This window comes from Pseudomonas sp. Mb7, from assembly GCF_054790525.1.
On sequence record NZ_CP186501.1, the window covers coordinates 572333 to 629112 of the forward strand.

Genomic DNA, 56780 nt, shown 5'->3' on the forward strand with positions numbered 1-56780 from the left:
CGTTCGTCGAGAAGTAAGCCCCCCCCTTAAAAAGCCCCCATTGCCTATGCAGGCAATGGGGGCTTTTTTATGCCCGAAACATTTCCTTCATGCCTGCCACAATCCATGTAGGAGCTGCCGAAGGCTGCGATCTTTTGATCTTGCTTTTTAAGATCAAGATCAAAAGATCGTCCGATCGCGCCCCGAGCCTTCGGCAGCTCCTACATTGGGTGCGGCCTCAGGCTGTGGCAGGAATGACTTCGAGTACGCGGATCTGCTCAGGCGTCGGGTAATGCCAGCGCACATCCAGATCCCAGAATTGCGCGCCGTATTCGCGCTCAGGCGCCGGGGTTTGATACGCAGGACGCGGATCCTGCGCCAGGCACTGTTCAATCAGCTCAACCAACGGCTCGTCGAGGCGCTGAGCGTGTGTGTGCGCCTGTTGCAGCGCCGAGTCCGTCCACTGCACGTCAATCAGCTGCGGCGCAGCGCTGGCGATACTGTTGGAGGCCTCGGGAATGATGTCCGCGTAAGGCACGTAGGGTTTGATGTCGAGAATCGGCGTGCCGTCGAGCAAATCGATCCCGGAAATGAACAACCGATTGGCTTCGACCTTGTCCAGTTTCACCACCGATTGGCCGATGCCGTTTGGTCGGTGGGTGGCGCGGGTGGCGAACACGCCCATGGACTTGTTGCCGCCCAAACGTGGCGGGCGCACTTTCAGCCGTGGTTTGTCTTCCAGTGCCTGATGAAACAGGAATAGCAGCCAGACATGGCTGACCTGTTCCAGACCCTGCACGGCGTCACCCTGATCGAACGGCGCCACCAGTTCCAGCACGCCACGGGCGGCGGGGGCCAGTTGCGGTTGGCGGGGGATGGCGAATTTCTCCTTGAAGCAGGAGCGCACGAAGCCGATGGGGGAGACGCTGTAAGTCATGGTGTGTATTCGAAGCGGGGCAGGGGGGGGCATGATAACCCGGTAGCCCTTATGGCAGGTGGTGACTGGGCTGACGCCATCGCGAGCAGGCTCACTCCTACAGGGTCATGGGTGTACACAAAATCTGTGTTCGCTGAAAATCCCTGTAGGAGTGAGCCTGCTCGCGATAGCTTCACCGCCGACCTAGAGGCTGAACCCACCATCCAGCGGAATAATATTCCCGGTCATATAGGCCCCAGCCGTACTCGCCAGACTGATCGCCAACGCCGCCATCTCCTCTTCACGCCCCCAACGCTTCATCGGAATCAGCGCCGTATCCTCGGCCAACGCCTGCTGATCATTGCCAATATGCTGGGTCATCTTGCTCGGAAAGCGCCCCGGCGCAATCACGTTGACGTTGATGTGCTGGCTCACCAGTTCCCGCGCGAGAATCCGCGACAATTGATGTAGGGCAGCTTTACTTGGCCCATAGGCATACGCCTGCTCGCCAAACGAAGAAATCCCCGCCACCGAACCGATGTTGATGATCCGCGCCGGGTTCGCCGCCGAACCCGCTTTGCGCAACAACGGTAGAAACTGCTGGATGCAACTGAACACCGACGTCACGTTGAGCTGCATGACTTTTTCCCAACCCTTGACCGGGTAGCTCTCCAGCGGCGCCCCCCAAGTAGTGCCGGCGTTGTTCACCAGAATATCCAGATGCGTGATCTGCTCGCCCAGGCGCGCGGCCAGTTCCTGCACGCCTTCTTCCGTCGCCAGATTCGCCGCCACGCCGTGACACTTGCCCAAGGCGCTGAGTTCTTCCGCGGTTTGATGGCAGGCTTCGGCGTCGCGCGAGCACACGTAGACACGCGCGCCAGCCTCGACAAAGGCTTTGGCGATCATTTTGCCGATACCACGGGTGCCGCCGGTCACTAGAGCGGTGCGGCCTTGCAGGGAGAAATACGGGTGCATGGCGAGTCCTGAGTGCTAGGGATCAATACACCCTAGTCGTCAGCCGCGAAAAGCGGAGCCACTATTTTCAGAGGGAATGAGCGGTCATGCGTTGCGGCGGCGACCATCCGTCGCCACCGCAGAAGGGAATCAGGCCGGGCGAACGCGCAGGGTCAGACCCTTGAGGAAGTTGCGCAGCAACTGGTCGCCACACGGGCGGTAGTTGGTGTGGCCGACCTTGCGGAACAGCGCGCTCAGCTCAGGTTTGGACACCGGGAACTCGGCGGCCTTGAGGATCGCGTGCATGTCGTCTTCTTTCAGTTCGAAGGCCACGCGCAGCTTTTTAAGGATGATGTTGTTGGTCACCGGCACTTCGATCGGCTGCGGCGGACGGCTTTCGTCCTTGCCACGCTTGAAGATCACCAGGCCATCAAGGAAGTGTGCGATCACTTCGTCCGGGCAGCGCACGAAACCTTCTTCGTCTTCTTCTTTCTTGTCGAGCCAGGTGATCACGTCGGCGAGGGCCACGTCCATGCCACCGAGTTGGATGATCTCGACAACCTTCTTGTCGCTGATGTCGAGCATGTAGCGCACGCTGCGCAATACGTCGTTATGAATCATGTGAGTAATCCTGATAAGCGTTGTGGGCAGCGCGCGGGCGCACTGCCGGAATGTGTGGCGGCAGTGGAAGTCTTAGAACTTCTCTTTGCCGGACAGGTAGCGCCATTGGCCGACCGGAACCTTGCCGATCGAGACGCCGCCGATACGGATGCGACGGATGCCGATGACCTTGAGGCCGACCGCTTCGCAGAACTGGGCGATGATGCCGGGCTGCGGGTTTTTCATGGCGAAGCGCAGCCGGTTTTCGTTCTGCCAGCTGGCCTTGACTGGCGGCAGCTCCTTGCCCTTGTGGGTCAGGCCGTGCTGCAAACGGTTGAGGCCGTGGGCGACCATGTCTCCTTCGACTTCAACCACGTATTCCTGCTCGATCTTCGCGGCGTCGGCAGTGAGCTTGCGGAGGATTTTCCAGTCCTGGGTGAACACCAGCAGGCCGCTAGCCTTGGCTTGCAGGTCGGCGCTGGCGGTCAGGCGCAGGAAGTGCCCGCGCAACGGGCGCTTGCTGAAGCGGTGTTCTTCGCTGAGGGTTTCGGCGCTCAGCGATTGCATGGCGGTCTCGACATCCATGCCAGCCGGCGCGTTGAGCAGGATGGTCACCGGCTCCGGCGCGGTGGCCTTGGCGTCCTTGTCGAGCTCGACCTTCTGGTCGCCGACCTTGAATTGCGGCTCGTCAATCACTTCGCCGTCCACGGTGACCCAGCCGCCCTCAATGAACAGCTCGGCCTCCCGGCGGGAGCAACCGACCAGTTCGATGAGGCGTTTGGAGAGGCGAATCGGGTCAGTCATGACAGGGCCGTAACAAAAAAGGGGTGGGCATTGTACCTGTGTGGCGCCGGTTAAGCCCGGTTCCATTTACAGGCTGTTCGCTTTACCTGTGGGAGCTGGCTTGCCAGCGATGGCATCACCTCGGTATTTCTTGCAGACCGCAGCGCCCGCATCGCTGGCAAGCCAGCTCCCACAGGGTTTTATGGTGTGTCAGCCATTGCTGGTGCGCTGCTGGTTCTGCCGCAAGCGCATATGCAGCAACGGATACGGCTGCCCCATGCCATCCACCTCCGAACGGCCGATTACCTCGAAACCCTGCTTGAAGTAAAAGCCCAGCGCCTGCGGGTTCTGCTCGTTCACATCCAGTTCATCGGCGTTCAGATGCTGCAGGGCGTAAGTCAGCAACTTTTTACCCAGGCCCTGACCGCGATGGGCGGGGTCGATGAACAGCATCTCGATCTTGCCCGCTGCAACTCCGGCAAACCCGGTGATGCGCTGGTTAGCGTCCTTGGTGCAGATCAGCATTACTGCATCGAGATAGCGGGTGAGCACCAGATTGCGCAGCAGCTCGATATAGCTGTCTGGCAGAAAATCATGGGTCGCGCGAACCGAGGCCTCCCAGACCCGGGTCAGTTCCTGATAATCGCTGAGTTTCGGCGTGTGGATGACCGAATGGTGACGCATGCCCGTCTGCCTCTTGTCCGTTTCAAGGGAGTCCGTCCCCCGCTAAACGATAGCCGTAAAAAAGCCCCGCATCTCGTAAAAAGAGCGGGGCTTTTTGTATTTTTTTGCGGTGTCTGGCTGGCTGTTTCTGTCGCCAGCAAGAGCTCACCCCCTCACCCCAACCCTCTCCCCCAAGGGGGCGAGGGGGAAGGGAGCTGATCTCCGTGCTGTTCAAAGCCTGAGTCCGACTCGATATTTCAGGTCGCCGCAATTCGAAAGAACACCTCGATCAGTCCCCGCTCCCTCTGGGAGGGGGCGAGGGGGAAGGGAGCTGATCTTCGTGCTGTTCAAAACCTGAGTTCGACTCGAACGTTCAGGTCGGTGCAGCTCGCAAGAACACATAGATCAGTCCCCTCTCCCTCCGGGAGAGGGTTAGGGTGAGGGGCTTTTGATCTTCAGATCAGATCAGATCAGATCAGATCAGATCAGATCTGCTCAGCCCACAGGTCATATTCGTCAGCGTCAGTAACCTTGCACCAGACCTTGTCGCCAGGCTTCAAATTGCTGCCGTTATCGATAAACACATTGCCATCGATTTCCGGCGCATCGAAGAAGCAGCGGCCAACCGCGCCTTGCTCGTCAACTTCGTCGACCAGCACTTCAATCTCACGGCCGATGCGCATTTGCAGGCGGGCCGAGCTGATCGCCTGCTGGTGCGCCATAAAGCGATCCCAACGATCTTGCTTGACCTCGTCCGGCACCACTTCCAGATCCAGATCATTGGCCGGAGCGCCTTCAACCGGCGAGTACTGGAAGCAGCCAACGCGGTCGAGTTGCGCTTCGGTCAGCCAGTTCAACAGGTACTGGAAATCTTCTTCGGTTTCGCCCGGGAAGCCGACGATGAAAGTCGAACGGATGATCAGGTCCGGGCAGATTTCGCGCCAGTTCTTGATCCGCGCCAGGGTCTTGTCTTCGAACGCCGGGCGTTTCATCGACTTCAACACTTTCGGGCTGGCGTGCTGGAACGGGATGTCCAGGTACGGCAGGATCTTGCCGGCGGCCATCAACGGGATCAGCTCGTCAACGTGCGGGTACGGGTAAACGTAGTGCAGACGCACCCAGACGCCGAGGGTGCTCAGCGCTTCGCAGAGTTCGGTCATGCGGGTTTTCACCGGTGCGCCGTTCCAGAAACCGGTGCGGTATTTCACATCTACGCCGTAGGCGCTAGTGTCTTGCGAAATGACCAGCAACTCTTTAACGCCGGATTTGACCAGACGCTGAGCTTCGTCGAGTACATCACCGACCGGACGGCTGACCAGTTTGCCGCGCATCGACGGGATGATGCAGAACGAGCAGCTGTGGTTGCAGCCTTCGGAAATCTTCAGGTAGGCGTAGTGGCGCGGGGTCAGCTTGATGCCTTGTGGCGGCACCAGGTCGATCAGCGGGTTGTGATCCTTACGCGGTGGAACCACTTCGTGCACAGCGTTGACCACTTGCTCGTACTGCTGCGGACCGGTCACGGCCAGCACGCTCGGGTGCACGTCGCGGATATTGCCTTCTTCCACGCCCATGCAACCGGTGACGATCACCTTGCCGTTTTCCTTGATCGCTTCGCCGATCACTTCCAGCGACTCAGCCTTTGCCGAATCGATGAAACCGCAGGTGTTGACGACTACTACATCGGCGTCCTGATAGGTGGACACCACGTCATAGCCTTCCATGCGCAGCTGGGTCAGGATGCGCTCGGAGTCGACCAGTGCTTTCGGGCAACCCAGAGATACAAAGCCAACCTTTGGATTGGCCGGCGCAGGAGTGGTGGACATGTCTAACCTCGGTATTTTGTGACATCGCTTTCTTGGTGCGAAAGCCGACGGACGGGCGCTTAGGGCGCGCCTCTGATCAAAAAGTGCGCAATTCTAGCGGCGGGCAACGCACTTGACCAGCTTTATGCAGGGAAATACGACGAGTGCTGCGCTATGCTTCGCGCCGTTGAGCTTTACCAATTTTTTACAGTCAACAAAACGTCTGTAACAACAGGTAAAACAGCGCATGCTGCACCACAAAGCATAGTGCTTCATTCAAGAAGCCGGTTCTGAGAAGTAGGAGTGTTGGATGGGTCAGGCAAGTAGTCATGCGGCAGGCGCCGAGGGTTCGGCCTCCAAGCCGCTGAGCATGCTGGTCGCGGCGGTCGGGGTGGTTTACGGCGACATCGGCACGAGCCCGCTGTACACCCTCAAAGAAGTGTTTTCCGGCGCTTACGGCGTATCGGTCAATCACGATGGCGTGCTGGGTATTCTGTCGTTGATCTTCTGGTCGCTGATCTGGGTCGTGTCGATCAAATACATGATGTTCGTGCTGCGCGCCGACAACCAGGGCGAGGGCGGCATCATGGCGCTCACCGCACTTGCGCGGCGCGCGGCGGGGCATCGCAAGAAGTTGCGGTCGTTGCTGGTGGTTTGCGGACTGATCGGCGCGGCGCTGTTTTATGGCGACAGCATGATCACCCCGGCGATTTCCGTACTGTCGGCGATTGAAGGTCTGGGGCTGGCATTCGATGGTATCGACCATTGGGTCGTGCCGTTGTCGCTGGTGGTGCTGGTGGCGCTGTTTCTGATCCAGAAACACGGTACGGCGCGGATTGGCATTCTGTTCGGGCCGATCATGGTCACCTGGTTCCTTGTCCTCGGCGCCCTCGGTGTGTATGGCATCAGCCACGCGCCAGAAGTGCTGCATGCGATGAACCCGATCTGGGCGGTGAATTTCTTCGTCGTTCATCCGGGCATGGGCGTGGCGATCCTCGGCGCCGTGGTGCTGGCGCTAACCGGTGCAGAAGCGCTGTACGCCGACATGGGCCACTTTGGTCGCAAGCCGATTGCCCGGGCGTGGTTCATCCTGGTGTTGCCGGCGCTGGTGCTCAATTACTTCGGTCAGGGCGCCTTGCTGCTGGAAAACCCGGAAGCAGCGCGTAACCCGTTCTATCTGCTGGCACCGAGCTGGGCGCTGATTCCGCTGGTCGGTCTGTCGACGCTGGCCACGGTGATTGCCTCGCAAGCGGTGATTTCCGGTGCATTCTCCCTGACCCGTCAGGCGATTCAGCTCGGTTACATCCCGCGTATGTACATCCAGCACACCTCCAGCGACGAGCAGGGCCAGATCTATATCGGCGCGGTGAACTGGGCGCTGATGGTCGGCGTGGTCCTGTTGGTGCTCGGTTTCGAGTCCTCCGGCGCACTGGCCTCGGCCTACGGCGTGGCGGTGACCGGCACCATGCTGATGACCACCATTCTGGTGTCGGCAGTGATGCTGCTGCTGTGGAAATGGCCGCCGATCCTCGCGGTGCCGGTGCTGATCGGCTTCCTGCTGGTGGACGGTCTGTACTTCGCCGCCAACGTGCCGAAGATCGTTCAGGGCGGTGCCTTCCCGGTGATCGCCGGTATCGCGCTGTTTGTGCTGATGACCACTTGGAAACGCGGTAAGCAGTTGCTCGTCGAACGCCTCGACGAAGGCGCACTGCCGCTGCCGATCTTTATCAGCAGCATCCGCGTGCAACCACCGCATCGCGTGCAGGGCACCGCTGTGTTCCTCACCGCGCGCTCCGACGCCGTGCCGCACGCGCTGTTGCACAACCTGCTGCATAACCAGGTGTTGCATGAGCAAGTGGTGTTGCTGACGGTGGTCTACGAAGACATCCCGCGTGTACCGCCATCGCGACGCTTCGAAGTCGAGGCCCACGGCGAAGGCTTCTTCCGGGTGATCCTGCACTTCGGCTTCACCGACGAGCCGGACGTGCCGCAGGCGCTGAAGCTGTGTCATCTGGATGATCTGGACTTCAGCCCGATGCGCACCACGTACTTCCTCAGCCGGGAAACGGTGATTGCCTCGAAACTTGAGGGGATGGCGCGTTGGCGTGAAGCGTTGTTTGCGTTCATGTTGAAGAATGCCAATGGGAACTTGAGGTTCTTTAATTTGCCGTTGAACCGGGTGATTGAGTTGGGGACGCAGGTGGAGATGTAGGCCACGCTCCAACTGAAAAGCCCCCGTCAGCTTCAAGGCTGGCGGGGGCTTTTTTGTGCGTGTCCGGTGTGAGTGCTTGGTCGGATAGTGGAAACAGCAATTTGCGCTATGTTTAATTAAGCACGATACTTTGTGCATTAACGTGCGCATCAGCATGTGAGTGAGAGGTGATTATGACGGCATTATTAGAGCGTGCTGACCAGGCAATCTCCGTTACTGCCATGGTCAGGAGCTTCAGCGCGAAGCTCAAGGAGATTTCCAGTCGTGCCACTGAACGTCTGGTCATCTTCAAGGACAATCAACCGGCAGCGGTCATCATCAACGTGCAGGCCTATCAGGAAATGCTGGATGAACTTGAGAACCTTCGCATCGAAGCGGCAGCCCGTGAGCGTCTGAGCAATTTTGATCAGACCAAGGCTGTCAGCCATGAGGATATGCGGGCAAGGTACGCCCGGAAGGATTAAGGGAGCGCTGGATGGTTTGGGGAGTGATTTATCATCCGGAAGTCCAAGGGGATCTTGATCAATTGGGATCAGCAGCTGCCAACCGGATTCTGGATGTAATCGAAGAACGGATCATCCATGGCGAGCCGGACAAAAGTGGCAAGCCTCTGAGAGCCAGTCTTGCGGGTTGCAGACGAATTCGAACGGGCGACACGCGAATCGTTTATCGAGTCGATGGCCGAGCCATCCAGGTGTTGATCGTTGCGGTGGGTGCCCGACGTGATGAAGAGGTGTATGGCGCTGCTGAACGGCGCCTCTAAAGAATAAGCCCCCGTCAGCCTTGTGGCTGGCGGGGCTTTTGTTTTTTGCGTCTCGGCCGGGTCCTTCAGAAGCGAAATTGCTTGGCTTCCACGCACATCCGCCGCAGCAATTCCTTGGCGTTTTCGGGCGACATCACATGCGCGTGCAGCATGCGCGAAAGGTGCGCGTACTCGAGGCGCAAACCCGTGGCAAAAATCCCCGGGTCATCCGAGCCGATAACCACGCTCACGGGGGCGTCTACTGGATGTTTGCCCAAACCCAGCCAATTGCGCGCGTGGTGATCGTTGTAACTCTTGTGAATGCTGATCCGCAGGTTGCTGCTCGGCAGGGTTTCAATCGCAATCGAGCGTTCACGCAGCAAGCGCAACACCGCGTTCTGGATGGCGCGGATGACTTTGGGACGCAACACATCGTTCTCCCTTGAAACGACCACGTCTTCGCGTGCGGCCTTCAGTTCCTCGGAGTTCGCGTCGATGCCGTGCCGGCGCAGGAAGTGATTGAGTGCTCTGGCGTTGCCTTGACGGGCGTTGGCAAAGCATCGGGCTTCGAAGCGGCGATTGGGGTCCACATCGTCCACGCCCACGTTTTGCGCCAACGGATCGAGGGAGCGCAGCTTCCACGATTCGGCGAGGAGGTCAGGGGTGATACGCGGATCGTTCCAGATCTTCATCGACAGTCGCTGAATCTCCGCTTCAATCAACGGCAGGCTATCGATATGGGTGCGCGTGGACAAGAGCATTGCCCGGGCGAACACCAGGTCGTCCAAGCGCTCTTCCGCCGGCATGACCACGTAGCCGCTGACTGCCTGCCACCACGCCTTCGGATCCAGTCCGGAAGCTGTGCCATGGCCAATCCGGCAGCCCGCATCGAAGTCGAGAAAGACCACCGCCTCGTGGATTGCGCGTACTCCGGAGACAATGTGCCCGAAGTCTTCACCAGCGTGATAGGTAAAGCGGCGGATCCCGGCCTGACGCATGCGCCGAAATACCGGGGCGAATACTTCGGGGCCGGCGTGACGTTCGTTACTGGCGGCATCGATGCCGCGAATCAGCGTTTCGAGTCCAGGGGTGCGCTGGATCAGCGCGACCAGTGCTCGTGCACGTTGATCGGATTCGCGACGGACTTTCGCGTCCCGGCAAATCGCTCGCAGTTTGTCCCCGCTAAAGAAGCTTTCGCGTTCCTTCTTGTCGCTCTGTTTGACGAAGTGCGGCACCAGCCCCAGGCGTAAGCGTCGGGACGAGGGGGGGATGTGGCTGTGACCGGGTTGCTCTGGCGAAATGCCAGACCATTGATCATCGCCTTTTTCCAGCCGACGGACCCGGTTCAGCAAGTCCGACAGAGAGCGATACTTGCGTGCTTCGCGCATCACCCCGGCAGGTCGCGCCACCCCTTCGCCAAGAAACTCCAGATAACCGCGCAAGATCAATCCGAGCAATTTTGCACTGTCATCGGGCGTCATTTTCGGGGTGAAGCGACCTTCTAGGAAGTCCACGCCTTTTTGCTGTCCGCGCTCGATCTGGCGGAACCGCTCGGCGTAGTCCTTTTCTGTCGCTTCGCGCAACTCGTTGAGAGTGATGCTTTGAAACTGATCGAAGCCTTTCTGATCCGCTTGCTGGATCAGCAAACGACAGAACTGCGCGCGCAGCAGGGCGTAGTGCCAGAGCAGCAGGCCGCTGGTGTGGTCCATGCGCTGCTTATCGAAACCTTTGAACAGTGTCACCAGTTGCCAGGCTTCCTTGACCACTCGGGGCGTCTGCGAAGACAGACGCCGCAAACAGTGTTCCTGGGCACGTCGATAGGCCGCGACCGGCGGTTCGCCACACATCTGGGGTACTTTCCCGGCAGCGTGGTTCAACAAGCGTGCCTTCAGTGCCGCAGCGCTGGTAACTCGCTGCATCAGTCGCTCCGGGGAAAGGTCCGGATCTTCTTGTTGCAGCAAGCGTTTCACGCCATTGCCGATCGGGATCCTGATGCCGATGTCTTGTTTGATGGTCTTGGCCGTAAGACCGCCGACCACCTGTTCCGGGCGCTCCAGCGCATCGAACCAGACCTTTTCCGCCTCGGTGGTGCCGTTGAGGTGCAGATGAGTTTCGTCCAGCCCCTCGGTGCGGCACAGGTGATCGAGAAACGGATCATCGTCCACCGGCAGGGTGGAATCGCACAACCATGCGTTGATCCGGCTGACAGCGCGCCGGAACTCGTCAGCTGAGGGCGTGGTGTCGGACAAGTCCAGACGCTGCGCCATCCAGACCGAGGTGATCAGCAGCGGCGGAACCACCAGCACCAGATCCTGCCACGGCTCCAACAGGCGTGCGCGCACGCGGATCGAACCGTCGCGACCTTCGCACAGGAACAGGTCGCCGAGGCACCACAACAGTTCCGGCAGATTGCCATTGAGGTCATCGTCCGTGCCTTTCGGCGGTTTCTGCCCACGACCCAGGCGCAGGCTGCCCGGATACTTATCGGGCACTGCGGTGCGACCATTGATCCGTTTCACGATCCGTGCGATCCGGTTCTCGACGCCCTCATCGGTCAACGCAGGATGCAGTCGGCGCATTTCCAGGAAGCGTCCGGTGCTGTGGGCATCGTTCAAGATTGCCTGTTGCTCGCGAGTGAAGTGCTTGAGCGGCTCGACCCCGGTCGGCGCTGGTTGCGCCATCCGCTCGAAGGCGCGCATCAGGTCGAGGTTGCCCAGCACGCACTTGGCGTAATCCACCAACTCACGGGCCTCGAACAGCTCGTTGGCGAGGGGCGAGGACTGCTCGGGTTTATTTCGTGACATTGCGTGGCACGACGTTGAGGACGTGGTAGAAGCCAGAAATTTTCACTGAACGCTGGTTGCCGGATTGAACGATCGGGCCGATTTTGATCGGGATCGTCGGCTGTACCAGCCAGCTCTCAAAGTCCGGCTCGAGTTTGAAGCTCTCCGCGTCCTGATTGTCTTTCCAGTCGTTGAGCGCTAAGCATGCGGTCAGACCGAGTGGATTAATGGCCCATTCAGTATGATTGTCGTCGTCGTGGGGGTTCAAGAAGGCCCACACCAGTGGGCACGACAGGACAATAATCGCTAAAGGATGAAGGGCTGCAACGGTCCCGGCTGCCTGGATACGTCCCAGTGCCTCGATCAAAGGTCGGTCAGATTCTTTCGGACTTTCCTTACGCCCCGGCAAACCGGAGGTGAGCACGAGAATGCCGTGCAGGATATTGGTGATCTGCCGATGCAGAATCTGCCCGCTTTTCCAAGAGGACGTGACCTTTTCATCCAAGTCCATCAGATCATCATGGATACGTGAGGCAATGCTGCCCAGCATTGCTGGAGACAGAGCCGCATTCAGGTAAGCGTCGCGAGCAAAGGTGTGCCAATTCCTGAGGTTTTGCCCGAAGCTGTCGAAATATCCATCTTCTGGAACACTAGCCGCATCATCCTCGTCGCTTGATTCCTCATCGCTTGGATCATCGTCGACCTCGGTCGGATAAATGACTTCGTCTTGAGTTCTTTCGCGTTTGAATGGAGGAATGGTGGCCGACACAGAGTATGAAGTCAGGTCGCCAATATCGCTGGACATCAACAGATCCCCAATCACGGCGAACAGGGAGAGTGCTGACAGTGACCGAAACATCTCGCCGCGCGCACTGAATCGTTTGTAAACGACCAGTTTCAGCACGTCGCCGAACTTTCCCGTCCGATCTTGGATGAGATCGTCGATTGAGAACCAACTCACATTTTGGCGGATTTGCAGGTCGCCATAGTCGTCAGCTATGTGGGAAATCCAGTTTGCGGCCACAGCGTTAATTTCTGACCCATTAAAATTGTAGAGATCAGCGACAGTCGGCCGATCGCCGCTCTTCACTGGGGCAGATAAACCATACACCCGAAGCAGGTTTTCTTTTTGACTCAATCGATTAGTCAGCCCAACCGAGCCGAATGAACTGGCGGGTATTTTCCCGACTTCCTGACGGCGAGACCTGTCGATGGTGCCGATACGAGCGGCGATTTCCGGTAGTGACGGAGATGCGTTGGTCCAGAGAAATCGGAAGATCGAGGCGCGGGTTTCTGTGTCGCTGTTTTCCGGACGCCGCATCATCGTAATAGGCAGTGCGAGGGCGAACAGCGCCCTCAAAGCCCCTCCGTTATGCGCTTCAATGCCTTGGGCAAGTGCCAGCGCCAAGCAGTGAATTACGACGGCCCTGACTGGGTCAACCGGAACTCCGAATGACAGCAAATCGGCCGCGTCGTCCTGTTTGCACAGCCACTCGAAAGCGGATCTCAGCGCGTAATCGAAATTACCTCGTTCAAGCAGGTTTGTTGGAACCTGGCTGGTTCTCAGGCGAGTTTCAAACACTCGCAAAATCATTTGGCGACTGGCCTTTATGTCGTCTTGATTAAGTGCGCGTAGGTAGCCAATGACCAGGCGAAGGTGTTCCATGGAGATGAAGTCGAAGAACCGCTGCGACTGACCTTCCTTTTCGAGCAATAGCTTGCGTATCTGTTCATTCGCCCAAAAAGCCAGCTCCATAGACTTCTGGCTCTTGCCTGGATCCACCAATATTTTTGATCCCAGCATGATGCCACCCAGAGGCAGCATCGCAATCCGGTTCTGCGGAGGGACGATCTTCAGAAGATATTGTTCTTCCAGTTCGAGAACCGCGTGGCCAAGATTTTGTTTGTCGCCGCCAATGATGTCGGAATCGTGTTCCAGCACTTTGTTGCCAAAAGTGCTGTAAATGTTGCGTCGTAGCAGTCGACCGTACAGATCGGGATCGCCTGACAGAAGGAGGACAAGACGCGGAGAGGTCAGGTATTTGCGGATGGTCTCGAGAATGGTGTGACCATGGGTGAAATTCGTATCGACATCGTCAAAGGCCAAGACGAAAGCCTTCTTTTTCAACATGTCCAGCGCTGTCTCGAGATACACGCCAAACTTGAGCTCGAACAAGCGGCCTTTCTTTGCTTTATGTAGCCCGCGGCTCATTACCCAGTCCGCGTCTTCCCATTCGCTGCCGTAAGCCGAGCTCGAGCCAATCCCATCGAGCAACCCTAGCCCTTCAGACAACGATTGGCGGGCCGTATGCATCTGGCCGTTTTTATCTGCCACGTCTTTGATTGCAGCTTCGATCATCGAAAGGATGACGATTACAATGTGCTCTTTGGTTTCGATCAGGGTCGGATCAATCATCGGCAGTACATGAAGATCGCTTGCCATGCTGGCAATATCTTTATCTGTTCCATCGTGTAGACGTTGAAGCGCGTTCAGCAGAAACGTGGTTTTACCACTGCCCCTGCCACCCTGAACGAGGATCGCGTTGTGCGGCCGTGGATAGCTCAACGAAGTTTCACTGAACTCGGAATGGGGTTTAGTTGGAATGCCGTCCAGCTGTTCGCCGATGAGTCTGTCCAGACGCGTGAGGGCAACTGTCTGCAGGATGTCGTCGGGTTTTTCCAACCTTTCCTTTTCGCTCTTGGATAGGTTGATTACCAGCGGCGTCTCAATCATTTCGGCTTCCCTTCCTGAAAAATAGGAAGAGTTTACTTTGAGAAACGCGTGATGGCTATATAATGGCCTTGGCGCCTTTTCGCTCGCTCACATGTAAGTTTTCAGCGGAAGATGAACCACTCGCCCACAAAAAAGCCCCCGCAGCCACAACACTGCGGGGGCTTTTTGTCATCTTGGCTTCAGATCACTCTGTCGGCTGATCCTTGCTCTGACGCTTCTCGATGAGGTCCACCAGACGCTTGGCCAGCGCCGGGTAGTTTTCGTCGAAGTGGTGGCCGCCAGGCAGCTTCACCGCTTCGCCCACCGCGGTCTTGTCGGTGCAGCCGCTTTCGTCGGTTTCCTCGGCGCCGTAGATGCACACCACTTTGGCGGCTGGCAGCTTGGCCATTTCCGGGCCGGTGGCGGCTTCTTTGCCGGCGTTGCCGAGCCAGCCTTCGACTTCGATTTCGAAGCTGCCGGTGCGGGCGAAGGCCAGCAGGATGATTGCGTCTACGCGTTGCTGCTCGGTGTCCGGCAGGCGGTTGTAGATCGCTGGCAGTACGTCAGCGCCGAACGAGTAACCGGTGAGGATGAAGCGTTTGGTGCCCCATTTCTGCCGGTAGTGCTGCATCAGTTCGGTCAGGTCCAGCGCGCTTTGCTCCGGGCTCTTGTGCTGCCAGTAGTAGCGCAGGGTGTCGATGCCGACGACCGGGTAGCCGATCTTGGCCATTTCACCGGCCACGTCGCGGTCGAGGTCGCGCCAGCCGCCGTCACCGGAGAGGAACAGGGTCACGGTGTCTTTGGCCTGGCCGGCCGGCACTTCCACCACCGGGATCGCCAGACCGCCGTTGGCCTTGTCGCCGCCGACGAGGATCTTGCGCAGTTCGTTGTTCAGCACTTGCGGCAGGTTGATGTCGTAGTCGCTGATGCTGGTTTCGGCGTTCGGTTGATCGCGCACGAAACCTGCGCTGGCGTCGTCCGGGTTGTCGTTCCACGCCACCAGCCAGTGGCCGTGGGCGGCGGATTTTGGCAACAGGTGAGTGCAGCCGGGTTTTTCCAGCGCCAGGTCCACGGAAATCGCTTGGGCCTTGTCGTCCTTTTGCTCGGACAACCAACGCCAGGCCAGTACCGCGCCGGGGCCGATACCGCTGACCAGCGTAGCCGGGCCGTTCAGTTCGCGCAGACCGGTTTGCAGGGCGCGGCTTTGCAGCAGGCAGTCCTTGGGCAGAATCACCTGAACGATTTGCGCCGAGGCGCTGCGGCTCAGGGTGGTCAGTTGTTTTTCAGAGAGTTTCTGGTCGTCGTTGACCGCGACCAGCACCTGCGCCTTGGGTTTGGTGCCGGGGATGACGCGGGTCAAAACGGTGCCGTCTGCCGCCGTAACAGGTTCGAGCGTCGGTTCTGGTGCCGGACGTTTGAGGTACCAGAAACCGCCGCCGGCAATCACGGCCAGCACGATCAGTGCGGCCAGGATGTACTTCAGGGAGCGTTGAATCATCAGCGTTTCACCAATCCAGTCAAGCCGCCCGCGATCAGGGCAGCAGTGTCGGCCAGCGCCACCAGCGGATCGAGTCCGGCGGGCACGGCCATATAACGGGGTTCCCAGTCAGGCTGGAACTTGTCTTTGAAGCGGCGCAAGCCTTGGAAGTTGTACAGCTGCTCACCACGGCGGAAAACCATCGAGCCCAGTCGCTGGGTCAGCGGTGCACCACGCCGGGGTTGCAACCCCGACAACGGCACCATGCCCAGGCTGAAGCGCGCGTATCCGTGACTCTTATAGTGTTGAATCAGGCCGACCATCATGAATTCCATGGTCAGCTTGGGGGCGTCCGGGTGCGCGCGCATCAGGTCGAGACTGGCCAGGTCATGGCTGTAAGTCTCGAGCAGGTTGGCGAATGCCACCGGGCGACCTTCGAAGCGAATCACCGCGATGCGGAAATGCTTCAGGTAATCGTCGCTGAATCGGCCGAGGGAGAAGCCTTTCTCACGCACGTTCTTGCCGGTCAGCCATGCATCGGAAATCACTTTCAGCTCATCCATCGGCGCTTGGCCCGGTTCGTGGATTTCCAGCGACAAGCCGTCGCGGGTGCCACGGTTCCAGGTGTAACGCAGGTCCTTCATCTCTTTGCCCTTGGCTTCCAGGTCAAAGCGAAGCAGATCGACCCGGGCTTCTTCGCCGAGTTTGATCGCGGTCAGGCCGATGTCCATGTAGTACGGCAGGTTCTCCGCGCGCACCTGGTAGAACACCGGGCGAGCGTGGTGAATGTCACAAAGGTCGCGGAACTGCCAGATCATTTCGGCGCGCTGCTGGCCGGGGCCGATCGGGTCGTACAGCGCCACCAGGCTGCGGCCACGGCGTGCGTACATCAGGAACGCTTCGTCATTCTGGTGAAACAGCAGCGCCTTGTCACCGGTCAGCGCGAGGCCACCGTCGGGTTGCGACGATGCCATCAGAATCTTCGCCGCGCGATCAAGTTCGTCAGGTGTCGGCAGGTGAATGACCGGGCGCGCGGTGCGCAGCAGCCAGGTCAGCGCGATCACCAGCAACAGCACGGCAGCGCCAAGCAGCGAACGCAGGCCACGCGGGGCGTCAGCGTCGAGGGTGAACTGCCACCACAGTTGATGGCTGTACGGCACGTCCTGATAGGCGAACAGCAGCAGCCACGTCGAAGCGCCCAGCACACAGAGGCTGGCCACCAGATACAGGGGGGAGAAGGGCAGTTCGGTCAGGCGGCTCGGGCGATAGAACGAGCGACGGAACACACCGAGCAAGGCTGCGGTGAGGGTCATCAGCGTCGCTTCTTCCCAGTCGAAGCCTTTAAGCAGCGAGAGCAGGGCGCCGACCAGCAGCAGAATGGTGGTCAGCATCCACGCCGCCGACAGGCGCCGGCGCAGGCCCTGGGCCAGCATCAGGCAGAGCACGCCGATCAGGCTGGCGCCGAAGTGCGAGGCGTCGACCAGACGATGCGGGATCAGAAAGCCGATGTGTTCCAGACGTGTATCGATCTCGGGCGTCGCACCAGAAAACAGCAGCACCACGCCGGACAGGAACACCAACACCGCCAGAATCGGCGCGGCCAGACCAGACGCGGCGCGCATGGTCTGGGTTTGAAACAGGCGCTGACCTTCGTTGATCAGCAGGAATACGCAGGCCACCAGCAGCGGCAACACCACGTAGATCAGGCGATACAGCAGCAGCGCCGCGGCCAGTGGTGCGGCACCTAGCGTGTCGGCGAAAGCGGCCAGCAGAATCGCTTCGAACACACCGACGCCGCCGGGTACATGACTGAGTACACCGGCAGCCAATGCCAACAGGTACACCAGCAGGAATGCGCCGAACGGCGGCGCCTCCGGCAGCAATAGATAGAGAACGGTCGCGGCAGCGGCAACGTCGAGGGCGGTAATGATCAGTTGCAGGAACGTCAGGCGACGCCCCGGCAAGCGCAACGTGCGGCGGCCAACCCTGACCAGCAGGTTGTCGCGCAACGGTTGTTCCGGCAGGCGCCGACGGTAGATGCCAACAGCCAGTACTGCGCCAAGCGCCAGCACGACAGTGGCGACTGTGCCGAGCAGACCTTCGGACAAACCCAGGGCTTGAGAGGCAGCAGGCAGGTCGCTCAGCGTTGCCAATGCAGCCAGTGGCGGCAGGGCGCAACCCAGCGACAGGCTGGCGAACAAGGTCATGTGCGCGACTTCCGACGCCCCCAGACCCAATCGTGCATATAAACGGTAGCGCACCGAACCGCCGGACAGCAGCGACAGACCGATCGCATTGCCAATCGCAAACGCGGTGAAGCCGCCCAGCGCCAATGTGCGCGGCGGCAAGGTCACGCCGGCATAGCGACTGGCCGACCATTCGTAGCCAAGCAGAATAATGAAGCCGACCACGGTCGCGCCGAAGGCGCCGAGCAGGGCGGGTTTCGGCACGTCAAGAATCGAGTCGTGCAACGCATCGAGATCGAGTTCGGCGAGCAGATGACGACAGGCAATCAGCGCAATGGCGAACAACAGCAAGGTGACCCCCAGCCCGATGGGCTGACGGTATTTGCTCAACCGATCCAGCAAGCGCAGGCGCTCGGGTTTGATCGGGTGTTCCGCTGTGACGGTGTCTTGTGGATCAGACGAGTTGGCGCGCATCAATCACCTCTTGGATTGTGCGCGACAGGATGGAGGTATCCAGCCAAGTTACCAATCCCTGTAGAAAAAAATAATCACAAAATACTACGCCTCTCACCGGGCATCGGCGAGGGCAGTTCCTGGATTGCAGAGGCCTTGCCTGCGACTCAAGCATAGTCGCAAGTGAGTACTTCTGAAGATCCCAAGCGGTTCACTGCACAGTGACAGATCATTGTTGCGAAAGGACTTTTTCAACAGATACAAAAAAGGCCACTCTTTCGAGTAGCCTTTTTTGATGTTTGGTTGCGGGAGCCGGATTTGAACCGACGACCTTCGGGTTATGAGCCCGACGAGCTACCAGACTGCTCCATCCCGCGTCTGTGTGGCGGCATTCTACAGGCGAACGGCGAGGTGTCAACCGCTAATCCCATAAAGGGTCAAATAAGTGTGCATTCGCGTCAAACGGTCGCAGCTGATGCGTTAAGTTTCGGAAATGCAAAGAATTCCTGTTTGGCGATCGCTTCTTTATAAGAAGAGGAAATCGACAAAACAGACGCGCACAAAAAAGGCCACTCTTTCGAGTAGCCTTTTTTGATGTTTGGTTGCGGGAGCCGGATTTGAACCGACGACCTTCGGGTTATGAGCCCGACGAGCTACCAGACTGCTCCATCCCGCGTCTGTGTGTCGGCATTCTACAGAGGAACGCAGGGGTGTCAACCCGCAATCTGGATAAATCTGTTGAGGTTCAATCGGTTAGCGCATTTTTACGGGTGTTTGTCACGCTACAGGTCAGGCGGGGCAAGGCTTTCAGCTCTATTGGCGGCCGCTCGTCGATTGAGAAAATAAATTCAAAGGACATTTCCTACCGCCTGGAAAGAACATTCATACCACTGGTGCTATATACAGGTGTCAGTGAGATACTGCCGATCCGGTTCGCCACGTTTCCTTTTCTGACATGACTCAGCGAAAAATCATCCACATTGACTGCGACTGTTTCTACGCCGCCATCGAGATGCGCGATGACCCGCGTCTGGCCGGCAAGCCGTTGGCGGTGGGTGGTTCGGCGGACCGGCGCGGGGTGATCGCCACCTGCAATTACGAAGCGCGGGCCTATGGCGTGCGTTCGGCGATGGCTTCGGGACATGCTTTGAAGCTGTGCCCGGACCTGACCATCGTCAAGCCGCGCATGGACGCCTATCGCGAAGCGTCGAAAGAAATACACACGATCTTCAGCGACTACACCGACCTGATTGAACCGCTGTCGCTGGATGAGGCTTATCTGGATGTTTCCGATAGCGCGCATTTCGGCGGCAGTGCCACACGCATTGCCCAAGACATTCGCCGGCGGGTCTCCAATCAATTGCACATCACCGTGTCTGCGGGCGTGGCGCCGAACAAGTTTCTGGCAAAAATCGCCAGTGACTGGAAAAAGCCCAACGGCTTGTTCGTTATTACGCCGGATCAGGTGGAGGAGTTTGTCAGCGGTTTGCCGGTGAGCAAGTTGCACGGCGTCGGCAAGGTCACCGCCGACAAGCTCGGCAAGCTGGGGATCGTCGACTGCCAGCACTTGCGCGAGTGGGACAAGTTGGCGCTGGTGCGCGAGTTCGGCAGTTTTGGCGAGCGACTGTGGAGTCTGGCCCGTGGGATCGATGACCGGCTGGTGCACAACGACAGTCGGCGTCAGTCGATCAGTGTGGAAAATACCTACGACGTTGATCTGCCGGATCTGCGCAGTTGCCTGGATAAATTGCCCGAACTGCTCGAAACCCTGAAAACCCGTATGGCGCGGATCGACAGCAGTTATCGGCCGGGCAAGCCGTTCGTCAAAGTGAAGTTTCATGACTTTACCCAGACGACACTCGAGCAGGCCGGGGCGGGGCGGGATCTGGGCAGTTATCAGTTGATGCTGACGCAGGCGTTCAATCGCGGCGGGAAACCGGTGCGGTTGTTGGGGGTTGGGGTGAGGCTGGAGGATTTGCGCGGCGGGTTTGAGCAGATGGAGTTGTTTGAGCGGTAGATTTGCGGTGTTTGTCAGGGCCTCTTCGCGAGCAGGCTCGCTCCCACATTGATTCTGTGTCGTACACAAATCCAATGTGGGAGCGAGCAGGCTCGCGAAGCTTTTAGCTTTTAGTTTGGCCCTGGATCCGCCACCAGACGCCCGGCATCCTTGGTCAGCGACTTGAGAAACTCGGTCTGCAGCTCAGGATCGTTACGCGTCAGTTCGATGAGGCTTTGTTCCAGCTCGCTGGCTTCTTCTTCCAGACCCAGTTCCGACAGACGTTTGACCCGGTGTACCCACTGGCTCACTTCGTCGTCTTCCAGGTCGTCGTAAATCAGCCCGTGCGCTTCCAGCAACTTGCCACGCAGATGACTGCTGATCACCAGCGATGAGTCAGAGTGCACGTCATCCTTGGCGTCTTCGACGCTGATCTGCAGTTTGCCGACATGATTAAGGTCATTTTCGGCAAACGGACTGTCGAGCAGGTTCAGGCGCAGTACACCGTTACGATCAGTGGTCATGTCGAAGGTCTGTTTGCCAGCCTTGACCTGCACCGGACGTTCGCTCCACGGCAGGCTCGAATACTCCGTACGCTTGTCGCGCTGGACTTCATCGATGCCGGCCAGGTTCTGTTGCGCACGACCGTTGGACTGCGCGTTCATGAATGGGTTGAGCCCGGCAAAACCATAGCTCAGCCAGTCCCTGGTGACGCTGTCCGGCAAGTTGCCGAGGGCGAACACATTGACCACGTTGGCGCCGATGCCGCCCACCACGGCTACCGCGCCCAGCGGAATCTCATAGATCTCCCGCCAAGGCTGGTAAGGCGTGTAGCGATCGTAGCGACGCGTCACTTCGAACTCGGTGACTTCGAAGGTCTTCTGCTCGTTGATCTTTACGCGTCGCTGCGGCAGCTCAAGCTCCTTAGGCTCACCGACATCGATCTGCAGGCTGTGGTCGAGCAACTTTCGCTCGACCCGCTCTTCGTGCTCGCTGCGTTGTGACATGTGATTGGCACAGCCGCTGACCAGCAGGGCACCGCACAGGGCGGTGCCACCTAGGCCTAAGGTGTTTCGCTTGAACATGACGTCTCTATCTGGTTTCAGCGGCGGATACGGGCCTGAAGGAAGGACACCACATCGGCGACCGGCAGCGCTTGCGCTTCCGGCTCGGTACGGCTCTTGTATTCCAGGTTGCCTTCGGCAAGACCGCGGTCGCTGACCACGATCCGGTGTGGAATGCCGATCAGCTCCATGTCCGCGAACTTGATGCCCGGGCTGGTTTTCTTGTCGCGATCGTCCAGCAGCACTTCGAAACCGGCGGCTGTCAGTTCGGCGTACAGCTTGTCGGTGGCTTCGCGCACCTGCTCGGTTTCATAGCGCAGCGGTACCAGAGCGATCTGGAACGGCGCCAGGGTGTCGCTCCAGATGATGCCGTTGGCGTCGTTGTTTTGCTCAATGGCCGCAGCCACCACGCGAGACACGCCGATGCCGTAGCAACCCATTTCCAGGGTGACTGGCTTGCCGTTCTCGCCCAGCACTTCACACTTCATCGCTTTGCTGTACTTGTTGCCAAGCTGGAAGATGTGCCCGACTTCGATACCGCGCTTGATTTCCAGCGTGCCCTTGCCGTCCGGGCTTGGGTCACCAGCGACCACGTTACGCAGGTCAGCCACGGTCGGAACTGGCAGGTCACGCTCCCAGTTCACGCCGAAGTAGTGTTTGTCGTCGATGTTCGCGCCGATACCGAAGTCGCTCATCAGCTCGACCGAACGGTCGATGATGATTGGCAGCGGCAGGTTCAGCGGGCCGAGCGAACCGGCGCCGGCGCCGATGGCGTCACGCAGTTCGGCATCGGTGGCCATGACCAGCGGGCTGGCTACGCCAGGTTGCTGGGCAGCCTTGATTTCGTTGAGCTCGTGGTCGCCACGGATGACCAGTGCGATCAGCTTGCCTTCTTCTTCGGCGCGCACGATCAGGGTCTTGATGGTCTTTTCAATCGGCAGGTTGAATTTTTCCACCAGCGCCGCGATGGTTTTGGTGTCTGGCGTATCGACCAGACGCAGCTCTTCGGTCGGAGCAGGGCGCGAAGTTTCGCGTGGCACGGCTTCGGCTTTTTCGATGTTCGCCGCGTAGTCGGAGCCGTTGCTGAAGACGATGTCGTCTTCGCCGGATTCGGCCAGTACGTGGAATTCGTGCGAACCGGCACCACCGATCGAACCGTTGTCGGCTTCAACCGGACGGAATTTCAGGCCCAAGCGGGTAAACACGTTGCAGTACGCTTGGTGCATGCGGTCATAGGTGACCTGCAGCGATGCCTGATCAGCGTGGAACGAGTAAGCATCTTTCATGATGAATTCACGGCCACGCATCAAACCGAAGCGTGGGCGGATTTCGTCACGGAATTTGGTCTGGATCTGGTACAGGTTGATCGGCAGCTGTTTGTAGCTGCTCAACTCGTTGCGCATCAGATCGGTGATCACTTCTTCGTGGGTCGGGCCCGCGCAGAAGTCGCGACCGTGGCGGTCTTTGATGCGCAGCAGCTCAGGGCCGTACTCTTCCCAGCGCCCCGATTCCTGCCACAGCTCGGCCGGTTGGGTGCTCGGCATCAACACTTCCAGAGAACCGGCAGCGTTCATCTCTTCGCGAACGATGGCTTCAACCTTGCGCATGACTCGCAGGCCCATGGGCAGCCAGGTGTACAGGCCCGAGGCGAGTTTGCGGATCATGCCGGCGCGCAGCATCAGCTGGTGGCTGATCACGACCGCGTCGGAAGGCGTTTCTTTCTGTGTGGCGAGCAAAAATTGACTGGTGCGCATGGTTGGCCGTTGTCGGTTGCTATGACTGGAAATGACTCCGCAGTGTACCGGCGAGATTTGCCGACGTACAGGCGTGAGGTCAGTGGGGAGCACGACGGCGAGATTCCTCCCGCCGTTGCCGAAACGTCTTACGATTCTTCTGCGACCGGCGTCGGCACAGGCTCGGGCGTTGGCGTCGGGCCTTCGCGGCGGCTTTCCTGGAACCAGTGCAACGCGATCAGAATCAGCGTCGGCACGCCGAGCAGAGCGGTGATCAGGAAGAAGCTGTGATAGCCGAACTTTTCCACCAAGACACCGGAATACCCGCCCATCAGGCGCGGCAACAGCAGCATGATCGAGCTGAGCAGCGCGTATTGCGTGGCCGAGAACTTCAGGTTGGTCAGGCTCGACAGGTAGGCAACGAACGCCGACGTCGCCAGGCCGGAGCTGAAGTTATCGAGGGAAATGGTCACCATCAGCATCTGCAGGTTCGGACCCATGTCAGCGAGCATGACGAACAGCAGGTTGGTGGCTGCCGAGGCCGCGCCGCCGATGAACAGGATCGGCAGAATGCCGAAGCGCACGATCAGCAGGCCGCCCATACCGGCGCCGACCAGCGTCATGATCAGGCCGAAGATCTTGCTGACACTGGCAATCTGATCCTTGGTAAAACCCTGATCGATGTAGAACACGTTGGCCATGACGCCCATCACCGTGTCCGACATTCGATAGGTGGCGATCAGGCCGAGCAACAGCAGTGCCTGCCAGCGATAGCGCAGAATGAAGTCGTTGACCGGCGTCAGCACCGGGGCGAGGCCGCGACGGCCCATGGTCGACAGGCACAGACCGGTCAGCAGCGTATACAGAATGGCACGCAGGAACGCGCGGTCTTCGAGCAGCAGGTCGAGCGGGCTCATGCCGCCGAACAGTACGCTGGCGAAATCAGTGTTGTAGAGCTGGGTGAACATCGCCGGTACCGAGACCAGCAACACGATGAGCACAAATACCGACATCAGTTGATGCATGAAGGTGTAGCGCCCGGCCTGCAACTGAGTGCGTAGCGGCACCGGCGGCTCGCGCATGAACAGCGTGGTCAGCAGCGCGGGAATCATCAGTGCACCGAACAGCGCGTAGGTGCCGGCCCAGGCCGAATGCTGATAGTTGAAGCCAGTGGAGCCGAAGCCCTCAGCGAAGAACAGCGCGCCAGCAGTGGCCAGCAGCGCAGCCACGCGATACCCGGACATATAGCTGGCAGCGAGGGCGGCCTGGCGGTTGTCTTCGGCGATTTCCAGGCGATAGGCGTCGACCGCGATGTCTTGGGTGGCGGAGGCGAAGGCGACAACAACAGCAATGGCGATCAACCAGGACAGGTGCTTTTGCGGGTCGCAGAAACCCATGCCGATCAAGCCGAGGATGACCAGGGCTTGTGAGAGCACCAGCCACGAACGGCGACGGCCAAGTTTGCCCAGCAACGGCAGGCGCCATTGGTCGAGTAAAGGTGACCAGACCCATTTGAACGCATAGGCCAGGCCGATCAGGCTGGCGTAGCCGATGGTTTCACGGGCGACACCGGCTTCACGCAGCCAGACGGATAGCGTAGAGAACACCAGCATGTACGGCAGGCCGGCGGCGAAACCGAGCAACAACAGCACGAGCGTCGAAGGACTGGCATAAGCGGCTAGCGCGGCGCGCCAGGTTTTACGGGGCATGGGCTGAAGTCTGCCTCAAGATTGCGGAAACAAAGCGCGCACTCTAACCGCTGTGCTCTACCGGACGCCAGCCATGGCGCTGAATATCCACACGATTGTTCAGGACGGTGATGCCTTCCATGCGCAATCGGGCCCGTTGTTCATCGCCGGACGGGCTGCCCACCGGCAGGCTGATCCGACCGCCGGCGCCCAGCACGCGGTGCCAGGGCAGCTTTGTATCGCCGGGTAACTGACTCAAGGTGCGGCCGACCCAGCGGGCGGCGCGCCCCAATCCGGCCAGTTCAGCTAACTGACCATAGCTGACGACTTTGCCTTCGGGCACTTGGGCGAGCGTCGAGTAGAGCGCCGTGCGTCGGATTTGCGCATCGTTTTCAACGCTGTCGAGCGGGTCTTTCACGTGCGCGGTTCCTGAGCATGAACAGTTTGATGGCTTTCAGAGTAATCGGTGATCGCGCAATTGAGAAATGAACTCATCGGAAATAGTCCGGTCAGTCCTTGTCAGGGTCTTATTCCTACGGATAATGCCGACCTTTTTTCGCAAACTTGAGCCTTCGATTTGCTTATGTTGTCCAGATCTCTGCTGTGCCTTGCTGTTTTCAGTGCGTCCACGCCCCTGCTTGCCGACACCGTCTGGTTGAAGAACGGTGACAAGTTGAGCGGCACCATCACCGTGTTCGATGGCGGCAAGCTGTTGATCCAGACCAAATACGCCGGTGCGGTCACCATTGACTGGAAAGAGGTCAAGACGCTGGACAGTGATCAGCACTTGCTGGTCAAGCAGGATGCCTACAGCGGTGAAGTGTCCAAGTCGCTGACGGCTGCCGAAGATGGCAAGGTCACCCTGGCGAATGGTGAGGCGCCGAAAACCGTTGAGCTGGCGAGCATTCAGCAGATTCTCAAGCCGAAACCGGTGGTCGAAGATCTGGTGTGGAAGGGCAATGTCGACCTGGCGCTGGATTATCAACGCGCCGAGAAAGACACCGATGACTACGATGTCGGCTTCAAGACCACGGCGCGTCATGGTCGCTGGCGTCATACCGCCGAAGGTGAGTACAACCGCGAAGTGCAAGACGACGAGACCACTACCAATAACTGGCGCGCCGAGTACGCACTCGACCGCTTCCTGACCGATAAATGGTTTTGGCAGGGCCGTCTGAACTACAAGCGTGATCACATCGAAGAGCTGGCACGCCAGCGTGTGGTCGGTACCGGTCCCGGCTATCAGTTCTGGGATGACGAGTTGGGCGCGTTCTCGCTGGGCTCGCTGCTTAACCGCACCGACTACGAGTATCGCGATGGCAGCAAGGACAACTTCTATTCTGTCGCGATGAAGTGGGATTACAACCGTTACCTGATCGGCAAGAAAGTCGAGTTCTTCACCAACGGTGAAGTGGGCAAGCCGCTGTCCGGTGTCGCCGATTACGCGCTGGATGCTGAATTGGGGCTGCGCTACAAGGTCACCGACTGGGCATCGCTCAACCTCAAGGCTGAACGCGACATCATCAGCGGCACCAACGATGCCGATCTGAACAAGACCCGTTATACCGCCGGGTTTGGCGTGGCCTGGTAAGGCACCCACAAAAAATCGCAGCCTTCGGCAGCTCCTACAGAGAATTGATGTACATCCTGTAGGAGCTGCCGAAGGCTGCGATCTTTTTTTTCGCCCGGAAAAGAGGCGCCCACAAAAAAGCCCCGCTTTTAAGGGCGGGGCTCTTTTCTAAAGAAGCTACAAGTTAGATAACTTGTACTTCTTCAGCTTGCATGCCTTTCTGACCGCGGGTAGCGATGAAAGAAACCTGTTGGCCTTCTTTCAGGCTTTTGAAGCCGTCGGATTGGATAGCTTTGAAGTGAACGAACAGGTCGTCACCGGATTGTGGAGTGATGAAGCCGAAGCCTTTTTCATCGTTGAACCACTTAACGGTACCGGTTTGGCGATTAGACATGGTGTAACTCCTTGAACAAAGATAACTGCGACTCAGGAAGAACCCTGGCCGAGACTGAGTGCAAAGAGCAGGAAAAATTCTTGTAGATGGTTGGATCGAAATTCAACATATCGTGTAGAGATTCTCAGTGACACAAGCAACACAGTGACGCCACCTTAACCCAGTTTCCGAGAAGTGCCAATGCTTCTTGCGAAGGTTTCTCTGTTTTCGGGATCGGCGGTGTGACGGTTCGTCGCCAAAGCCCGTATTTCATGGGTGTTCGGCGAGAATTGCACCGCGCACTTTGAACCGGGCGGCGCGCCCGGTAAGATGCCGGACAGAATTTTTCCACCTCGCTATTCAGGACACCCCGCCATGAGCATCAAATCGGACAAGTGGATTCGCCGCATGGCGCAGGAACAGGGCATGATCGAGCCGTTCGTCGAGCGCCAGATGCGCGGCAGCGATGACAGCCGAGTGATCTCCTACGGTGTGTCGAGCTACGGCTACGACGTGCGCTGCACCAATCACTTCAAGGTGTTCACCAACATCAACTCGTCCATCGTCGACCCGAAAAACTTCGATCCGGGCAGCTTCGTCGACGTCCACAGCGACGTTTGCATCATTCCGCCGAACTCCTTCGCCCTGGCCAGCACCGTCGAATATTTCCGCATTCCGCGCAATGTGCTGACCATCTGCCTGGGTAAAAGCACCTACGCGCGTTGCGGCATCATCGTTAACGTCACGCCGCTTGAGCCTGAGTGGGAAGGCCACGTGACCCTGGAGTTCTCCAACACCACCAACCTGCCGGCGAAAATCTACGCCAACGAAGGCGTGGCGCAGATGCTGTTCCTCGAATCCGACGAGGAATGTGAAGTGTCCTATAAGGATCGCGGTGGCAAGTACCAGGGCCAGCGTGGCGTGACCTTGCCGCGTACCTGATCGGTCCATCCGACAGATCGCGGGAATTCTTTGGCGGGCAGACACTCTATGGGGTGTACTGCCCGTTTTTGCTTTCGGCAAAACGGGCCTTCGCCGAGGAGTGCCCTATGAAGATCGATCCGCAAATCACTGCCGAACTGGCAAGGCTCGAGCCCAATCAGATTGGCGTATTGGCCTGGTCCTTGTTGGCGCATCCGCCACTGAGCATGGCCGGCGGAATTCCCGGACAGCCCGATCCCGATACCCCCAACGAACAACCCTCCGAGCCTGGCGAACCGACGCTTCCGGACGAGCCGCCACCGGCACCGGTTGCCTGATCTGCATTGAAAACCAATGGCCAGTCAGATGAGGTCTGCAAGGACTTCAACTGACTGGCCATATTTCGTTATCGCCGATGACGAAAATCCTGCAACTCTCTTCGCGCTCGACCGCATAGCCGCCGGTGAAGGCGCCGAATGCCGGTAGCAGGCTGAGGCGTTCGCCGAGCCTGAAACACGCCAGTCGCAAGCTTTGCCGACCCTTGCCGCGCAGGCGATAGACCGGGTGTACGTGACCCGCCAGCACGTGCCTTTCAGGGTGCGGATCAGGCTCATGCTGCAAGGCGAACGGCCCGAGCAGCAGCGGTTCCGGCACCACCCGGATATTCAGCGATTCAGGTGGATCACCGGCGCGTTTGTCATGATTGCCGCGAATCAGTGTCATCGGCAGATCAGCGTGGCGCGCGCGCCATTGTGCCAGCGCGTCCAGCGTACCTGGCGCATGAGAGCCGGGCCCGTGGAGGAAGTCACCGAGAAAGATCAATAACCGGCAGGGCAGCTTCGCCAGCAGCCGATCAATCACTGCGATATTGCTCGCCGTGGTGCCGTGCGGAACCGGTTGACCCAGACTACGGTAAGCCGCCGCTTTGCCGAAATGCACATCGGCAATTAGCAGGACCTGTTGCGCGGGCCAGTACAGGGCTTTTTCCGGCAAAAGCCATAGTTCTTCGCCGGCCAGGCGTACTGGGTAGCCTGAACTCATGAGGATTTATCCTTGTCTGCGCTGTTCTCCAGATCACCAACCATTCGCCTGATGCGATCAGCGAGTTTTTCCGAACTCATGCTTTCGCGCATGCGCTCCACCAGCAGCGGGAAGCCCAGTGGTGTAGGACGTTTAACCTGATGCACGTCCAGTTTCATCTGATTGATCCGGTCCAATGTCTGCTCCAGACGCTGAATATCCAGTTCTTCTCGCAGGACTTCTTCCCCGGCCTGGGCCAGCAACAGATTATCTGCGTCGTATTGTTTGAACACTTCAAAAAACAGTCCGCTGGACGCCTGCACCTGTCGGGTGCTTTTCGGTGCGCCGGGGTAGCCGGCGAAGACCAGCCCGGCAATCCGCGCGATCTCGCGAAAACGGCGCAAAGCCAGTTCGCCAGCGTTCAGACTGGCCAGAACGTCCGCTAATAAATCATCGGCATTGAAGAGATCGGCATTCAAATACTCGGCCCAGTCGATCGGCGTGGCGCTGAGCAATTCCAGGCCGTAATCGTTCACCGCGATGGAAAACGTCACAGGCTGCTGTTGACTGACGCGCCATGCCAACAGGCTCGCCAGTCCCAGATGCACTTGGCGCCCGGCAAAGGGATAGAGGAAAAGGTGCCAGCCTTCGCGGGACTTCAGCACTTCAGCCAGTAGATTTTTGGCGGTGGGCAAACCCGACCAGCGCATCTGCGTTTCCAGTAACGGCCGCAATGCGTGCATTTCCGGCCCGACAAACTCACCCTGCGCGGCCGCGCTGAAACGACTGACGACGGCGGCGGCGAGCTCATTGGAAAGCGGCATGCGCCCGCCATTCCAGCGCGGCACGGCGGCTTTTTTCGCGGTGCTGCGTTTGACGTAAGCGGTCATGTTTTCCACTCGGACCAACTCCAGCAAACGCCCGGCGAAGAGAAAACCGTCACCCGGTTTAAGCCGCGCGATGAAACCTTCCTCAACACTGCCCAACTGTTTGCCACCGCCGCCCTTGCTCCAGAATTTCAGATGGATGCTCGCGTCACTGACGATGGTGCCGATGCTCATGCGATGGCGCCGCGCCAATCGCGCATCCGGCACTCGCCAGACGCCGTGCTCGTCTGGCTCGACCCGGCGGTAATCCGGATAGGCTGTCAGAGACATCCCGCCATGGCGTACGAAAGCCAGCGCCCAGGCCCAGTCAGCAGCTGTCAGGTCACGATAAGCCCAGGCGCCACGGACTTCTTCGTACAGCTCATCGGGTAAAAATCCACCGCCGAGGGCCATGCTGACCAAATGCTGGACCAGCACATCCAGCGGTTTGTGCGGTGACTGGCGTGGTTCGATACGCCGTTGTTCGACGGCATCACGGGCGGCAGCGGCTTCGATCAGCTCAAGGCTGTGAGTCGGCACCAGCGTTACTCGCGAGGTGCGTCCCGGCGCGTGGCCTGAACGACCGGCGCGTTGCATCAGGCGCGCGACACCTTTGGCCGAACCGATTTGCAGCACGCGCTCGACTGGCAGGAAATCCACGCCCAGATCCAGGCTTGAGGTGCAGACCACGGCTTTGAGTTGTCCGTCTTTCAAGGCCTGCTCGACCCAGTCGCGAGTCTCGCGAGACAGCGAACTGTGATGCAAAGCGATCAACCCGGCCCAGTCCGGCCGTGCCTCCAGCAGCGCCTGATACCAGATTTCCGATTGCGCTCGGGTATTGGTGAAAACCAAGCTGCTGGCGCAGGCCTCCAGTTCGGCGACCACTTGCGGCAGCATCTTCAGGCCGATGTGTCCGGCCCATGGAAAACGCTCGATGGCCGGTGGGAGGAGAGTGTCGACCTTCAGCGCTTTTTCGCTTTGTCCCTGAATGCTGACGCCGCCGCCCTGTGGGATCAGCACTTGTTCGGCGTGGGATTGATTACCGAGGGTGGCAGACACTCCCCAGACGATCAGTTCGGGTTGCCAATGCCGGAGGCGGGCGAGGGCCAGTTGCAGTTGCACGCCGCGCTTGTTGCCCAGCAGTTCGTGCCATTCATCGACGACGATCATGCGTAGGCTCGCCAGCGCCACTTGGGCATCGGCGCGGGCGAGCAGCAGGGTCAGGCTTTCCGGGGTGGTGATCAGCGTGGTCGGCAGGCGCCGGCTCTGCCGGGCGCGTTCGCTGCTGCTGGTATCGCCGGTGCGCAGGCCGATGCTCCATGGGATCTGCAAATCATCTACCGGCGCTTGCAAGGCGCGAGCGGTGTCGGCGGCGAGGGCGCGCATGGGCGTGATCCACAGCACGGTCAGCGGTTCGGCCGGTGGTTTGCGCTTGCGTGGGGTTTCAACAACAGCGGCGGGTTTGGCGAAGCGATTGAGCGCGGCAAACCACACCGCATAAGTTTTACCGGCGCCGGTGCTGGCGTGGAGCAGACCGGATTGGCCGTTTTTCACCGCCGCCCAGACCTGTTTCTGAAAGGCGAACGGCTTCCAGTTGCGGGCGCTGAACCAGATTTTTGCCAGGTCGGAGGATTTCGCCATGCGGGCTGCGCGCGCTCTGGAGGGGTTCTTCCAGTGACCACATCAGTTGGCGAAAGGTTTAATCAGGGTGACCGTGTAGGAGCTGCCGAAGGCTGCGATCTTTTGATCTTGATCTTGATCTCTACAAAACAAGATCAAAAGATCGCAGCCTTCGGCAGCTCCTACAGGGGAACGTGGGCTACTTGAGGTTACCGCTGAGGAATTGCTTGAGGCGTTCGCTTTTCGGGTTGCCGAGCACTTCTTCGGGGGCGCCTTCTTCTTCCACCAAGCCTTGGTGCAGGAACAACACCTGGCTGGAAACCTTACGAGCGAAGCTCATTTCGTGGGTCACCATGATCATGGTCCGACCTTCTTCAGCCAGCCCCTGAATCACCTTCAACACTTCCCCCACCAACTCCGGATCGAGCGCCGAGGTCGGTTCATCAAACAGCATTACCTCCGGTTCCATCGCCAGCGCCCGGGCAATCGCCACGCGCTGCTGCTGACCGCCTGAGAGAAACGCCGGATATTGATCGGCCACTCGTGCCGGCAGGCCAACCTTGTCCAGATAACGCCGCGCACGTTCGTCGGCCTCCTGTTTGCTGCAACCCAGCACCCGGCGCGGGGCCATGGTGATGTTTTCCAGCACGGTCATGTGGCTCCACAGGTTGAAGTGCTGGAACACCATCGCCAACCGCGTGCGCAGGCGCTGCAGTTCATCGGCGTCGGCGACGTGCATGCCGTGGCGGTCGGTGACCATGCGGATCGCCTGGCCATCGAGGCTCATGGCGCCATCGTTAGGTTGTTCGAGAAAGTTGATGCAGCGCAAAAAGGTGCTTTTGCCCGAGCCGCTGGCGCCGATCAGGCTGATCACGTCGCCGGTCTTGGCCTTGAGCGAAACGCCTTTGAGCACCTGATGGTCGCCATAGCTTTTGTGCAGGCCTTCAACGGTCAGTTTGTACATGGGACAGACATCCTCAAGGCGAAAGTAGGTAGCCGCTGCGATAGGCTTCAGCGCCCGCGACGTGGGCGATGACCATGCCGGCAGTGGCCATGCGTCGCAGCGAGCGGGCGTACATCACGCCGGCGCTGGTGCAATGAATGGGGGTGACCCGGTCGTGGATCGGGTCGATGATTTCGGCGATCTGTTGCCCGGCTTCGAGGTATTGACCCGCCGTGGCGGTGTACACCAGCAGCCCACCGACCGGGGTGGTCACCGGTTCCACACCGGCCAGCGGCGTGGCGGGGAACGGCAACGGTGGTTGCGATTTGGTCTCGCCAACGATCGCATCGGACTGGATCAGATAGTCGATCAGCGCCTGGCAGTCGCGGCTGGCCAGCGGATGGGTGACGTCACCCTGGCCGCGCAACTCGACGGTGACTGAAAAACTGCCCAGCGGAATCTCGAAGTGTTCGCCGAAGCGCTCCTTCAGTTGCCACCACAGCAGGGTGAAGCATTCGTCGAACGACTGACCGCCGGAGTCGGTGGCCAACAGACTCGCCTGGGCTTCGATGTAGCGCGCCAGCGGTTCAACCTGCGGCCATGCTTCGGGCGTGGTGTAAAGGTGCACCACCGATTCGAAATCACAGTGCAAGTCGAGCACCATGTCCGCGTCGCAGGCCAGCCGTTGCAGGGTCAGACGCTGGGATTGCAGTTGCGTGCTGGCGGTCTGGCGGGCGAGGGCGTCGCGCAGATGTGTGCGGATCAGTTCGAGGTTGTGTTGAGGATCGTCGTTCAGCTTGCCTTCGATGGCGTTGCCGATCTCTTCACTGAGATCGACGAACCAGCGGTTGAAGTTCTGCCCGCTCTCCAGTTCGTAGCGGCCCAGCGGCACGTCCATCAGCACTTGTTCGAGGCCGACTGGGTTGGCCACCGGCACCAACACGATTTGGCTGCGCAGGCGCCCGGCGGCTTCCAGCTCCGCCAGACGCTGCTTGAGGTGCCAGGCCACGAGCATGCCGGGTAATTCATCGGCGTGCAGCGAGGACTGAATGTAGACCTTGCCTTTGGCCTGCTCCGGGCCGAAGTGGAAGCTGTGGATCTGTCGTGCGGTCCCCGGCAGCGGGGCCAGCAAGTCATGAATCAGGTGGCGCATTTTTTATCTCTTTATTCCTGAGATGGGCCTAGTGAGTCGGCCCGAGGAAGGCCAGCCATCGGCGTTCGGCAAGGCGGAACAGGCCGACCAGCGCAAAGGTGATGGTCAGGTAGATCAACGCGGCGATGCCGAACGACTGAAAGGTCAGGAAGGTCGCCGAGTTGGCGTCCCGCGCAACTTTCAGGATGTCGGGGATGGTCGCGGTGAAGGCCACGGTGGTGGAGTGCAGCATCAGGATCACTTCGTTGCTGTAATACGGCAACGAACGGCGCAGCGCCGACGGCATGATCACGTAGGCATACAGTTTCCAGCCAGTCAGCCCGTAAGCCTTGGCCGCCTCGACTTCACCGTGGTTCATGCTGCGGATCGCCCCGGCGAAAATTTCCGTGGTGTAGGCGCAAGTGTTCAGGGCAAAGGCGAGGATTGTGCAGTTCATCGCATCGCGAAAGAAACTGTCGAGCAGCGGCTGCGCACGCACGGCGGCCAAGCTGTAAATGCCGGTGTAGCAAATCAGCAACTGGATATACAGCGGCGTGCCACGGAACAGGTAGGTGTAGAACTGCACCGGCCAGCGAATGTAGAAGTGCGGCGAAACCCGCGCGATCGACAGCGGAATCGACACCAGGAAACCAATGAAGATCGAGGCGCTGAGCAGCCACAGCGTCATCGCCAGACCGGTGATGTTCTGGCCGTCGGTATAAAGGAAGGCGCGCCAGTATTCCTGCAGAAGTTCGATCATCGTACGGCCTCCCGGGCACCGGCGGCGTAGCGGCGTTCGAGCCAACGCAGGATGAAGTTCGAGGCACTGGTGATCAGCAGATAGATCAACGCGGCGAGAACCAGGAAGTAGAACAGTTGATAAGTGCTTTTACCGGCGTCCTGCGCGGCTTTGACCAGATCGGCCAAACCGATGATCGACACCAGCGCAGTGGCCTTGAGCATCACCATCCAGTTGTTGCCGATGCCCGGCAGGGCGAAACGCATCATTTGCGGGAACACCACAAAGCGAAAGCGCTGACCGCGTTTGAGACCGTATGCGGTGGCGGCTTCAACCTGACCGCGCGGCACGGCGAGGATCGCGCCACGGAAGGTTTCGGTGAAATACGCGCCATAGATAAAACCCAGGGTCAGCACCCCGGCGCTGAACGGGTCGATTTCGATGTATTCCCATTCCAGGTAATCGGTCAGGGACGTCAGCCAGGTTTGCAGGCTGTAGAAAATCAGCAGCATCAGCACCAGATCCGGCACCCCGCGAATCAGCGTGGTGTAGAGCTGGGCGGGCAGGCGCACCAGTTTGACTTTTGACAGCTTGGCACTGGCGCCGAGCAGGCCGAGCAACACGGCCACCAGCAGCGACAACGCCGATAATTTGATGGTCATCCAGGTGCCTTCCAACAGCAACGGGCCAAAACCCTTGAGGCTGAAGGCTGCGAGCCCCAGATTTTGTAATAGGTTTTCGAACATAAATCAGCAACCTGAGCGGATGGAAAAGGCGCCCATCGAGGATGGGCGCCGGGGCATTATTTGCCGCTGTACAGATTCAGATCGCCAAAGTGTTTCTTTTGAATCTCGGCATATTTGCCGTCATCGTGTAACGCTTTGATACCTTTATCTAAAAGCGCTTTCAGCTCAGTGTTACCTTTCTTAATACCGACAGCGGTTTTGGCTGGCAGCAATTCGCTGTCGACTGGCTTGCTGACGTCATAGTCGGCGCCCTGTGGCGACTTCAAAAAGCCCAGTTCGGCTTGCAGCATGTCCTGAATGCCCGCATCGAGACGGCCGGAGGTCAGGTCGGAGTACACCTGATCCTGGTTCTGATAGGCCTGGGTTTTCACGCCGGCCTTGTCCAGCACGGCTTTGGCGTAGGCTTCCTGAATAGTGCCTTGCTCGTAACCGACGGTTTTACCTTTCAGCGACGCAACGTCGGCGGTGATGCCGGAGCCTTTCTTGAACACATAGGCGGTCGGGCCGGAGAACAGCTCGCTGGAGAAGTCGATGACTTTTTCCCGGGCCGGGGTCACGGTCATCGACGAGATCACACCGTCGAATTTGTTGGCCTTGAGGCCCGGAATCATGCCGTCGAAGTCACTTTCAACCCACTTGCACTTGACCTTGAGTTCGGCGCAGATCGCGTTGCCCAGGTCGATGTCGAAGCCCACCAGGCTGCCGTCGGCCGCTTTCGACTCGAACGGTGCGTACGAAGGGTCAACGCCAAAGCGCAGCTCTTTGTATTCCTTGGCCAGCGCGGAGCCAGCGGCCATGCACAACGCCAGTGCAGAAAGGGTCAGCAATGCTTTTTTCATTATTCAATCCCTAAGAACCAATATGAGCGCTTGTGGCGCAGAATTATTGTTACTGGAACGCGTACGACCTATAGAAAGTAGCAATTTCCGAACCAGAGTCCCGAACAAGTGTTTTAAAAGGTGAGGAGAGCTACAAGATCAATGGATGAATGCACGAAAACGGGCGCGGCAGAAAGCGTGCACTGATTTGTGGCTTGTCGGGGACAGTCAAGCAGATCGCTGATCGTTCCCACGCTCTGCGTGGTAATGCAGCCCGGGACGCTCCGCGTCCCCTCCAAGGCCGAACGCGGAGCGTCCGTTGAGGCATTCCCACGCGGAGCGTGGGAACGATCAATGTCCCGGGAAAAGGGGTCAGGCCAGCAGATCCTGGAGGGTGGCCAGGCTATCGGCCTCATCCACGGTTTTATCCTGGCGCCAGCGCAGCATCCGCGGAAAACGTACCGCGATCCCGCTCTTGTGCCGCCGCGAAAGGGCGATGCCTTCGAAACCCAGTTCAAACACCAGGCTCGGTTTCACGCTGCTGACCGGGCCGAACTTTTCCACGGTGGTTTTGCGCACGATGCTATCGACTTTGCGCATTTCCTCATCGGTCAGCCCCGAATAGGCCTTGGCAAACGGCACCAGCGCACGCTGGCTCGACTCGGGCGGGCCGTCCCACACGGCAAAAGTGTAATCGCTGTACAGACTGGCCCGGCGACCATGACCGCGCTGCGCGTAAATCAGCACCGCATCGACGCTGAACGGGTCAACTTTCCACTTCCACCACACGCCCATGTCTTTGGTGCGCCCGACGCCATATAACGCGTCGCGCGCCTTGAGCATCATGCCCTCGACACCCAGTCGCCGCGAGGCTTCGCGCTGGCGGGCGAGGTCGAGCCAGTCGCTGCCGGTCAGCACCGGCGAGGGTAAAAGTACCGGACTGTTACAGCGGGCGATGACGTCTTCCAATTGCGCGCGGCGTTTGGCCTGCGGTTGATTGCGCCAGTCTTCGCCTTGCCATTCGAGCAGGTCGTAGGCGAGCACCACCACCGGCACGTCTTCGAGGATTTTCTTGTCGAGGGTCTTGCGGCCGATGCGTTGTTGCAACAGGGCGAAGGGCTGCACTGCCGGCGGTTCGGTCGATTGCGGATCAAAGGCGTCTTCGGTGCGCGGATGCGTGCTTTTCCACACGACGATTTCGCCGTCGATCACCGTGCCATCGGGCAAGCCTTGTACCAGGACCTCCAGTTCGGGAAAACGCTCGGTCACCAGTTCCTCGCCCCGCGACCAGATCCATAGTCGGCCCTCTCGCTTGACCACTTGTGCGCGGATGCCATCCCATTTCCATTCAATCTGCCAATCGCTGGCCGGGCCGATCAGCGCTTCAAATTCTTCCACCGGTTGCGACAAAGCGTGGGCCAGGAAGAACGGATACGGCTGACCACCCCGCTGGGCATGTTCATCGCTGGATTCAGGGGCAATCAGCTTCAGGTAACTGGCGGCGCTCGGCCGGTTGGACAGATCGGTGTAACCGACCAGACGCTGCGCCACGCGCTTGCTGTCCAGCCCGGCCATCGAGGCCAAGGCCCGGGTAACCAGCAATTTCGACACGCCAACGCGAAAACTGCCGGTGATCAATTTGATGCACAGCATCAGGCTTGATCGATCCAGTTGCGCCCACAGGGCCGGCAGTTGCCGGTTCAGATATTCCGGTGCTTCACCGCGCAGTGGCAGCAGTTTGTCCTCGATCCACTCGGCGAGGCCGGCGTCGGAGGTGTGCGGGTTTTCTGCGAGTACCAGCGAAATGGTTTCCGCCAGGTCACCGACGGCTTGATAGCTTTCCTCGAACAACCACGGTTCCAGGCCGGAGATCTCGACGGCGAGTTCACGCAGAATTCTCACCGGCACCAGTTGCCGGGGCCGGCCACCGGAGAGAAAGTACACCGCCCACGCGGCGTCGTGCGGTTCGGCCTGGGCGAAGTAGGCTTGCATCGCCGCCAGTTTGGCGTTGCTCGAGGTGGTCGCGTCGAGCTCGGTGTACAACTCGGCGAATGCTTTCATGCTGGCATCTCGGCGATGGTCGGTTCGGTGGCGATGTGTTCTTCTTCGTCATCGCCGTATTCGGTGTTGAAACCCTGGGCATCCAGACCCTGTTCGCGCAGATGCCGCACCAGCACGCCGATTGAACCGTGGGTGACCATCACCCGCTCTGCGCCGGTTTGCTCAATGGCCCAGAGCAGGCCGGGCCAGTCGGCGTGATCGGAGAGCACGAAACCGCGATCGACGCCGCGCCGCCGTCGGGTGCCACGCAAACGCATCCAGCCGCTGGCAAATGCGTCGCTGTACTCGCCAAAACGGCGCATCCAACTGCTGCCACCGGCCGAAGGCGGGGCGATGACCAGAGCCTGGCGCATGATCGGGTCGCTTTTTTTTACGTCCCCGGCGTAGATCGTCGGCGGCAAATACACGCCGGCATCGCGGTAGACCCGATTCAGCGGTTCGACCGCACCGTGGCTGAGGATCGGGCCGAGGCTTTCGTCGATGCCGTGGAGTATCCGTTGAGCCTTGCCGAACGAGTAACAGAACAACACGCTGGCCTTGCCGGCCGCGATGTTCGCAGCCCACCACTGGTTGATCTCGCTGAACACCTGCGCCTGTGGCTGCCAGCGATAAATCGGCAGGCCGAAGGTCGATTCGGTGATGAAGGTGTGGCAGCGCACCGGTTCGAACGGGGCGCAGGTGCCGTCCGGTTCGATCTTGTAGTCGCCGGACGCGACCCAGACTTCGCCACCGTATTCCAGACGCACTTGTGCAGAACCGAGCACGTGGCCGGCGGGGTGAAAGCTCAGGGTGACACCGTGGTGTGTCAGACGCTGGCCGTAGGCGAGGGTTTGCAGGTTGATGTCCTGCCCCAGACGCGCGCGCAAAATCCCTTCGCTGGCGCTGCTGGCCAGATAATGTTGGTTACCGGTACGGGCATGATCGCCGTGGGCATGGGTAATGACCGAGCGCTCGACGGGGCGCCACGGGTCTATGTAGAAATCTCCGGCAGGGCAATACAAACCCTCGGGGCGGGCGATAACAAGGTCCATGTCCTTACCAGAATGGGGGGCTTGTTAGCTATGAGGTTGGCGCTGGGCTGGAAGTTCTATCGACTTTGAAGAGCAACCCTCACCCCAGCCCTCTCCCAGAGGGAGAGGGGGCCGACTGAGGTGTCTGGGAGAGCTACGCCGACGTGAAATACCGAGTCGAACACAGATTCTGGACCAGATCAAAAGCCCCTCACCCCAGCCCTCTCCCAGAGGGAGAGGGGGCCGACTGAGGTGTCTGGCCAGCTACGCCGACGTGAAATACCGAGTCGATTACGGATTCGGCAAGGCACGAACCGAGTTGATTCTGGATTCGGCAGTGCACGTTCAGGTCGGTGTATGACTCAAGCATCCCCCAATCAGTCCCCTCTCCCTCCGGGAGAGGGTTAGGGTGAGGGGCTTTTGATGTACAGCTTATTTGCCGGGAGTAAGCGTCAGGCGGGCCTTGCCATACACCCGATCAAAGTTCTGCGGCTGCATCGGCAAGCCGATGTACTGCCCCTTCAACCACGCATCGATGCCATTGAGGTAGTTCGGACTCACCGGATTACCCGACTGCCCCGTACCGTTCTGGCCCATCAGCGGTTCGGCTTGGCCGAAGTCGACGATGAAACGCATCGACGGTGCGCGCGTCGTGGTGAAATCCTGGCCCCAGGCGAACGCCGACGTGTTCAACGTCGTGTGATCGCCACCGGCCGCCAGTGGTCCGCGCACGGTCTGGCCATTGCTGTTCTTCCAGGCATAACTGTGCAGCTTGCCCCACTGCCAGGCCCGGTGATCGCCGCCCAACTGACTCTCGCCAGCGCTGATCGCCGCCGCGAAGCTACGGGCAAGAATCACCGCTTTGTCTTCTTTCTGCGGTGTACGAATGTCGTCCCAGAACGGACTGTCTTCGCGCCCCAACAGATGGTCAGCCTGCGCCGCGTAAGACAGATCACCATTGGCGATAAACGCCTTCCACGCAGGACTCGATTCCGGACCGAGCTCATCGAGGAAGATCTGTTTCATGCTTTCTTGCAGGAACAGCTCATAGATCGCCGCATCCGCCGAGGTCGGGCTGAGCTTGCCGTCGAACGCCATCAACCGCGTGAACGCTTCGCGCGCCTTGCTGCGGTCCGTTTCTGGCAGGGCATCGATCGCCTGTTTCAGTGGCTGCTTCATGCCCGGTGCTTCGAAGACTTTCTTCAACTTGGCGGCGAAGGTGGTGGTCTGGTCGTACTGCATGGCGATCACGCTGCGGCTGTCGTGCTTGCTGCTGCCGGCCAGTTCCGCCAGACGCTCGCCACGTTCCGGCGCCGCCCAAGAGTTCGACAGTTGCATGCCGTAACCGTGAGGAATCACACGCTGGTTGGCGGTGCCGAGCCAGCCTTGCGCCGGATCCTGATCGTACGGATGCAGCATCGGGTCGGCGTAACCGTCCCAGTCGTAGCGACCTTCCCAGCCCGGCGACGGCAGCAAGCCTTCGCCTTCTCGGCGGTTGGGGAAACGCCCGGTGACCTGCCAACCGATGTTGCTCGCATCGGCGAACACCAGGTTCAGGGCGATGGCGCGGATCTCGCGGCTCGCGTCGGAAGCGCGTTCAACGGTTTGTGCACGGGTCAGATCAAAAAACGCATCCAGCGACTTGTCATCAGTGAAGCTCGGCGTCTGCAAGGCCAGGCCGAAACCGCTGCCTTGCGCGGCCGCCTGAGCACTGTTGAGCAATGCGCCGTGGCGGGTTTCGTACACCGCTTCGCGAATCGGCCGTTGGCCTTTGACGAAGTAGGTTTCGTTGCGCACGCCCAGCGGCTGCCATTTGCCATTGACCTCGTAGGTCAGGCTGCTGCCCTGGCGGCGAATTTTTTCCAGAAACAGATCCTGGTTGTCGCCGAGCACGCTGGTCATGCTCCACGCGACTTTGCCGTTGAAACCGCCGAGGACCATCGGCAGACCGGCAACGGTGACACCGGCGGCCTGATATTTCGGTGCGCGGATCTGCACAAAGCTCCACAGCGACGGCGCGGCCAGCGGCCCATGGGCGTCGCTGGCCAGCAGGCTCTTGCCGCTGCGGCTGCGTTGCGGGGCGATCGCCCAGTTGTTCGAAGACGGGGTGCCGAGCAGGTTCAGCGCGGACAGTTGCTGGCTGGCGTTGCTCAGTTCGGTCAGGCCGGGGATCTGCCCGTTGAGCTTGAGCCCTTGTAGCTTGTCGGCCTCGGCCAGTGGCAGGTTTTCGTCAGGCGCGGACGGCGTCAGCCAGGCGAGTTTGTCGGTGGTGACGGTTTGCGCCAGCACCAGCGAGGAAATTTCTTCCGGCAGGTTGGCCGACTGGCTGAAATTCAGCAGGGCGAAAATCAGCGCCGAGTCTTCCGGCTTCCAGTATTCCGGCTTGTAACCACTGGAGGCGAGGTCGCCCGGCAGCTTGTCGGCGTAGCGGAACAGGTAGGCGTTGACGCCTCGTGCATAGACTTCGAAGAAGCGCTTGAGGCGTGGCGACGAAGCCTTGTACAGCTCGCCAGCGCTTTTCTTCAGATTGACCGCGCGCATGTAGCGGTCGGCATCGAGCATCGACGCGCCGGACATTTCCGCCAGGCGGCCCTGCGCCAACAGGCGCAAGGTGACCATTTGATTGATGCGATCGCTGGCGTGGACGTAACCGAGGCTGAACAGTGCGTCATGGAACGTGTTGCTCTCGATCAGCGGCATGCCCATGGCATTGCGACGTACCGACACGTTCTGCGCCAGCCCCTTGAGCGGTTGCACGCCGGAAGTCGGGGGGAGGGTGTCCTGAGCATTCCAGGTCTGGCAACCGGACAGGCCCAAAACACCGGCCACTGCTGCGGCAACGCCGAACCGGGGAAGAAAATGTGTGAGGGCTGGCGAGGCCATGGCAAAGCTCCTGCGGGGGGTAGCGTCAGTAAAGGCGCTACGTTAGTGAGCAGGAGGTGGCCGCGCAAGCGGGGGCGGGGGTTATTTGCGTATTTCTGTCGAATGGAAAAGATCTCAGCCTGCGGCAGCTCCCACATAAGCATGCATTCCCCTGTAGGAGCTGCCGAAGGCTGCGATCTCTTGCCGTTCAATCAAGCCTTCGGTGGATTGATTTTCTGCACCAGCGCGTAGGCCTTCACGGTCGCCGGGCGATCCTTGATGTGGTTGAACCAGCGCTGCACATGCGGGAAGTCTTCGAGGTTCTGGCTCTGCCATTTGTGCGAGACGATCCACGGGTAGATCGCCATGTCGGCAATGCTGTATTCGCTGCCGGCGACGAATTCGTTATCAGCCAGTTGCTTGTTCAATACGCCATACAACCGCGCGGTCTCGTCGATGTAGCGCTTGATCGCGTAGGGGATTTTCTCCGGGGCGAACTGGCTGAAGTGGTGATTCTGCCCGGCCATCGGCCCCAGTCCGCCCATTTGCCAGAACAGCCATTGCAGCGCCGTTTGCCGACCGCGCAGGTCTTGGGGCAGAAACTTCCCGGTCTTCTCCGCCAGATACAAAAGAATCGCCCCGGATTCGAACAGCGACAACGGTTCGCCGCCATCGGCCGGTTCATGATCGACGATGGCCGGGATGCGGTTGTTCGGGGCGATTTTCAGAAAGTGCGGCTGAAACTGCTCACCCTGGCTGATGTTGATCGGGTGCACGTTGTACGGCAGGCCGGCTTCTTCGAGGAACAGAGAGATCTTGTGGCCGTTGGGGGTGGTCCAGTAATACAGGTCGATCATGGAGAACTCCAAAGCAGAAATGGACTTGCGTGCGGACAGCAAACGCCGGCGTCAGGTCGTCCCGTGTGCGTTCGATAGCTTGCTTAGCAGGAAGAGGTGATGCTGAACTGCGCAGAATTCAATGACTCTGCATGAGAAAAATCGCCATGGAGCTTCAGGCCAACGCTGCACTGATCATCATCGACCAGCAAAAAGGCATCCTGCAGCCGCGTTTGGGTCGAAGGAATAATCTTCAGGCGGAAGAGCGAATCCTTGATCTGCTGGGGCTGTGGCGGCGTAGCACAAGGCCGGTGATTCATGTGCAACATCTGTCCCGTGAGCCGGAATCGGTGTTTTGGCCGGAGCAGGAAGGGGTGGAGTTTCAGGAGAGGTTTTTGCCGCAGGACGGCGAATGGCTGATTCAGAAACAGGTGCCGGATGCGTTTTGTGCCACGGGATTAGAGGCGCGGTTGCGCGAGGCGGGGATCGGGCAATTGGTTATCGTCGGCGTGGCGACGAACAACTCAGTGGAGTCAACGGCGCGTACGGCGGGCAATCTTGGCTTTGCTGCGTGGGTAGCGGAGGATGCCTGTTTCACCTTCGACAAGGCTGATTATTTCGGCACATTGCGTACGGCTGAAGAGGTGCACGGGATGTCGCTGGGGAATTTGCAGGGGGAGTATGCGACGGTAGTCAGTTCTGCACAGATTCTGGTGGCCGGCTGAAAAACTTCACCGTATGTGCCGGCCCCTTCGCGAGCAGGCACGCTCCTACAGGGGATTGCATTGCAACTGAAGAAACCCGCTCACCTGTAGGAGTGAGCCTGCTCGCGATAACGGTCTGTCAGACGCCAACGATGTTGCATGTGCCGGCCTCATCGCGAGCAGGCTCGCTCCTACAGGGATTGCATTCCAACTGGAGGAACTCGAATGACTGTGGGAGCGAGCTTGCTCGCGAAGGCGGCAGGTCAGGCGAAGAGGCTCTTCGCCCCGGGCATCACGCGCCGTGGCACTTCTTGAATTTCTTGCCGTTGCCGCATGGGCACGGGTCGTTGCGGCCGACGTCTTTCAGGGCGTTGCGCACCGGTTCCTGGTGGGCGTGGCCGCAGTTCGGGCCGTGAACGTGGCCGTGGTCATGTTCGTGATGATGGTCATGATCGTGGTTGCAGTCAGGGCCATGGACATGAGGTTGCTGGGTCATCGGTGTTGCTCCGGAATTAAATCGGCGGGGATTATCACGCCATTGCGCTCAAGGTGCACGTAGTGGGCGATGAATAAACCGGTTTCCATCTCACCCTGCAAGCGATAGGGAATCTGTTGATTCGAGCTTTTCAGCATTTTCACCACATCTTTTACCCGGGGCCACAGGTTCGTGCGGATCGGCACTTTGAAGTAAGCACTGCGTTTTGGTCCGACCGTAAACCAGTGTTCATGCTCACCCTCGGCCAGCAGTATGTCGGCCAGATGAATACGGTATTCGAGGCCGCGCACGGTCAGGTCGCTATCGTTGGGGTTATCGACGCGAAAGTGCAGGATGAATTTCTGTTCGAGCAGTTTGGCGCGCACCACTTCAACTTTCACCAGATGCACGGCGGGGTCGACGCTGTCATCGTTGAACCACGATGCGCAACCGCCGAGGTTCAGGATCAGCATCAAAAACAGAAAATGTAGTGTGCGCCAGCGACCGAGCATGGTTTTACTCCCTTTGCTGGCAGTCTAGCCGCTAAAAGATCGCAGCCTTCGGCAGCGCCTACAGGGGAAACGAAAATCCTGTGTAGGCGCTGCCGCAGGCTGCGATCTTTTGATCTTAAGCGCCGAAATATCCCGCACAGCACTTCTTGAACTTCTGCCCACTGGCGCACGGGCAACTGTCATTGCGCCCCAGCTTCAACTGCACCGTCGGATCAATGAAGTACCAGTGCCCGGCGTTCTGCACGAACGACGAACGCTCGCGATGGCTATGCTCGCCCTGACCGTCATGCCAGCGCGCGGTGAAGGTGACGAAAGCGTGTTCCGGCTGACCGCCGAAGACTTCCGAGCTCTCGACTTCAAGGCCGAGCCAGGTGCTCTGCGCACTCCAGTCGGTGATCGATTGGCGATTGAGGCCCGCTTGCTGGGCGGGCAGGGTGGTCGCCACCAGATAGTCGATCAGCCCCAGCACATAGGCGCTGTAGCGCGAACGCATCAGCGCTTCGGCGCACGGTGCCGGATGGCCGTCGTGATAATGGCCGCAGCAGGCCTCCAGCAGATTGCCGCTGCCGCACGGGCAAATGGCTGTACTCATTGCATTACCACCAGTATTTCCCGAAGTTTTCCGGATTGGCCCAGAACCGTGAGTTGAGCCAGTCGGGGACTTGTTTGTATTCAAGCAGATCATAGGTGAACAGGGTCAGCACTTGATCGTCGCGTTGAAAACATTCACTGGCTTGCAGCGCCAGTGAATAGAAGTCGGTTTCCTGCCAGCCGCTGGCCGCCAGATCCGCCAGCACGGCGATGCGGCTAGCGTTGAGATTGCGAATCCCGCCCAACAAGTTGAGGCCATCGCGTTTGGGCAAATGTTCCAGGCAATCGACCACCAGCGCCAGATCGAAACGCTGTGCCGCCAGTTCAGCAGGCAACGCCCCCGGCGCGGCGTGGGCCACGACGGTGTCTGGATGTGCCTCTTTAAAGACGCTCAGGGCTGGAAATTCGCTGGCGCCGATCAGCAACAGCCGCGCCGGGGCGTAGCGATCCAGCAAAACGGCCAATGCCTGTTGCGGCGTACGGGAAGAAATGGCGACGTTCATCGAAGCTCCTCAATCAGACCGCCAAGACTAGCCTGCCTGACGGTGGCGGCAAAGCGCCCTGTTCCGCCCGTTTCGGGTAAATGTGCCGAAGTCCTGTGAACAGGCTCGCAAACAGCGGTGGCCTATTGCTGGCGGAGATTAAAACTCCGGTCTTTACTCCCTGAATCGGTTCTAAGCCGATCCCTCAGGAGAAAACCAGATGAGCATAGTTCGGACAGCGTTACCTTTGATTCTGCTAACCAGTGTGTTGACTGGTTGCGCAGGTTTGCAGAAAACCGACTGGCCGACCTGTGCGGCGGTCGGTGGTGTCGTCGGTGCCGGTCTCGGCGCAACCGAAAGTTCGGCATGGGCCGGCTACGGTGCGTTGCTGGTCGGTGGCACGGCAGCGGCCTATTGCTGGGTTCACGGCGATGGCGACGAAGACGGCGATGGCGTGCCGGACAGTCGCGACAAGTGCCCGGGCACGCCTAAAGGCGTACAGGTCGATGCTGACGGTTGCCCTCCACCAGCGCCTGCACCCGTGGTCGAAGAAGCTGTAGTGGTCAAGGAAGAAACCATTGTTATCCGTGATGTGCACTTCCAGTTCGACAAAGCCACGCTGACCGGCCCTGACAAGCAAGTGCTCGACAAGGTCGCCACCCGCCTGAAACAGGAATCCTCGACGGCGCAACTGACCGTGACCGGGCATACCGACAGCGTGGGCAGCGATGCCTACAACAAAAAACTGTCGGATCGTCGTGCGCACTCGGTGGTGGATTACCTGATCCAGCAAGGTGTGCCACGCGCCAGCTTCGTTTCGGTGTCCGGTCTGGGTGAAAGCCAGCCTGTTGCCGACAACAAAACCGCTGACGGTCGCGCGCAAAACCGTCGTACCGAAATCAAAATCCAGCGTTAAGCCCCTCTCGCATCCGCGGCTTGTGCAGTCGCGGATGCGGGTCTTTACTCCTGTGTAACCGGTATGGGCCGGTGACACAGGAGCTTTCACAATGACTGTTTTCTCAAGGTCCGTCTTGCCGGTGCTGCTGCTAGGCAGTTTGCTCACCGGTTGCGCCACCCACAGCGATGGCACTGCACCCCTCAATCAACGTACGTGGCCGATCTGCAGCGTTATCGGCGGACTGGTCGGTGGCGGCCTCGGCGCTATCGAAAGCGCTGGCTGGGCCGGTGGCGGCGCAGCGCTGGGGATTCTTACCGGCGGACTGATCTGTTATGCCCAGGACGGCGATGAAGACGGCGACGGTGTATTTGACCGCCGCGACCGTTGCCCGGACACTCCGGAAAACACCCCGGTCGATCACCGTGGTTGCCCGCTGCCACAGTACCCGGTCACGGAAAAAGTGCCGGAGCCTGCACCGCAAACTGAGGTCATTACCTTGAGCGATGCCGGCAACGTGCTGTTCGATTTCGACAAATCCGACCTGACCCCGGCGGCGAAAGCCCAGCTCGATACGCTGATGGACAAACTGCGCAGTGCCGATGTGGTGAGCATCAAGGTCATAGGTCACACCGACAGCAAAGGGTCGGATGCGTACAACCAGGCATTGTCGGAACGGCGTGCGAGCAGTGTCGCCGCGTATTTGCTGAGCCAGGGCTTGGCGCCGAACAAACTCACCAGTGAAGGTCGCGGTGAAAGCGAGCCGGTTGCCGATAACGCCACCGATGAAGGTCGTGCGCAGAACCGGCGTGTGGAGTTGCACATCAACCGTTAGGAAGCGTCTGTAGGGCGCAGGCTAGAGCTGCCGGGCGACGATTAGCGTCGTTTCGGCAGCCATTTGGCAGACGATCGAAGTTTTTTCATTTTCCCCTCTGGCTTATCCCCCGCAGAAGCCGTTACTGTGCGCCCAAAGAATAATTCGCAACACGGGGGAGCGTATGAAAGTGTTCTGGGGGCTGGGGCGATTGTTGACCCTGCTGTTCTGCTGCGTGGTGCTGGCCAACCAGTTGGTGCCGTTCGTACATCCGTTGCATCTGCTGGTCAATCTGGCCGGCGGTCTGTTGTTGCTGATTCATTTATTCGAAGTGCTGCTGTGCAATCGCAGCCTCAAAGGTCGCCCGCACCCTTGGCGTGACCGTGGCCGCATCCTGCTGTTCGGCGTATTTCACCTGCAAACCATCCCGGCCCCGGCCGCTCCGGAGGCTTCTTCCCATGCGTAAACTCTGCTTGCTCGCTGCATTCATCAGCCCATTGGCCTGTGCCCAGGTGGTCAGTGTCGAAACCAATTCGCTGATGCGTTTGCCCAATACCACCAGCACCTTGCAGCTCGAACGTCTGGACGTGGCCGATTACGGCACCTTGCTGATTCCCGCCAACGTGACCGAATTGACCGTGGGCGAGTTGCGTCTCGGTCATGAAGCGCGCATTGCAATCGTTCCAGCTGAACAGGCGCTGGAATTGAAAGTGGCCCGCGCCGAACTGAGCGAAGGCAGTCAGATCACTGCGCGCGGGGCGCCGGGGACTTATGAAAAAGCTGCCCGTGCGGGGCGCAATCTGAATCTGCAATTCAAGGCGTTGAACGCGCCGCAGCTATTGGTCGATGCCCGTGGCGGCACCGGCGCACCGGGCTTTGTCGGCCTCGATGGCGGTAACGGCGAAGACCCAGGCTGCACTTATGGCGCGGCCGGGCACGGTTTTGATGGCAGTAACGGCAGCGATGGCCAACCGGGCGCACCGGGTGCGTTGGTGCGGCTGGAAGTGCCTCGCGAGTTTCCGGCGGAGTTGATCAAGGTCAATGTGGCAGGTGGCAACGGTGGCCCGGCGGGTGTTGGCGGCAAAGCAGGGAAGGGCGGCAAGTCCAAGGGGTGCTTGGTGTATCGCGCCGATGGTGGCAAGAACGGCAAGGCCGGGGCGGATGGCCAGCCTGGGCCAGTGGGGGCGGCGGGGGCGGTGACTGTGCAGCGCTTGTAAGATCACTGATTGTTCCCACGCTCCGCGTGGGAACACAGCCCGTGACGCTCCGCGTCACTGGACGCAGAGCGTCCCTTGCGGCATTCCCACGCAGAGCGTGGGAACGATCACGGCCTCGCCGCCGCAATCGCCACCAACACCACCCCCACAATCAGATTAAGCCCCACCACCCGGCGAATTCGCCCCAGCACCGCCGCACCCGCCGGCCAGTCCTTTGCATCAACCGCCGTGCGCAATTCCGGCAGCATCAACCCCTGAATGCGGATAAACAGCGCAGTCATCACCACGTACAAGCCCATCATCACCTGCACATACTTCGGCGCGGTCTCAAACCCGACCTGCTGCAAATGCAGCATGCCCACGCCGCTGATCGGCAACAGAATCACCGCGACCCAGACCCACCGAAAAAAACCTTGAAACACTTCCACCCACAAGGTCAGGCGGGCAGGGCCGTCTAGGGCCTTCACAGCCGCAGGGCGCAGGACCATCCAGGCGAAAAACATGCCGCCGACCCACACCAGGGCGGACAGCACATGCAGGGGGTAAACGAGGCTAAAAGGTGTCATTGGGGCACTCCGTTCTGCGCGGGATTAATTAGCGGGGTATGATAGCCGCCATCCGAAACCACTGAAAATTTATCCAGCGTTTTTTGCGCCCGACAATCCATGATCAGTACTGAACTCAAAACCACGATCCAGGGCGCCTATTCGCGTTTTCTAGAGGCCAAGAGCCTCAAACCGCGTTACGGCCAGCGCCTGATGATCGCTGAAATCGCCAAAGTCCTCGGGGATATCGACACCGACGACGAAGGCCGGCGCAGTGGCGACCCCGCGATTGTCGCGGTGGAAGCCGGTACCGGTACCGGCAAGACAGTGGCCTACAGCCTGGCCGCGATCCCCACCGCCAAACTGGCCGGCAAACGCCTGGTCATTGCCACCGCGACCGTCGCTCTGCAGGAGCAGATCGTCTACAAGGATTTGCCCGACCTGATGCGCAACAGCGGGCTGAATTTCAGCTTCGCCCTGGCCAAGGGCCGTGGCCGCTACATGTGCCTGTCCAAGCTCGACATGCTCTTGCAGGAAGGCCACGCGCAAACCGCCACTGCCCAGCTGTTCGAAGAAGAAGGCTTCAAGATCGAGGTCGATGAGGCCAGTCAAAAGCTGTTCACCAGCATGATCGAAAAGCTCGCCGGCAATAAGTGGGACGGCGACCGTGATAGCTGGCCGAATGCACTGGAAGATGCCGATTGGGCGCGCCTGACCACCGATCACAGCCAGTGTACCAACCGCCATTGCCCGAACTTCGGCCAGTGCGCCTTCTACAAGGCCCGCGAAGGTATGGGCAAGGTCGACGTGATCGTCACCAACCACGACATGGTCCTGGCTGACCTTGCACTGGGCGGCGGCGCGGTGTTGCCGGATCCGCGCGACACCATTTACGTGTTCGACGAAGGCCATCACCTGCCGGACAAGGCCATCGGCCACTTCGCCCATTACACGCGCCTGCGTTCCACCGCCGACTGGCTGGAAACCACCGCGAAGAACCTGACCAAACTGCTGGCCCAGCATCCGCTGCCAGGCGATCTTGGCAAATTGATCGAACAAGTTCCGGAACTGGCGCGTGAGATCAAGGCTCAGCAACAGTTCATGTTCAGCGCCTGCGAGCAGGTCGCCGATTTCAAACCCGGCGAAGACGTCGAGGGTCGCGAGCGGCCACGGCATCGCTTCGTCGCCGGGGTGATTCCCGAGCACATGCGCGAAATGGGCATCGAGCTGAAAAAAGGCTTTGCTCGTCTCAATGATCTGTTCACCCGTCTGACCGACCTGCTCAAGGAAGGCATGGACGGCGAGGTCAACATCGGCATCGCCAGCAATCAGGCTGAGGAATGGTATCCGCTGTTCGGCAGCCTGTTGTCGCGTGCCTCCGGCAACTGGGAGCTGTGGACTGCGTTCACCGCCGAAGACCCGGAAGACAGCCCGCCGATGGCGCGCTGGCTGACTCTGGCCGAAAGCGGTTCGCTGTTCGATATCGAGGTCAATGCCAGCCCGATCCTGGCGGCAGAAACCTTGCGCCGCAGCTTGTGGAACGTGGCTTACGGCTGTCTGGTGACCTCGGCGACCCTCACGGCGCTGGGCACTTTCGACCGCTTCCGCATGCGCGCCGGCCTGCCGAAAAAGGCCGTCACGGCTGTGGTGCCGAGCCCGTTCCATCACGCCGACGCCGGTGTGTTGCGGGTGCCGGACCTGAAAGCCGATCCACGCGATGCCGCCGCACACACGGCAGCGATCATCCGTGAGTTGCCCGATCTGGTCGAAGGCTCGCGCGGCACCCTGGTGTTGTTCTCCTCGCGCAAACAGATGCAGGACGTGTTCGACGGTCTCGACCGCGACTGGCGCAAGCAAGTGTTCATTCAAGGCAACCTGTCGAAACAGGAAACCCTGAACAAGCACAAGGCGCGGGTCGACGGCGGTGATTCCAGCGTGCTGTTCGGTCTAGCCAGTTTCGCCGAAGGGGTGGACTTGCCGGGTGCGTACTGTGAACACGTGGTAATCGCCAAGATCCCATTCTCGGTCCCGGACGATCCGGTCGAAGCGGCGTTGTCGGAATGGATCGAGGCCCGTGGCGGCAATCCGTTCATGGAAATCTCCGTGCCCGACGCTTCGCTGAAACTGGTTCAGGCCTGCGGGCGGCTGCTGCGCACCGAAGAAGACCGCGGCACCATCACTTTGCTCGATCGGCGTCTGGTCACCCAGCGCTACGGCAAGGCGATCCTCAATGCGTTGCCACCTTTCCGTCGTGAAATATCCTGAGACAACGGTGGGCAGTTTTGCCCGCTGTGTTGTCTATCTCTCTGCCATCGCTTTTCCATTGGCCATTGTTGGTCGTTAGGGAGAACTCCGTTCTTATGATCCGCCGTTCGTTGCCTGCCGTATTTGCCTTGATCTTCGCTGCCCCGTTGCTGGCAGCGCCCGCCGGTCAGCAGACCCTGTTCAACTTTGTCCGTCCTGCCGACGTGGTGAAAATCGCCACCGAAAACGCTGATCTGCCGCAAGCCAACGCCGAGCAAACGCCTGAGGGCGAAGTGCTGCGCCGGGTGACGTTCAACCCGGTGGCCCGCCCGACCTTGCGTCTGACGCCGCAGACCGGGGCTTGGGACTGGTCGCAGTCAGGCATGATGACTTTGCGTTTGCAGAGCGCAATGGACTGGGCGGTGACGGTCTATGTGCAAATCCAGAGCAACGACGGTCGCACCCTGGTCAGCCGCGTCGACCTGCCGGCCGGGCCTGCGCAGACCCTGTTGGTGCCGCTGGTGGCATCGTCACCGCTGAGTCTTGGCATGAAAGCCGGGCCACCCATGCCAATGACGGTCGATGGTCAGCGGATCCTGCTGGCCAGCAGCAGCGGGGAGATCGATCGCAGCCAAGTGGTTTCGGTGAGCTTGTCTTTGGATCAGCCGAAAGTCGCGCAGAGTTTGCTGCTGGAGCGTTTCGGTGTGCAGAACGGCGAATCGGTCACCCAGGCCGTTTACGGCAATCTGGTCGACGCCTACGGGCAATCGACGCGCAGCAAGTGGCCGGAAAAAATCAGCAACGACGAACAACTGAAATCTGCCGCCGCCAAGGAACAGCAACAGCTGAAAACCTGGCTGGCCGAGCGTGAAAAGTCTTCGCTGGACAAATTCGGCGGCTGGAACAAAGGCCCGGCGTTCAAGGCCAGCGGTTTCTTCCGTACTGAAAAGCGTGATGGCCGCTGGTATCTGGTCACGCCTGAAGGTCATCCGTTTTACTCGCTGGGCGTGAACACCGTCAGCCCCCAGGTCAACCAAACCTACGTGGCTGGCCGTGAGTACATGTTTGAATCCCTGCCTAAACCTGAAGAACCGTTGGCCAAGCATTTTGGCGAGGGTGACAACCGTGGCGGCAACGGTGTTGATCAGGGCCGGGGATACGGCAACGGGCGCTGGTACGACTTCTATGGCGCCAACCTGCAGCGCGTGTACGGTGAACCGTGCAAAGCCGACAGTGAGAGCAAGTCCGGAGTCGCCGAAGCGGCCAAGTCTGCCGCCGCTGAAACGGCCGCAGTGAACTCGGCTGAACCTGTCTCGGTGCCTGCGGAGCCGAAGTCCGGTGTCGCTGAGGCAGCCAAAACTGAAACCGTACAAGCGACGGCGGAAAAGGCTGCTGAGCCGTGTAAGGCCACCATTGATGAGCAACAGTGGGCCAGCCACACGCTCGATCGCCTGCAAGCCTGGGGCTTCAACACGGTTGGTAACTGGAGTGCCGATTCGCTAAGTGATGCCGAGCGTGTGCCTTACACCTTGCCGCTGTCGATCGTCGGTGACTACACCAGCATCAGCACCGGCAGCGACTGGTGGGGTGGTATGCCGGATCCGTTTGATCCGCGTTTCGCCATGGCCACCGAGCGCGCTGTCGCCATCGCCGCCCGCGATCACCGCGACGATCCGTGGCTGATCGGCTACTACGCCGACAACGAACTGGCGTGGGCCGGTCCCGGCGATGATCCGAAATCCCGCTACGCGCTGGCCTATGGCACCCTGAAAATGACCACCGACGTGCCAGCAAAGCGAGCGTTCCTCAAGCAATTGCGCGACAAGTATCGCAATCAGGCGGGGCTGTCGAAGGCGTGGGGCATTGATCTGCCGGCGTGGGAATTGATGGAAGACCCGGGTTTCGTGCCACCACTGCCGAACCCGGAACATCCGGAAATCGAGGCTGACTTCAAATATTTCCAGAAAGTCTTCGCCGACACTTACTTCAAAACTATCTCCGACTCGCTGAAATGGCACGCGCCGAACCAGTTGCTGCTTGGCGGTCGCTTCGCCATCAGCACCCCTGAAGCTGTAGCCTCCTGCGCGCAGTATTGCGACGTGTTGAGTTTCAACATGTACACGCTGAAACCGCAGGACGGTTATGACTTTGCCGCACTGGGCGCTTTGGACAAACCGGTAATGATCACCGAATTCAACTTTGGCTCAGCGGATCGTGGCCCGTTCTGGGGCGGCGTCACGCAACTGGCCAAGGAAGAAGATCGCGGCCCGGCCTACGCCAACTTCCTCAAACAAGCGCTGAGTGAACCGTCGATTGTTGGCGTGCATTGGTTCCAGTATCTGGACCAACCGGTAACCGGCCGTCTGCTTGATGGTGAGAATGGCCACTTCGGTCTGGTGGGAGTGACGGATCTGCCGTATCAGGGCTTCGTCGAGTCAGTGCGCAAGAGCAATCTGCAGGCCATTGATCAGCTTGGCAAAGAGGCCGAGAAAGCCGCCGCTGCGGCGGGGCATGAGGCTGAGGGCGGGCGCAAAGGCGAGGCCGGTAAAGGGCCGGGGGCAGGGCATGCCGGTGGGCATTCGGGGAATGGTCATTAACGTGTGATGCTTTAAAAAGATCGCAGCCTGCGGCAGCTCCTACAGAGGAATGCGATCTCATGTAGGAGCTGCCGCAGGCTGCGATCTTTTGACTTGGCTTTTAACCGTCTGGCCCGCAGCTGTTCCCAAATCCCTCTAGGGCTGGAACAATGCGGGCCACTTTGTAGAGCGTTTTCGCGGGGGAGTTGCGGGTGCAGATTCAGGGACATTACGAGCTTCAATTCGAAGCGGTGCGCGAAGCCTTTGCTGCACTGTTCGACGATCCCCAGGAACGCGGCGCAGCCCTGTGCATCAAGGTCGGTGGAGAAACCGTCCTCGACCTCTGGTCCGGTACCTCCGACAAGGATGGCGCCGAGGCCTGGCACAGCGACACCATCGCCAACCTGTTCTCCTGCACCAAAACCTTCACCGCCGTCACCGCCCTGCAACTGGTCGGTGAAGGCAAGCTGCAACTGGATGTTCCGGTCGCCCGCTACTGGCCGGAATTCGCCGCTGCCGGCAAAGAATCCATCACCCTGCGCCAATTGCTTTGCCATCAGGCCGGTCTGCCGGCGCTGCATGAGCTGCTGGCGCCGGAAGCCCTCTACGATTGGCAAACCATGGTCGACGCCCTCGCGGCTGAAACACCGTGGTGGACGCCGGGCACTGGTCACGGCTATGCCGCGATCACGTACGGCTGGCTGATCGGCGAATTGCTGCGCCGCGCTGACGGTCGCGGGCCTGGCGAATCCATCGTCGCCCGTGTCGCCAAGCCGTTGGGACTGGATTTCCACATCGGTCTGGCTGACGAAGAATTCCACCGGGTGGCGCATATCGCTCGCGGCAAGGGCAATACTGGTGATGCCGCCGCGCAACGCCTGCTGCAAGTGACCATGCGCGAACCGGCCGCCATGACCACTCGCGCTTTTACCAATCCGCCCTCGGTGCTCACCAGCACCAACAAACCGGAGTGGCGACGCATGCAGCAACCGGCGGCCAATGGCCACGGGAATGCGCGCAGTCTGGCCGGTTTCTACGCTGGTTTGCTCGACGGCAGCCTGCTCGAAAGCGACATGCTCGAAGAGCTGACCCGCGAACACAGCCTCGGCGAAGACAAGACTTTGTTGACCCAGACCCGTTTCGGTCTGGGCTGCATGCTTGATCAACCGGATGTGCCCAACGCCACTTACGGCCTCGGCCCACGTGCGTTCGGCCATCCGGGCGCGGGCGGTTCCATCGGTTTTGCTGACCCCGAGCATGATGTCGCGTTTGGTTTTGTGACAAATACCCTTGGGCCGTACGTCTTGATGGATCCCCGCGCGCAGAAGCTCGCGCGGGTGCTTGCCACTTGTCTGTAAAGTTTCATCCGAGGTCCCAGGGTCGGAACCTCAAGCGGTTTTTCGTTTCAAAACGGCTGTTTATCCGGGCGAAAGTGCTCTGATTTTTCATTACTTCATTTTGTGGATTTTCAATGTCATCTAAAAAGACCCTCGCCCTGGCCCTGTGTGTAGCGATCACCGGTTGTGCACAGACCCCGAAAAACGATGCGGACGGCGGTAGTTGGTGGCCGTTCGGTTCTTCCGACAAGGTCGCGGCCAAGGAGCCAGCTCCGGCCCCCGCCCCGCTGAAACCTGCGGCCTCCGCACCCGTGGCCAAGACTCAAAGCAGCAGCCCGTGGTACTGGCCGTTCGGTTCCGATGATGAAGCGGCCAAGGCCGATATGAAGGCTGAAGTCGCCCCGGAAGCGAAAAAAACGGTCACCGTGGCCAAAGCTGAAGCCGACGCGGGTGGCAAATGGTGGTGGCCGTTCGGCGGTAAGGATCAACCCACCACCAAAGCCGTGCCGATGCCGGATCCGAAAGTGACCCAGGCCTGGCTCGACGACTACGAACCGCGCCTGCGTGAAGCGGTCAAGGACAGCAATCTGCAACTCGAACGCCGTGAAAACGTGCTGGTCGTGACTGCACCGGTCGAAGGCTCGTTCAATCCGGATCGTCCCGCCATGCTGCTGCCGGTCACCCTCGGTCCGTTCACCCGAGTGGCGAAAATCCTCGAAGCCGACCCGAAAACTGCCGTGCTGGTCCTTGGCCACAGCGATTCCAGTGGTGCCGCGCCTGCCAACATCAAACTCAGCCAGGAACGTGCCCAGTCCATTGCGGCGATCTTCCGTCTCAGCGGCTTGCAGCGTGATCGCCTGATGCTGCGCGGCATGGGTTCGGAAGCGCCGCGTGCGGCCAACGACAGCGTTGAAGGTCGTGCCCTGAACCGTCGTGTCGAACTGCTGGTGACCCCGCAGAACACCATGGTTGCGCTGCTGAGCAAGTACAACATGCCAACGCCGAAGCCAGTGACCATGGTCGCCGCGCAAGACGTCAAGCCAGCCGCCAAACCGGTAACTCCAGCGCCTGCTGCGAAAAAAGCGGCTGTTCCGGCAACCAAGAAGGCTCCGGTGAAAAAAGCGGCTGCCAAGGCACCGGCCAAAAAAGCCCCAGCCAAAGCCCCAGCGAAAAAGACTGCGCCAGCCAAAGCCGCCGCGACCGACAAGAAAGTCGCCGCGACCGATGCCACCAAGAAGTGATCCGCTAACGAAAAGGAATGCGCCATGACCCAGGCTCTGGCAGATATGCGTCGTGATTACACCCGGGATGGTCTGACCGAGGCGCAAGCCCCGGCCGAGCCGTTTGCGTTGTTCCACCAGTGGTTCGCCGACGCGGTGAAAACCGAACAGGCGCCGGTGGAAGCCAACGCCATGACCCTGGCCACGGTCGACCAGGATGGGCGACCGCACTGTCGCATTCTGCTGCTCAAGGGCCTCGATGAGCAGGGGTTCACCTTCTTCACCAACTACGACAGCGCCAAGGGCCAGCACCTGGCGGCCAACCCGTTTGCCGCCATGACTTTTTTCTGGCCCACCCTCGAACGCCAGGTGCGCATCGAAGGGCGGGTGGTGAAGGTCACGCCCGCGGAGTCGGATGCGTATTATCAGGTGCGTCCGCTGGGCAGCCGTCTCGGTGCCTGGGCATCACCGCAGAGCCGGGTGATCAACGGGCGCGGTGAACTGGAAGATTTGCTCAAGGCCACCGAGCAGCGTTTCTCCGATACTCAGCCCGACTGCCCGCAACACTGGGGTGGTTACCGCTTGCTGCCTGAGCGCATCGAATTCTGGCAGGGCCGTCCGAGCCGTCTGCACGATCGCCTCAACTACCGTGTGCAGGGCGCCGACTGGATTCTTGAACGTCTGGCACCCTGAGCAGTCTACCGAGCGGGATAGCCTGCCGCAGCGGCCTCCAGCCACTTCGGCAGATCCCGGCGCTTGATCCTCTGCGCCTGAGCGTTCGCCAACTGTTCGAGCATGAAGGCGCGTTTGCCTTCATCCTTGCCCGCCAGCGACAACGCCAGATCGCGATCCATCCAGCGCTTGATCCGCACGTACAACCACCAATGGAAGTACAAACCGGCGACGG

Annotated in this window: 51 protein-coding genes and 2 tRNA genes (2 of these 53 running past the window's edge); 19 read left to right on the forward strand and 34 right to left on the reverse strand. The window is 59.7% G+C overall.

Translation table 11 applies throughout. From position 1 onward, the window contains the following. Positions 1-17, forward strand: the final stretch of a protein-coding gene (fpr, locus tag ACOYXH_RS02605) for a ferredoxin-NADP reductase (protein ID WP_007908723.1). The gene continues 763 nt to the left of window position 1, outside the view; 17 of the gene's 780 nt are visible here — the last part of the coding sequence; the start codon falls outside the window, past its left edge; the stop codon is at positions 15-17. A 200-nt stretch (positions 18-217) separates the two neighbouring features. On the opposite strand, the gene tsaA is transcribed toward fpr, so the two are convergent. From tsaA to rimO, 6 genes are all read right to left on the reverse strand, one after another. Beyond that, positions 218-916, reverse strand: a complete 699-nt coding sequence (gene tsaA / locus ACOYXH_RS02610) for a tRNA (N6-threonylcarbamoyladenosine(37)-N6)-methyltransferase TrmO (protein ID WP_460410239.1) — start codon at positions 914-916, stop codon at positions 218-220. 183 nt (positions 917-1099) lie between these two features. Further along, positions 1100-1870 (reverse strand): SDR family oxidoreductase, encoded by a 771-nt coding sequence (locus tag ACOYXH_RS02615; RefSeq protein ID WP_093436415.1) that lies wholly within the window; start codon positions 1868-1870, stop codon positions 1100-1102. A gap of 129 nt (positions 1871-1999) precedes the next feature. Then, positions 2000-2470 (reverse strand): YehS family protein, encoded by a 471-nt coding sequence (locus ACOYXH_RS02620; protein WP_220558219.1) that lies wholly within the window; start codon positions 2468-2470, stop codon positions 2000-2002. A 72-nt stretch (positions 2471-2542) separates the two neighbouring features. Then, on the reverse strand, positions 2543-3253 hold the full coding sequence (locus tag ACOYXH_RS02625; protein WP_042704893.1) for an rRNA pseudouridine synthase: 711 nt from the start codon (positions 3251-3253) through the stop codon (positions 2543-2545). A gap of 189 nt (positions 3254-3442) precedes the next feature. Next, complete coding sequence (locus ACOYXH_RS02630; protein WP_095050448.1) at positions 3443-3916, reverse strand: GNAT family N-acetyltransferase; 474 nt, start codon at positions 3914-3916, stop codon at positions 3443-3445. A gap of 464 nt (positions 3917-4380) precedes the next feature. Then, complete coding sequence (rimO, locus tag ACOYXH_RS02635; RefSeq protein ID WP_095049100.1) at positions 4381-5718, reverse strand: 30S ribosomal protein S12 methylthiotransferase RimO; 1338 nt, start codon at positions 5716-5718, stop codon at positions 4381-4383. A gap of 349 nt (positions 5719-6067) precedes the next feature. Here rimO and ACOYXH_RS02640 point away from each other — a divergent pair, with 349 nt between their 5' ends. The 3 genes from ACOYXH_RS02640 (at position 6068) to ACOYXH_RS02650 (ending at position 8672) form a co-directional block, all read left to right on the forward strand. Next, entirely contained in the window at positions 6068-7909 is a 1842-nt protein-coding gene (locus ACOYXH_RS02640; RefSeq protein WP_371857626.1) for a potassium transporter Kup, read from the forward strand. A 173-nt stretch (positions 7910-8082) separates the two neighbouring features. Further along, a complete protein-coding gene (locus tag ACOYXH_RS02645) occupies positions 8083-8373 on the forward strand; it encodes a Phd-YefM (protein ID WP_007954962.1) in 291 nt (96 codons plus the stop codon). 11 nt (positions 8374-8384) lie between these two features. After that, positions 8385-8672: a type II toxin-antitoxin system RelE family toxin gene (locus tag ACOYXH_RS02650; RefSeq protein WP_007954964.1), complete on the forward strand. Its 288-nt coding sequence runs from the start codon at positions 8385-8387 to the stop codon at positions 8670-8672. A gap of 65 nt (positions 8673-8737) precedes the next feature. Here ACOYXH_RS02650 and ACOYXH_RS02655 read toward each other — a convergent pair whose 3' ends face one another. The 6 genes from ACOYXH_RS02655 to ACOYXH_RS02680 all read right to left on the reverse strand — a co-directional run bounded on the left by ACOYXH_RS02655 (position 8738) and on the right by ACOYXH_RS02680 (position 18939). Continuing rightward, positions 8738-11455: an adenosine deaminase gene (locus ACOYXH_RS02655; RefSeq protein WP_460410240.1), complete on the reverse strand. Its 2718-nt coding sequence runs from the start codon at positions 11453-11455 to the stop codon at positions 8738-8740. Continuing rightward, the gene (locus ACOYXH_RS02660) at positions 11442-14168 is read right to left on the reverse strand and encodes a hypothetical protein (RefSeq protein WP_258709347.1); all 2727 of its coding nucleotides are present in this window, start codon (positions 14166-14168) and stop codon (positions 11442-11444) included. Before ACOYXH_RS02660 ends, ACOYXH_RS02655 begins: the two co-directional genes overlap by 14 nt. A 184-nt stretch (positions 14169-14352) precedes the next feature. Next, complete coding sequence (locus ACOYXH_RS02665; RefSeq protein WP_460410241.1) at positions 14353-15645, reverse strand: virulence factor family protein; 1293 nt, start codon at positions 15643-15645, stop codon at positions 14353-14355. Continuing rightward, entirely contained in the window at positions 15645-18284 is a 2640-nt protein-coding gene (gene mprF / locus ACOYXH_RS02670) for a bifunctional lysylphosphatidylglycerol flippase/synthetase MprF (RefSeq protein ID WP_095049105.1), read from the reverse strand. The genes ACOYXH_RS02665 and mprF overlap by 1 nt, the downstream gene beginning before the upstream one ends. Before the next feature lie 279 nt (positions 18285-18563). Then, positions 18564-18640: transfer RNA gene (locus ACOYXH_RS02675), tRNA-Met, on the reverse strand. Positions 18641-18862: 222 nt separating this feature from the next. Then, positions 18863-18939: transfer RNA gene (locus ACOYXH_RS02680), tRNA-Met, on the reverse strand. Positions 18940-18973: 34 nt separating this feature from the next. Between ACOYXH_RS02680 and ACOYXH_RS02685 the strand changes: the two genes are divergently transcribed. Both ACOYXH_RS02685 and dinB read left to right on the forward strand, forming a co-directional pair. Next, entirely contained in the window at positions 18974-19222 is a 249-nt protein-coding gene (locus ACOYXH_RS02685) for a hypothetical protein (protein ID WP_220558228.1), read from the forward strand. Further along, positions 19219-20280: a DNA polymerase IV gene (gene dinB, locus ACOYXH_RS02690; RefSeq protein WP_095049107.1), complete on the forward strand. Its 1062-nt coding sequence runs from the start codon at positions 19219-19221 to the stop codon at positions 20278-20280. The genes ACOYXH_RS02685 and dinB overlap by 4 nt, the downstream gene beginning before the upstream one ends. Positions 20281-20390: 110 nt before the next feature. On the opposite strand, the gene ACOYXH_RS02695 is transcribed toward dinB, so the two are convergent. The 4 genes from ACOYXH_RS02695 to ACOYXH_RS02710 form a co-directional block, all read right to left on the reverse strand. After that, a complete protein-coding gene (locus ACOYXH_RS02695) occupies positions 20391-21344 on the reverse strand; it encodes a hypothetical protein (protein ID WP_460410242.1) in 954 nt (317 codons plus the stop codon). Positions 21345-21361: 17 nt separating this feature from the next. Beyond that, positions 21362-23077, reverse strand: a complete 1716-nt coding sequence (locus ACOYXH_RS02700; protein ID WP_093436373.1) for a proline--tRNA ligase — start codon at positions 23075-23077, stop codon at positions 21362-21364. Between the two features lie 128 nt (positions 23078-23205). Next, positions 23206-24765 carry an AmpG family muropeptide MFS transporter gene (locus tag ACOYXH_RS02705; protein ID WP_095126539.1) on the reverse strand — a complete coding sequence of 520 codons (1560 nt, stop codon included), beginning with the start codon at positions 24763-24765 and terminating at the stop codon, positions 23206-23208. Positions 24766-24808: 43 nt separating this feature from the next. Next, a complete protein-coding gene (locus ACOYXH_RS02710) occupies positions 24809-25162 on the reverse strand; it encodes an MGMT family protein (RefSeq protein WP_016985281.1) in 354 nt (117 codons plus the stop codon). 165 nt (positions 25163-25327) lie between these two features. Here ACOYXH_RS02710 and ACOYXH_RS02715 point away from each other — a divergent pair, with 165 nt between their 5' ends. Then, positions 25328-26335, forward strand: a complete 1008-nt coding sequence (locus ACOYXH_RS02715; protein WP_095049110.1) for a DUF481 domain-containing protein — start codon at positions 25328-25330, stop codon at positions 26333-26335. Positions 26336-26498: 163 nt separating this feature from the next. On the opposite strand, the gene ACOYXH_RS02720 is transcribed toward ACOYXH_RS02715, so the two are convergent. Then, positions 26499-26708 carry a cold-shock protein gene (locus tag ACOYXH_RS02720; protein WP_002554837.1) on the reverse strand — a complete coding sequence of 70 codons (210 nt, stop codon included), beginning with the start codon at positions 26706-26708 and terminating at the stop codon, positions 26499-26501. 354 nt (positions 26709-27062) lie between these two features. Here ACOYXH_RS02720 and dcd point away from each other — a divergent pair, with 354 nt between their 5' ends. Together dcd and ACOYXH_RS02730 are read left to right on the forward strand one after the other, a co-directional pair. Then, entirely contained in the window at positions 27063-27629 is a 567-nt protein-coding gene (dcd, locus tag ACOYXH_RS02725; protein ID WP_093436360.1) for a dCTP deaminase, read from the forward strand. A gap of 107 nt (positions 27630-27736) precedes the next feature. After that, positions 27737-27946, forward strand: coding sequence for a hypothetical protein (locus tag ACOYXH_RS02730; protein ID WP_095049111.1), 210 nt, complete (start codon positions 27737-27739; stop codon positions 27944-27946). 46 nt (positions 27947-27992) lie between these two features. Here ACOYXH_RS02730 and pdeM read toward each other — a convergent pair whose 3' ends face one another. The 11 genes from pdeM to ACOYXH_RS02785 form a co-directional block, all read right to left on the reverse strand. Then, positions 27993-28649, reverse strand: coding sequence for a ligase-associated DNA damage response endonuclease PdeM (pdeM, locus tag ACOYXH_RS02735; RefSeq protein WP_093436351.1), 657 nt, complete (start codon positions 28647-28649; stop codon positions 27993-27995). Further along, entirely contained in the window at positions 28646-31135 is a 2490-nt protein-coding gene (locus ACOYXH_RS02740) for a ligase-associated DNA damage response DEXH box helicase (protein WP_460410243.1), read from the reverse strand. The genes pdeM and ACOYXH_RS02740 overlap by 4 nt, the downstream gene beginning before the upstream one ends. Before the next feature lie 178 nt (positions 31136-31313). Beyond that, a complete protein-coding gene (locus ACOYXH_RS02745; RefSeq protein ID WP_095049113.1) occupies positions 31314-32078 on the reverse strand; it encodes an ABC transporter ATP-binding protein in 765 nt (254 codons plus the stop codon). A 13-nt stretch (positions 32079-32091) separates the two neighbouring features. Then, positions 32092-33210, reverse strand: coding sequence for a succinylglutamate desuccinylase/aspartoacylase family protein (locus tag ACOYXH_RS02750; protein WP_095126541.1), 1119 nt, complete (start codon positions 33208-33210; stop codon positions 32092-32094). A gap of 28 nt (positions 33211-33238) precedes the next feature. Further along, positions 33239-33949 (reverse strand): ABC transporter permease, encoded by a 711-nt coding sequence (locus ACOYXH_RS02755; RefSeq protein ID WP_016986412.1) that lies wholly within the window; start codon positions 33947-33949, stop codon positions 33239-33241. Then, positions 33946-34674: an ABC transporter permease gene (locus ACOYXH_RS02760; RefSeq protein WP_095049115.1), complete on the reverse strand. Its 729-nt coding sequence runs from the start codon at positions 34672-34674 to the stop codon at positions 33946-33948. Before ACOYXH_RS02760 ends, ACOYXH_RS02755 begins: the two co-directional genes overlap by 4 nt. 56 nt (positions 34675-34730) lie before the next feature. After that, a complete protein-coding gene (locus ACOYXH_RS02765; protein WP_007918608.1) occupies positions 34731-35513 on the reverse strand; it encodes a transporter substrate-binding domain-containing protein in 783 nt (260 codons plus the stop codon). A gap of 351 nt (positions 35514-35864) precedes the next feature. Continuing rightward, on the reverse strand, positions 35865-37553 hold the full coding sequence (locus ACOYXH_RS02770) for an ATP-dependent DNA ligase (RefSeq protein WP_460063221.1): 1689 nt from the start codon (positions 37551-37553) through the stop codon (positions 35865-35867). Beyond that, on the reverse strand, positions 37550-38584 hold the full coding sequence (locus ACOYXH_RS02775) for a ligase-associated DNA damage response exonuclease (RefSeq protein ID WP_460063224.1): 1035 nt from the start codon (positions 38582-38584) through the stop codon (positions 37550-37552). Before ACOYXH_RS02775 ends, ACOYXH_RS02770 begins: the two co-directional genes overlap by 4 nt. A 411-nt stretch (positions 38585-38995) precedes the next feature. Beyond that, a complete protein-coding gene (locus ACOYXH_RS02780) occupies positions 38996-41446 on the reverse strand; it encodes a penicillin acylase family protein (RefSeq protein ID WP_460063227.1) in 2451 nt (816 codons plus the stop codon). A 191-nt stretch (positions 41447-41637) separates the two neighbouring features. Continuing rightward, positions 41638-42282, reverse strand: coding sequence for a glutathione binding-like protein (locus tag ACOYXH_RS02785; protein WP_180699753.1), 645 nt, complete (start codon positions 42280-42282; stop codon positions 41638-41640). Between the two features lie 146 nt (positions 42283-42428). On the opposite strand from ACOYXH_RS02785, the gene ACOYXH_RS02790 reads away from it, so the two are divergent. Further along, positions 42429-42986, forward strand: a complete 558-nt coding sequence (locus ACOYXH_RS02790) for a cysteine hydrolase family protein (RefSeq protein WP_095049311.1) — start codon at positions 42429-42431, stop codon at positions 42984-42986. Between the two features lie 271 nt (positions 42987-43257). Here the strand turns inward: ACOYXH_RS02790 and ACOYXH_RS02795 are convergent, their stop codons facing one another. From ACOYXH_RS02795 to ACOYXH_RS02810, 4 genes are all read right to left on the reverse strand, one after another. Continuing rightward, positions 43258-43461: an SEC-C metal-binding domain-containing protein gene (locus tag ACOYXH_RS02795; protein ID WP_034154967.1), complete on the reverse strand. Its 204-nt coding sequence runs from the start codon at positions 43459-43461 to the stop codon at positions 43258-43260. Next, positions 43458-43952 (reverse strand): LEA/WHy family protein, encoded by a 495-nt coding sequence (locus tag ACOYXH_RS02800; RefSeq protein WP_095049120.1) that lies wholly within the window; start codon positions 43950-43952, stop codon positions 43458-43460. Before ACOYXH_RS02800 ends, ACOYXH_RS02795 begins: the two co-directional genes overlap by 4 nt. A 115-nt stretch (positions 43953-44067) precedes the next feature. After that, positions 44068-44544, reverse strand: coding sequence for a YchJ family protein (locus ACOYXH_RS02805; protein WP_095049121.1), 477 nt, complete (start codon positions 44542-44544; stop codon positions 44068-44070). 4 nt (positions 44545-44548) lie between these two features. Next, a complete protein-coding gene (locus ACOYXH_RS02810) occupies positions 44549-45046 on the reverse strand; it encodes a DUF6231 family protein (RefSeq protein ID WP_095049122.1) in 498 nt (165 codons plus the stop codon). Positions 45047-45245: 199 nt separating this feature from the next. Between ACOYXH_RS02810 and ACOYXH_RS02815 the strand changes: the two genes are divergently transcribed. The 4 genes from ACOYXH_RS02815 to ACOYXH_RS02830 all read left to right on the forward strand — a co-directional run bounded on the left by ACOYXH_RS02815 (position 45246) and on the right by ACOYXH_RS02830 (position 47951). Continuing rightward, the gene (locus tag ACOYXH_RS02815) at positions 45246-45941 is read left to right on the forward strand and encodes an OmpA family protein (RefSeq protein ID WP_007918596.1); all 696 of its coding nucleotides are present in this window, start codon (positions 45246-45248) and stop codon (positions 45939-45941) included. Positions 45942-46032: 91 nt separating this feature from the next. After that, entirely contained in the window at positions 46033-46755 is a 723-nt protein-coding gene (locus tag ACOYXH_RS02820; RefSeq protein ID WP_095049123.1) for an OmpA family protein, read from the forward strand. A gap of 163 nt (positions 46756-46918) precedes the next feature. Next, a complete protein-coding gene (locus ACOYXH_RS02825; RefSeq protein WP_095049124.1) occupies positions 46919-47200 on the forward strand; it encodes a DUF1145 domain-containing protein in 282 nt (93 codons plus the stop codon). Next, on the forward strand, positions 47193-47951 hold the full coding sequence (locus ACOYXH_RS02830; protein ID WP_095119206.1) for a hypothetical protein: 759 nt from the start codon (positions 47193-47195) through the stop codon (positions 47949-47951). The genes ACOYXH_RS02825 and ACOYXH_RS02830 overlap by 8 nt, the downstream gene beginning before the upstream one ends. A gap of 107 nt (positions 47952-48058) precedes the next feature. Here the strand turns inward: ACOYXH_RS02830 and ACOYXH_RS02835 are convergent, their stop codons facing one another. Further along, on the reverse strand, positions 48059-48517 hold the full coding sequence (locus ACOYXH_RS02835; protein WP_095049126.1) for a CopD family protein: 459 nt from the start codon (positions 48515-48517) through the stop codon (positions 48059-48061). Positions 48518-48616: 99 nt separating this feature from the next. On the opposite strand from ACOYXH_RS02835, the gene dinG reads away from it, so the two are divergent. The 5 genes from dinG (at position 48617) to pdxH (ending at position 56566) form a co-directional block, all read left to right on the forward strand. Beyond that, positions 48617-50761, forward strand: coding sequence for an ATP-dependent DNA helicase DinG (gene dinG / locus ACOYXH_RS02840; protein ID WP_007918588.1), 2145 nt, complete (start codon positions 48617-48619; stop codon positions 50759-50761). A gap of 95 nt (positions 50762-50856) precedes the next feature. Beyond that, entirely contained in the window at positions 50857-53337 is a 2481-nt protein-coding gene (locus ACOYXH_RS02845; RefSeq protein WP_258709356.1) for a beta-galactosidase, read from the forward strand. Between the two features lie 191 nt (positions 53338-53528). Beyond that, positions 53529-54674 carry a serine hydrolase domain-containing protein gene (locus ACOYXH_RS02850; protein ID WP_220558235.1) on the forward strand — a complete coding sequence of 382 codons (1146 nt, stop codon included), beginning with the start codon at positions 53529-53531 and terminating at the stop codon, positions 54672-54674. Between the two features lie 113 nt (positions 54675-54787). After that, a complete protein-coding gene (locus tag ACOYXH_RS02855; RefSeq protein ID WP_258709357.1) occupies positions 54788-55894 on the forward strand; it encodes an OmpA family protein in 1107 nt (368 codons plus the stop codon). Positions 55895-55918: 24 nt separating this feature from the next. Further along, a complete protein-coding gene (gene pdxH, locus ACOYXH_RS02860; protein WP_258709358.1) occupies positions 55919-56566 on the forward strand; it encodes a pyridoxamine 5'-phosphate oxidase in 648 nt (215 codons plus the stop codon). A gap of 5 nt (positions 56567-56571) precedes the next feature. Here pdxH and ACOYXH_RS02865 read toward each other — a convergent pair whose 3' ends face one another. Next, positions 56572-56780: the 3' portion of a hypothetical protein gene (locus ACOYXH_RS02865; protein WP_150692034.1), read on the reverse strand. 28 nt of this gene lie beyond the right edge of the window; only the last 209 of its 237 coding nucleotides appear in the window; its start codon lies beyond the right edge, outside the window; the stop codon is at positions 56572-56574.

Bases quoted from the DNA above. Each gene is read 5' to 3' on its own strand.
- tsaA (WP_460410239.1), bottom strand. From the start codon at position 916: ATGACTTACAGCGTCTCCCCCATCGGCTTCGTGCGCTCCTGCTTCAAG.
- ACOYXH_RS02615 (WP_093436415.1), bottom strand. From the start codon at position 1,870: ATGCACCCGTATTTCTCCCTGCAAGGCCGCACCGCTCTAGTGACCGGC.
- ACOYXH_RS02620 (WP_220558219.1), bottom strand. From the start codon at position 2,470: ATGATTCATAACGACGTATTGCGCAGCGTGCGCTACATGCTCGACATC.
- ACOYXH_RS02625 (WP_042704893.1), bottom strand. From the start codon at position 3,253: ATGACTGACCCGATTCGCCTCTCCAAACGCCTCATCGAACTGGTCGGT.
- ACOYXH_RS02630 (WP_095050448.1), bottom strand. From the start codon at position 3,916: ATGCGTCACCATTCGGTCATCCACACGCCGAAACTCAGCGATTATCAG.
- rimO (WP_095049100.1), bottom strand. From the start codon at position 5,718: ATGTCCACCACTCCTGCGCCGGCCAATCCAAAGGTTGGCTTTGTATCT.
- ACOYXH_RS02640 (WP_371857626.1), top strand. From the start codon at position 6,068: ATGCTGGTCGCGGCGGTCGGGGTGGTTTACGGCGACATCGGCACGAGC.
- ACOYXH_RS02645 (WP_007954962.1), top strand. From the start codon at position 8,083: ATGACGGCATTATTAGAGCGTGCTGACCAGGCAATCTCCGTTACTGCC.
- ACOYXH_RS02650 (WP_007954964.1), top strand. From the start codon at position 8,385: ATGGTTTGGGGAGTGATTTATCATCCGGAAGTCCAAGGGGATCTTGAT.
- ACOYXH_RS02655 (WP_460410240.1), bottom strand. From the start codon at position 11,455: ATGTCACGAAATAAACCCGAGCAGTCCTCGCCCCTCGCCAACGAGCTG.
- ACOYXH_RS02660 (WP_258709347.1), bottom strand. From the start codon at position 14,168: ATGATTGAGACGCCGCTGGTAATCAACCTATCCAAGAGCGAAAAGGAA.
- ACOYXH_RS02665 (WP_460410241.1), bottom strand. From the start codon at position 15,645: ATGATTCAACGCTCCCTGAAGTACATCCTGGCCGCACTGATCGTGCTG.
- mprF (WP_095049105.1), bottom strand. From the start codon at position 18,284: ATGCGCGCCAACTCGTCTGATCCACAAGACACCGTCACAGCGGAACAC.
- dinB (WP_095049107.1), top strand. From the start codon at position 19,219: ATGACTCAGCGAAAAATCATCCACATTGACTGCGACTGTTTCTACGCC.
- ACOYXH_RS02695 (WP_460410242.1), bottom strand. From the start codon at position 21,344: ATGTTCAAGCGAAACACCTTAGGCCTAGGTGGCACCGCCCTGTGCGGT.
- ACOYXH_RS02700 (WP_093436373.1), bottom strand. From the start codon at position 23,077: ATGCGCACCAGTCAATTTTTGCTCGCCACACAGAAAGAAACGCCTTCC.
- ACOYXH_RS02705 (WP_095126539.1), bottom strand. From the start codon at position 24,765: ATGCCCCGTAAAACCTGGCGCGCCGCGCTAGCCGCTTATGCCAGTCCT.
- ACOYXH_RS02715 (WP_095049110.1), top strand. From the start codon at position 25,328: ATGTTGTCCAGATCTCTGCTGTGCCTTGCTGTTTTCAGTGCGTCCACG.
- ACOYXH_RS02720 (WP_002554837.1), bottom strand. From the start codon at position 26,708: ATGTCTAATCGCCAAACCGGTACCGTTAAGTGGTTCAACGATGAAAAA.
- dcd (WP_093436360.1), top strand. From the start codon at position 27,063: ATGAGCATCAAATCGGACAAGTGGATTCGCCGCATGGCGCAGGAACAG.
- ACOYXH_RS02730 (WP_095049111.1), top strand. From the start codon at position 27,737: ATGAAGATCGATCCGCAAATCACTGCCGAACTGGCAAGGCTCGAGCCC.
- pdeM (WP_093436351.1), bottom strand. From the start codon at position 28,649: ATGAGTTCAGGCTACCCAGTACGCCTGGCCGGCGAAGAACTATGGCTT.
- ACOYXH_RS02740 (WP_460410243.1), bottom strand. From the start codon at position 31,135: ATGGCGAAATCCTCCGACCTGGCAAAAATCTGGTTCAGCGCCCGCAAC.
- ACOYXH_RS02745 (WP_095049113.1), bottom strand. From the start codon at position 32,078: ATGTACAAACTGACCGTTGAAGGCCTGCACAAAAGCTATGGCGACCAT.
- ACOYXH_RS02750 (WP_095126541.1), bottom strand. From the start codon at position 33,210: ATGCGCCACCTGATTCATGACTTGCTGGCCCCGCTGCCGGGGACCGCA.
- ACOYXH_RS02755 (WP_016986412.1), bottom strand. From the start codon at position 33,949: ATGATCGAACTTCTGCAGGAATACTGGCGCGCCTTCCTTTATACCGAC.
- ACOYXH_RS02760 (WP_095049115.1), bottom strand. From the start codon at position 34,674: ATGTTCGAAAACCTATTACAAAATCTGGGGCTCGCAGCCTTCAGCCTC.
- ACOYXH_RS02765 (WP_007918608.1), bottom strand. From the start codon at position 35,513: ATGAAAAAAGCATTGCTGACCCTTTCTGCACTGGCGTTGTGCATGGCC.
- ACOYXH_RS02770 (WP_460063221.1), bottom strand. From the start codon at position 37,553: ATGAAAGCATTCGCCGAGTTGTACACCGAGCTCGACGCGACCACCTCG.
- ACOYXH_RS02775 (WP_460063224.1), bottom strand. From the start codon at position 38,584: ATGGACCTTGTTATCGCCCGCCCCGAGGGTTTGTATTGCCCTGCCGGA.
- ACOYXH_RS02780 (WP_460063227.1), bottom strand. From the start codon at position 41,446: ATGGCCTCGCCAGCCCTCACACATTTTCTTCCCCGGTTCGGCGTTGCC.
- ACOYXH_RS02785 (WP_180699753.1), bottom strand. From the start codon at position 42,282: ATGATCGACCTGTATTACTGGACCACCCCCAACGGCCACAAGATCTCT.
- ACOYXH_RS02790 (WP_095049311.1), top strand. From the start codon at position 42,429: ATGGAGCTTCAGGCCAACGCTGCACTGATCATCATCGACCAGCAAAAA.
- ACOYXH_RS02795 (WP_034154967.1), bottom strand. From the start codon at position 43,461: ATGACCCAGCAACCTCATGTCCATGGCCCTGACTGCAACCACGATCAT.
- ACOYXH_RS02800 (WP_095049120.1), bottom strand. From the start codon at position 43,952: ATGCTCGGTCGCTGGCGCACACTACATTTTCTGTTTTTGATGCTGATC.
- ACOYXH_RS02805 (WP_095049121.1), bottom strand. From the start codon at position 44,544: ATGAGTACAGCCATTTGCCCGTGCGGCAGCGGCAATCTGCTGGAGGCC.
- ACOYXH_RS02810 (WP_095049122.1), bottom strand. From the start codon at position 45,046: ATGAACGTCGCCATTTCTTCCCGTACGCCGCAACAGGCATTGGCCGTT.
- ACOYXH_RS02815 (WP_007918596.1), top strand. From the start codon at position 45,246: ATGAGCATAGTTCGGACAGCGTTACCTTTGATTCTGCTAACCAGTGTG.
- ACOYXH_RS02820 (WP_095049123.1), top strand. From the start codon at position 46,033: ATGACTGTTTTCTCAAGGTCCGTCTTGCCGGTGCTGCTGCTAGGCAGT.
- ACOYXH_RS02825 (WP_095049124.1), top strand. From the start codon at position 46,919: ATGAAAGTGTTCTGGGGGCTGGGGCGATTGTTGACCCTGCTGTTCTGC.
- ACOYXH_RS02830 (WP_095119206.1), top strand. From the start codon at position 47,193: ATGCGTAAACTCTGCTTGCTCGCTGCATTCATCAGCCCATTGGCCTGT.
- ACOYXH_RS02835 (WP_095049126.1), bottom strand. From the start codon at position 48,517: ATGACACCTTTTAGCCTCGTTTACCCCCTGCATGTGCTGTCCGCCCTG.
- dinG (WP_007918588.1), top strand. From the start codon at position 48,617: ATGATCAGTACTGAACTCAAAACCACGATCCAGGGCGCCTATTCGCGT.
- ACOYXH_RS02845 (WP_258709356.1), top strand. From the start codon at position 50,857: ATGATCCGCCGTTCGTTGCCTGCCGTATTTGCCTTGATCTTCGCTGCC.
- ACOYXH_RS02855 (WP_258709357.1), top strand. From the start codon at position 54,788: ATGTCATCTAAAAAGACCCTCGCCCTGGCCCTGTGTGTAGCGATCACC.
- pdxH (WP_258709358.1), top strand. From the start codon at position 55,919: ATGACCCAGGCTCTGGCAGATATGCGTCGTGATTACACCCGGGATGGT.